The following is a 57,097-nucleotide window of genomic DNA, read 5'->3' as shown; positions in this document are numbered from 1 at the left end:
ATGAGATAGAGGTAGCCATCCGTACCGGGCATCCAGTATTTTGCCGGACCAATATTGCTAAAATTCTTATAATCTGGAAGCTCCAGCGTCGTTACGTTCTCATACGGAAGGGTAAAAGAACCATAAGTCAGATCGGCCACCTTCACCGCATAGGGATCAAACCTTCCGCGCTGAACTGTGACACCATCCGCATTCAGCCAATAAACAAACCCATCCTTTACGAGGAATGGCCTCCCGTTATGTTCCTTATTTTCGATGGTATCCATATCACAGAAGAAGTCCCCGCAAACCTGTCTCTGGAAGGGATTCACTCCGGCATAGGCACTCGTCAGGGCAACCGACTGAATGGTTCCGTTTGCCTGCGCCGTACCGAAGTCCCAGACGGAGACATAGCCGGTATCTGTTTTATGTGTCTCGATCGCATTTAAGGATCCTCGCATGGCGTCATCGGTGTTGGTATCCCGGGAAGCATAGCCGACCAGCTTCGCCTCTGTTGGGAAGTTTGTATTGTTCACATCCTCAGTGAGCTTCCCGTCAAAAAGCAGGATACCGCCGAGAGCATTCTTCGCAATGGGAAAGACATTATTGTTCATCGGTCTTCCGATCATGGTTTGGAAAGCAATCAGCTCCTGCACTGCGTTCGTAACGAGGTTGTCCTTTTCATATTCGAACTCACGCTCTCCTGTCTTGGCATTAAAGAGCTCGATTTTGGTATGTCCTTTGATCATTCTTCCACCTCTTTCGTAAAGATCTGGATATCCGTAAGTGTCCCCTTCTCATGGATGATCGTCTTCAATTGAATGGAACCGGTGAGCTTTACGGCCCACTGTTCCTTTGTGATCTCCTTCATTGCCGGGGCGAACATGCCATAAGACTCCTTCTTGGTATCCGGTGTGATCCATCCGTTGGCGTATTCCCACCAGGTGCCGCCATGATCGAAGGAGGCAAGGAAGTTCACGTTGTTGCTGTCACAGTTCGATGCGGCATTGAGAACCTGTTCCACTTCACAATCCTTTGTCACAAGTTCCGCGATCGTCACTCCATCCTTCAGCTTCCATACGCCATCCTTCACTTCAATCTCATCCGTGTTGTAGGTGACCGCGTCAAGGTGCTCCGTATCAAACCGGTGCAGGAACTTCACCGGACCGATGGTGCCAGCGATCGGCTGCAGCACACTCGTAAGAGACATTGAAGGAACGATGTCGGAATAGCCATATGTCCCCGGGGAAAAGAGGCTGAAGTCCACCGAAGTATCAACGCCCCGGCACACCGGAAACAGGTTCATGCCCGGAAGCGTATCGTAAACTGTGACCGTTCCATCCCAAGCACCGTTTCCTGCCAGCCCCTGTCCTGCCATGTAAGCTCTGGCATCTCCGCGTGAGATATGGCAACTGCCACCGGCCATTGAAAGCCAAACTTCAAAATTTCCAGTAAGATTCGCTGTACTGTTCCATGTAAAAAGAAGATGCAGGAGATGCGTCCCATCTGGCAGGGTTTCCACCGGAACGTAGTCCTTAACTTCCTCCCCGTTCAGGTAGTAGGTAACAGTCATGACCGCATCGGTATCTGACAGGAGGCCTTCTGCTTCCGTTTCCGTCGTATCGAGCGTCAGCTTGATCTCTGCATGGAAGTCGATGTGGGTGTCCTTTACCGTGATATAGCGGATATCGATGATCTTCGCCTTAGCTGTGTCAGCGATGTCGTAGTCCGCTGCGTTCTGGTAGTCATAGTAGCGGATGTAATCCTGATTCTCATTTGAGGACAGGATGCCCTGCAGGTTCTTATCCGTCTTAGATTTAGCTGATGCAAGTGCCGGGTCCTGTCCTACCCCCTGCATGGTGAAGGACTTATTGTAGCTGAACGTGAACTTCGTCATACAGAAGAGCTTGTCCTTATCAGCAAGCCCATCAGAAAAGCGGAATACGTCCATGAGGTCGTAGGCGGGATTTCCGATCAGCTCTGCCTTGAACGGCACATAGTCAACCTGTGACAATGCGGTCAGGATCGCGTTTCTCTGTGCATCCTTCTTCTCGTCCACACCATACTGGAGAAAGGGATCCGAGCCGATGTTGTAGGTTAGACCGTCGTCCGGATCGAGGGCATAATAAGATGTGGTCTTCCCGGCGAGGTTCACAACGGAGAGTCCGGTGTAGCGAGTTGTAAAATCAGAGAATTCACATCCTGCAAAGCGATGAGCGGTATCAAGCTCATCCACTACAACCTGATCGTAAGCCCGGACATAAATCTTTCCATCCCGGCCTGCATAGACGTTTGCAGCAATCGATACGGCGACCCATGAGACAAAGTCTCTCCAAGTTTCAATGTCGGACTCGCTGTAAAGGGAAAGCTCATCTGATCCGTTTGCCATTGCGGCGAACTCTTCACTCGTGGTGCCAAGGGAAAGACCGCAGGCCGTACAAGCCGTGAGCATCAGGTTGTAAGCCGTGCCATTGATGGAAGTGACCGAACAGTTCTTATCAAATTTGGCCATGTGATCGTAAGCCTTAATCACCACACCGGAGGCGGTATGCTTTGCGGAGTCAATCGTGAAGATGCCAAGCGGCACGTCCTCGTAGGTTCCGTCCGACAGATGCATGCCAAATACTGGTGCGATCTCCTGACCTTTCCAGCTATACCGGGCAATGTTTACGTTCATGAGCGTCACATCCAGTTCTCCGATGTAGACCTGTCCGATCTGGACAGAGGAGTCATCCGAGCACTGGTTGGTAATCGAAAAAGATCCAGAAAGAATGTTGTCATCTGTAAAGGATGCCCTGCCGACTTTTCCCGTCATCCGGAATCTCTGGACCGGCTGCTTCATGGCAGCCTTGTATTGTTCACTTACTGCGTACATGAAGCGCCTCCCTCCTTAGAATTCCTCAAGGTCAAAGCTCACCGTGTAGAGCCCATTCGTTCCCTTTGTCTTCTCCGAGTGCTCCTCGAGTCCCGGTTTAAAATTCCGCATCCGCATCTGCCGCGTCTTATAGCCTTGTGTCTTCAAATCATAGAGCTTCACCTCAATACTGTCCTTATCACGAAAAGCAGCAAACTTTGACGCCCAGCCTGCAGAACACTGAAAAGAGGCAGAGACGGACAGCTTGTCATATCTTGTGACAATGACCTGATCCGTTCCTGCTTCGGTCTGATTTACACTCTCGACCACGCTGCTACTCTCTTCCCATTTCGATGGTGGAAAGAGCTTTACATCATCAAAGTAGATTGGATATTCACTAAGCATCATCGCCCTCCTGACCGGTAATTGCTCCGCTGGGTGGCACGGACGACGATCTCATCAATCCTCTCCTGCCCGATATAAACCGGGATAATGATGTCGCCGCCACCGACACCTGCCAGAGCTCCCTGTACGATCTCTGCGAGCTTGTCTGTACCAACTACTGCTTCCTGACCGGCCTCTCCTCCGCCAAGGAGCCTGCCGCCTGCAGCGCCAAAGATCGTCGGGCTGTTTAAGATGTAGGCATCATCCATGGCTTTCCGGTACCAGTCCACAGAAAGATGCGGAACTGAAGGCGGGTCAATGGAGAGCTTGCCGCTGATGGAGAAGTGCGGGAGCTTGATCTTTGGAAGCTCCAGATGACACCCGGCAAAGAAACCCTTGATGCGGTCAAGGCCACCGCTTACGATGCTCTTTGCATTCTCGATCATGGAGGAGAATGCTCCTTTGATGTCATCGAGCTTTCCCTGTGCAGAAGACAAGGCATCCCCGAGCTTCCCGCCCGTCAACTCATTGATCTTCGAGAATCCTGCCTCCCAGATCGACTTGTAGGCATCCACTGCGGTACCAATGATGCCCTTGATCCCACCTCCATGCTGATCAACAGATGCCTGAATGGCATCCCACGCGGTGCCGGTGTTTGTTTTTACGGTGTCCCATGCGGTACTGATGGTGGTCTTTACGGTATCAAAAGCAGTTCCGGCTGTCGTCTTGATCCCATCCCATGCACCGGAGAGTATCGTGGTGATCCCGCTCCACGCTGTCGATGCAGCAGAGCTGATGGTCGACCACGTATTGCCAAGAAAATCGGAGATTCCGGTAAAGACCGTCGTTGCCGTGGTGCTGATTCCGCTCCACAGTCCGGTGAAGAAGCTGCTTATGCCGTTCCAGACAGTCTCCGTGGTGGACTGGATACCGTCCCAAAGCCCGGAGAAGAAGGTACCGAGCCCTTCCCCGATCGACTGCACACCAGAGCAGACCGTAGACCACACACCGCCGAACCACTCAGAAATTTCTCCCCAGTGCTTCACAATCTCAATGACCGCAACCACAGCAGCCACAACTGCCGCGATGATAGCGATGATCGGAAGGATTGGTACGGATACTGCCCCGATTGCCGGAATCACCGTGCCGGAGATAAAACCGACGAGTTTTCCAACGATACTCGTCACAGAGCCGACTGCAGTGACGACCTTTCCGATGCCTACAAGAACCGGACCAACCGCCGCAGCAATAAGTGCCGCTTTGACGATTGCTTCCTGCATGCACGGAGACAGGCCATCCCATGCATCCTTCAGGGCAGTCACCACATCTTTGATCTGCGTCATGGCTTCTGTGATCATAGGTGCGGATGCATCGACAATCTCTGCTCCGAGGTCCTTCAGGTTATTCATCACAACCGTCATCTGATCGAGAGGATCCAGTGTTTCATTGAACGTCTTCTCTACCGACCCGGCATAATCTCCAAGCGTGGTAGAGAGGTCGTTTAATGAGAGCTTGCCACTCTGAACTGCATTGTAAATGGCACCACCGGCGCGAGAGCCGAACAGGTCATAAGCTGCCTGCAGCTTCTCTGTATCGCTCTGGTTGCTGTTCATCGTCTTGGAGAAGTCCTTCAGAGCATCACTGAGGGACTGGCCATTCTTCGTAGCAACCTTCTGTGCCTTGGTTAGGCCGGTAAGCATCGTCGAGGTATCAAGGCCCGACATCTCGACCGCACCCATGAATCCTGCTGCCTGCTCTGCCGAAAGTCCCATTGCCTGAAACTGCCCGGCATTCTTTGCAAGATCCTGCGAGAGGGTATCCATCGATACACCGGTCGCCTGCCCGACCTGGTTTAAAGCGTCGAGAAGATTCCCGGCATCATCAGAAGACTGCCCGAAGGCATTGAGGACGGACGACACGTTGTCGACCGAGGTGGATACATCCGTTGAATTCAGTGTGGCGAACTCCACAAACTTCGTGGAAAGATCCTCGAGTGCATCGCCGGTTAGACCAAATCTCGTGTTCACCTCGCCGATAGCATCACCGGCGGTCTGGAAATCAGTCGGGATTGTCTCTGCGATAGACTTCGCCCTCTTCTGCATATCCTCAAGGGCAGCACCACTTGCACCCGTCTTCTCAGTAACGGTATCGAGAGCTTCATCGACTTCCTTCCAAGCCGCAACTGACGCTCCCGCCGCGGCAGCGACCGGAACTGTGATGCCCTTGGTGAGCCCACCTCCGACATCACTGATCTTGCCGCCGACCTCTTTCATCTTGTCGCCGGCGACCTGAAGTTGCTGGCCGGCAACGGAGCCGAACTTCTTGTACTCGTCCTCGAGTCCTTCCAGCGACTGCTTGGTAGCTTCAATCTCCCGGGTCAGTGCTTCCTGCTGCTTCTGCGTCTCCTCTGTTTGAGGCCCCGCCTTCAGCTGTGCGAGGGCTTCCTTCTCCTCGGCGAGCTTCTTCTTTGTCGCGTCAATCGCGTCGGTGAGATATTTCTGCTTCTGCGTAAGAAGATCCGCATTGCCCGGGTCCATCTTTAGGAGTTTGTTTACATCCTTAAGATTCGACTGGGTATCCCTGATCTCCTTGTTCACACCTTTCAGAGCATTGGAGAGCTTGGTAGTATCGCCGTCCAGCTCAATGGTTATGCCTTTAATACGATCTGCCATAGACTACTCCTCCCTTCATGGCATGAAAAAAGCACCGGCTATTCACAGATGCTCAATCAAAACGAATCAAAATCCTGCTGCGTTGCTACTTGCCGGTACTCGTCGTCACAGAGGTCATTCCCGGATTCAATGATCATATCCATCACGAGCCCTTCCTCTACACTGTCGAGTTCTGCAAGGGAAAAGCCCAGCTGCTTGGCACGCAGCATAAACACGGCTGTGTTTACTTCCCTTTCAGTTGGGCGGCTTCTTTTTTTGGTTTCGAAGTTGTCCTCCGCGATCCAAGATAGAGCGTGACGAATTCCTGCATATGCAGAAACAACTCTGCCCCGTCAAACTGATCCGCCCATTCGAGGAAGGCGTCCACGTTCAGGGTATTCATGTCCCGTTTCTCTGCCTGCGCGTTCATGATAAAAGCGAGTTTGTCTCCGACCGTCATATCCGTCTGGTCGTCCTCGCTGTTCTCCATCTTGTTCAAAAGAATCATCAGATCCTGATGAAATACCTGTTTATATCTGTAAGCCGTGGTCCCCGTGGCGAGAAACGGGAACTTCTTCTCTGACCCGTCAACGAGCCGGAGAGAAATTTCCTGATACATACGCTCTCCTCCTTATCACTTACTGGAACTGGATGTGGTTGTGCTCGTCGTGCTGGTCGATGCTGTGCTTGTAGATGCACTGGCCGCAGCAGGTGTGTAGACCTTGCTGTACCAATTCTGATAAGTAGCATCCGCCGTATCCGCACCAGAACGGGCTTTGACGATGTTCTTGCCAAGCGTTGCATCCTTGATGCTGGTGGCATTGATGGTCAGGCTCTCGGTCTGGACCTCAATAGAATCCTCCTTTGTGGAAGACGCCACGGAAGGTCTCGATGCCGTACAGTTGTACATGACATGACGGATCTCGTTCACATCGCCGTCAAACTCAAAGAGCAACGCAAAGTGGATCGGCTGCGCATCCGCATCCTCGATCAGAACACCGTTGCCATCCTTAATCTCTCCGAGGACGTTCTCCCGGAAGTCCTCCGGTACCATTGCTGACTCGAAGTCTCCGTTGTAGCCGCTGTTCGCATTGGTGACAAAGTACTGCACGCCGTCTGCCCAGAAGATCGTCTGGTCTCCCTGAGCGTCCAGCGAAAGAGATACAGCACCCGGCCACGCCACCGGATCCGCAAAGGTGGCCGTGCCATCCTCGGCAATCGTCGCGATGGCATAGTGTACATTTTTAAGGTTGTACTTAACCTTGTTCTTTTTACTTCCCATTTCATGCCTCCTGTTCAAAGGAATACAAGACCTCGTAGAGCTTCTCCGACTCTATCCAGGTCTCCGTCTTATCAAAGAAGATGTCGTTCTTCACGAGCAGATCTTCCAGTTTCTTTTCTGTCTCCGGATCCTTCCGATCCGTGTAGAGCTCGATGTCGATCTCTGTGATCGGGAAATACACGGTTCCATCTGCAGCGAAGTTGTCGCTGTTTGGATACCGAAAACAAATGAAGGGAGGATCTGGACCCTCTCCCTCGGCAAAATGGTCGTAGGCAAAGGGAAGTCCCAACTCCTCCAGAATTTGTATGATCTTATCCATTGCTTCCTCCCGGTCTCAGCCCTTCAGTTCCTTTTCAATCTCATCCGACAGCTTTCCGGTGATCTCTTCCTCGACCGGAGCGATATGAGGAGTGCCCTCGACTCGCCCGCCTCCACGCTTGGCATGGCCTTTTTCCAAAAGATGCGTGAGTCCATAGATCTTGTTATGAACGACCACCTCAGCCCCGATCGCTGATTCCTTCTGGACGGTAGAACGCCAGCCCTTCGCATACTTTCCAGTGCGTTTCGGTGACTTTTCCTTCAGTTCCTTTACGGCTTCCTTCCCGGCATCCTTGATCTCCTGCTTTACGATGTCGTTCACATCGTCGGCATAATCCGAGAGTGTCTTCTCGACCGTCGCCGCAAGATCATCTACCTTTACCTTCATCGCTTCACCTTCTCGCACTTGAATTTAAGACTGTTGTGCTTAAATCCCATCGGATCAATGGCGGTGACGTTATAGATCGCATCTCCCAGGCGGATCCGAATCTTTGTGGAATCGAGTCCTTCAAGGCACTTTGCATAACGGACCGTAAAGTCAATCGCATCCGTGCTGTTGGTAGTCCCGGCCTCCTGCTTTTCGGACCCTCCACTCTGAACCGGTGTCGCCCAGCAGGTGTAGAAGTCGACCCATGTATTGGCGTGGTTGCCGTACTTATCCTTCACGACCTCGTTCTTCTGGATCGTGACACGGACATTCATTGCCGCGATATTCATCTCACACCTCCATCAGAACCTCGGGTCCCGTTCTCCGAAGAGAAGGTTCCGGAGTGTGATCGTCAGTGCGTGATGATCAGCTTCTTCCCGATGCTCGTTGATGTAAGCGAGAGAATACAGCACTGCCACCGTGACAATCGGACTATCGTCTTCACCAAGACTGTCCTTCCGGAGAACCGAAGCGACTAGGCTCTCGGCGGCATCCAGTTCCTGCTGAATGATGTCGTCTTCATCGTTCGAATCGACCCGGAGATATTTCTTTGCTTCATCCAGTGAGAACATCACTGCCTCCCTTCCAGCCAGAAAGAAAGCCCAGGGCTGTGACACCCCGAGCTCTCAACATTACTTTGTTACAACTGCGGATCAGGCAGATGCGCCTGCCTTCATGATCTGCACGGCCTCCGGCAACACCAGAAGACCATCGACACGCTCCTTTGCAACGTAACCGATCATACCGTTGCCTGCGAAGAGCTCGCGAAGCTCCTGCATGGAACGAGTGCCGCGATCGCCGATGTTGTAGTAGCTGTAGTCGCCGAATGCCATCACAGGCTTTCCGGCGGCAAGCTCCGGTGCAAAGGCGCTGGTGTGAACCGCATAGCCAAGGAGTCTGTCCGGCTCTCCTGCCTGATAAGACGGCTGCCAGATGTAAGCTCCGTTGTTGTCCTTCAGCTTTCTCAGCGCCGCAAGGGTCTGGTCGTTCATGATGAATGCTGCCTTCTTACGGTAAGGGCGCTTCAGAGCATACACGAGATCCAGAACATCATCGGTGCCGAGCTTGGTCCCGGTGAGGGTCTTTGCGACGGTGCCACCGTTCGCCTCATCAAAAAGGCCGGTCGGCTTGCCCTTGCCATCGCCGTTCAGGAAGGCATCCTCCTCGGCGTTTGCAATCGCAATACCGAACTGGGTCGTGATGTAGCTTGCGAGGTCAAACATGGAGTCGTAGAGCAGCTCCTCGGTAACCTTCACTGCCACGTGCAGCTTGTGGGCATCGAGAATCTTCTGACCGAACTTTGCATCTGTAAACTGGAGAGCGCCGCCCTCTTCGATCCATGCAGCCGTAGGCTTGGCACCTGCGATGTTGATCTTGTGCTCACCGGAAGTGGTGATCTGAGTAGCAAGGCCTCTCATGATGTTCTCTTCATTCAGGACATCGATCAGTCTCGAATCCCACTCCTCCGGTACAAGGTAACCGCCATCGGCATCTACGCCCTCCTGCAGGATGTCAGATACCTGATGGAAGTTCGTGCGCATGGCGGTCAGCATATCCTTCGCATACTGATCGGAAGCGCGGCCCTTCTTGACCTTCTCACCAGTGCTGGTCGGCATGTTAGAAAGCGGAGCCGAGGTCGGCTGGTTCAGCTGTGCCTCAATGGCTGCCTGACGGTTCAGGCGGTCGATCTCTTTGGTAAGATCGGTGATCTCCTTCTCCATCCGGTCATAGGTTTCCCCATCTGCCGCAGAGAGGACACCGTTCTCTCCCCTGTGAGCCTCGAGGAAGGACTTCGCCGCCTCCCACGCTCTTGCTCTCTTTGCAATCAAATCCTGTACGTTCATATGTGTTTTCCTCCTCACATCATTGTGCGCAGCAGATTCAGGCGCTCCATGAGAGCATCCACGCTCCGGCCTTCCTCTGCTTTACTGGTTACTGCGTAGTGTTTCTTCACCTTGTTGGTGAAGTCAGCCGCCATTTGGCGACTGGAATAAAGGAATCCTGTGTGGATCAGATCCTTGTCCTTCTTCTCAGGATCCTCGGATTCCTGTGCCGGCTGATCCTCCTGTTCCTTGGATTCCTCCGGCTCTTTCTCATCCGGATCACCCTCGTCCGGCACTTTCTTTGCCTGCTCGTCTTCATGGTAAAGATCCGGGCGTTCCATCACGCGGTCTGCAAAATGAAGCTCGACCGCCTTGTTGGCGTCCATCCAGGTCTCATCATCCATGAGCTTTGAGAGCTTGTTCTTGGAAAGACCGGTCTTCTTCACGTAGGCATTCAGGATGGAATCCTTCACGGAATCCAGCATAGAGATCGCCTGCGCCAGATCATCCTTGTCGCCCATCGCCATCGTGGACGGGTTATGGATCATCAGCATCGAAACAGGCGAGACAAGTACCTCATCGCCTGCCATCGCAATCACAGAGGCTGCAGAAGCCGCAAGACCATCGATCTTCACCGTGACCTTCCCGCCGTAAGACAGGAGCATGTTGTAGATCTGTGCTGCCGCCCAGACATCGCCGCCGGGAGAGTTGATCCAGACCGTAATCGGGCCTTTCCCGGAATCGAGATCGGACTTAAAAAGAGCCGGAGTGACGTCATCGTCAAACCAGCTCTCAGAAGCGATGGTTCCGTTCAAAAACAGAGTGCGTTCCGCAAGGCCCGGATCTTCACCATCCGGTGCCTTGTTGCGCACCCACTTCCAAAACTTGTTCATGAGTTCCTCCTTCCCCTTCTGCGGGGTTTTGTATTTTGGGTATCCTCCTCCGGTTCCTGTTGCGGATCAGTCTCTTCCTGCTCAGGAGGATCCGTACCACCATTCGAACCGCTCTGCTGATAAGCTGCCCCTGCTGATTTCAAAGGCGTCATGCTGCCGTTCACGAGAAACAGGTTTCCTCCCTCTTCATCCGGGACAAGATCCATGTTCTCCAGTCGCCGCACATCATTTACGCACATAAAACCGTTACTGATGCCGGTCGCATAGCCCTGCATCCGGGAGGCGTAGTTGCCACGAAGAAGCCCATCGACATTGAACCTCGCGTAGTAGACCATCTTCTCGTCTTTGGTAAGAAGCGACCGGGAGATCGCCGACTCAATCCGGGTCAGCCAAGGCTGCAGGCTGTAGGTCACGAATTCGAGTGACTGTTCCTCGATGTTCGAAAAAGTCGCGTGCTCAAGGTCTCCTATCATATGGGGAGGCACCCGGAAGATCCGTGCAATCTCATCAATCTGGAACTTTCTCGTATCGAGGAACTGTGCCTCCTGCGGATTGATGGAGATCGGTGAATACTTCATTCCTTCCTCGAGGACGGCTACCTTCCCGGCATTCTGGCTGCCGCCGAATGCTGCCTGCCAACTATCTCTCACTTTCTCCGGATCCTTCAGGATGCCCGGATGCTCGAGGACACCGGAAGGCGCTGCTCCGTTCTCAAAGAACTTCGAGCCGTATTCCTCACACGCCATCGAAAGGCCGATCGAGTTTTTTGCCATCGCAATCGGGCTGTATCCGACAAGACCATCAAAACCTAGCCCCGGGATCTGCATCACCTCATGGGGAGAGAGCTTCACGATCGTCTCCTTCATCGTCGGTGCATCGGATCCTTTGGACCAGAGGTACTGGTAGTAGATGTGCCCGTTCTCATCGCGGTCCACGGTCATGCGGTTTGGCATCAGAGGATACAGCGCTGTGACTTCTCCCTTTCCATTCCGGATGATCTGCACAAAGCCATTACCCCACAGGAGAAGGTGTGTCATGAGGGTCTCCCAGAAGGAATAGGCTGTCATCTCTTCGTTTGGCTCGCTATGGAGAAGAAAGTACAAAGGATGATCCGTTGCCTTTACCTTGCTGCCATCCTCTTCCTTGTAGAGGTGAAGCGGCAGGCTGGCCACAGCTTCTGCAAGCACCCGGACGCAGGCATACACAGCGGTCACCTGCATGGAGCTTCGCTCCGTCACGGTCTTTCCGGAGGAGGTGTGTCCGTAGTAAGCCCGGTACACGCTCCCAGATGTCATGTCCTGCGGATCTGCTCTTGCCTTCCTTCTGTGAAATAGATCGTTAAATCCCATCGATACTTCCTCCATCAAAATGTGATCAGCCCCCGGCTGTCATAAACGCTATCTGAATGTTCCTGCCGGATACACCGATCCAACGCCATAATTGCGGCGACGATGCCGTCGATTTTTTCAGGGGATCTTGCCTTCGTAGGTTTCACATTGTCCGCGGCGTCGCGATCCACCACCACGTTCAGCGCCATCCAGCGAAGGACCGGATTGCCACCATGGATGATCTTTCCCTCCATCATCAGCTTGTAGAACTCTTTCGTAGGAGGGGACATATCCTTAAATCCCTGCCCGAAGGGAATCATTGTCATCCCATCGTCCTGCAGGTTAATGATGAGCTGGGTGGCATTCCAGCGGTCGACCGCGATCTCCTTGATGTTGTAGATCTTGTAGAGGTCGAGGATAAACTTCTCGATAAAGTTGTAGTCGATCACATTTCCTTCGGTCGCTTTCATGTATCCCTGCTTCACCCACACATCATAGGGGACTGATGCCCGGCGCACCCGGATCGGAATGGTGTCCTCCGGTACCCAAAAGAACGGAAGGCAGATGTATTTCTCTGTCTCGTCCCTTGGCGGGAACATCAGAACGAGCGCTGTGATATCACCAGTACTGGAAAGGTCGAGACCGCCATAGCACTCCCTTCCCCGGAGGCTGTCCAGATCAATCGGTTCATTTCCCTGATCAAAGACCTGCTCCGGAATGAAGGCGGTCGTACTGGATACCCACATGTTTAGCCGGAGCTGCTTAAACACCGCTTCCTCTGCCGGGTTCTCCATCGCCTCGTGGTAATGCTCCCGCACACGCTCGATAGTGATCGTCTGTCCGAGGCTTGGATTTGCCTTGTACCAGTTCTTCTCATCGTGCCAGTCTTCTCCTTCTTCCAGTCCATAGACGACAGGATAAAATGTATGATCCACTCTCTGACCGGAGAGGATCTCTTTTGCCTTCTGGTGCAACTCATAGCAGATCGAGTTCTTATCTGTACCCGCCGTTGTAATAAGGAAATACAATGGCTGTTCGCGTGCATCACCAGACCCTTGTGTGAGTACATCGAAGAGTCTTCTAGTGGGTTGCGCGTGAACCTCATCAAACACAAGCCCGGATACATTCAAGCCGTGTTTCGTTCCTACCTCTGCCGAAAGCACCTGGTAGAATCCAGCGTTTGAGTAGTTCACAATCCGCTTGCTGGCGGCCATGATCTTTGACCGCTTCAAAAGCGCCGGTGCCATGTTCACCATCTGGTGGGCGACATCAAAGACAATGGATGCCTGCTGCCGGTCTGCAGCTGCACCGTAGACTTCAGCGGATGGCTCGTTGTCTGCGTACAGGAGATACAGGGCAACTGCAGCAGCAAGCTCTGACTTTCCATTCTTCTTTCCGATTTCGATGTAAGCTGTCCGGAACTGCCGGTTCCCGTCGGGCTTCACGATCCCAAAGAGATCCCGGATGATCTGTTCCTGCCACGGAAGGAGCCAGAAACGCTTTCCGGCCCACTTGCCTTTGGTGTGTCGAAGCATCTCGATGAACTTCACCGCCCGGTCTGCTTTTGATGCATCATAATGGGACGTCGGCAGCATGAACCGGGTCGGCTGATAGTCCGTGAGCTTTGGCATATCCTCGGGACGTTCCTCCATTACGGATCACCTCCCAGGAGTTCCTCCATTTCATCACCCGGCCCTGCCTGCCCAGCATCTGCAATCAGCCTCGACCTGGAAGCTGGAGTCAGACCGAACTCGGTCGCGAACTTTCCCATCTGTTTCATATAGGTCTGGGCGATTGACACCTGCGGGACCTGCTGCCAGTATCCGGAAGGCGTTCGCACGATCGAACCGTGCTGGCTGATGAACTCCTCTGCTTCCTTCCATCTCGCGTAGGACTGACAGTAAGCCGCAAAAGCAGCCATATCGACTTCCGTAAGAACGCCGATGGCTTCCATCTTCTTTGCGAGCCTATGCCACTCCTTCCTTGCCTCTTTGTCGAGCCATTTTGGACAGGAAGGTGCTTTTCGTTCTGGCCTTGGCTCGTTCTCATTCAGTTTTCTTTTTCCCGGATTTCCTTCCAGCTCCTTGATTGCTGTTGGAGTCGGCTTTCTTCCTCTGGTCGCCATAGGGAACACCTCCTTTCTGTCCATCAAAAAAAAGACCGCCGAAGCGATCCCATCCCATGTGGTATGTATGTGTACGAGAGAAAGAGCCGCTTGGCTCCCTCCCGGAATTTGCTGTCTTGTCTTTTAATTCATGCTGTGCAGGATTGCAGCCACCGCAAGCTGTGCGTTTTCGGTCACCGGTTCAATGTCCCATCCTCTGTCGTATCTTGCGACCGGGAAATCACCGAGGCGAATCTCAAGCTTACTGATCTTGCCACCCTCGATTCCGTATTCCTCACTTGGCTCACCATATACCTTTGCGCAGTAGGTAAAAATCTGGTTTTCGATCTTGATGCTTCCTTTGTTCCACATGGCTTTGTCCTCCGTTTTCTGTGTATACCCTTTTCCTTTGACATGTACATTAATCACTCTTGAGGCACTATATAGCAAGGAGTTCTGTCGGATATATGTCACAAAGATCCATGTAAAAACTGTGTATCTTGTACGAGGAAGAGGCCCCGCTGTGGTGCATCCTCCTTTGTCTTTTTAGTTCAGGATCATCTTGAAGGCGTGGCCTTTCTCGTAGCCCTTTCCGAAGAAGTCCTTCCTGAGGTTGACCTCGACCATCTTTCCGATCGTGCAGCCTGCCTGTTTGAAAAGCCATAAGGTTTCAATCGCATCCGTTGCTCTGCAGCTGTAGGTGAATGCCTTGATGCCGTTCTCCTTCATGCAGGCGGTAAGGGCTTCTACATCCCGGTCCCAGATGATGTCGTCGAAGTTTAAAATCTCATTCTCGTTGTCTCTTGATTTCTCGTAAGCCCGGTAGATCTTGTGGGCAATGTCGCCCATCTCGTCGATCTGATCCTCGGCTGCCTTCGCGGTTTCTCTTGCGGCGTCCCTTTCCTCGGCGGTGGTGGCTGCCTTGTAGGCTTTCTTTGCTTCTTCGATGCGGTTGTAGGTTTCTTCAAAAATGTTTGTCATGGCTTTGTCCTCCTTGCTTTCGGCTTGTTTTGTTTGCCTATCCCTTTGGCATGTACATATATCACTCTGAAGCGCTGTGATAGCAAGGAGATGTAGACCATAAACTGCACAAGATTCTTGCGCGGAAACTGTGTGTTTTAGACCTCTCCCTTTAGGATGAAGTTCACGTACTCCTTCGCATGATCCATGAGGAAGATCACCAGCTCATAGTAGCCGAGGCGGTTTGCAATGCTCTGAACCATCGGTACATCGAACATGTTCGTCTCTCCGGTATCCCGGACCGCAAGGATCTGATCCCGGACGGTCTTTGTGAACTCCCCGACCAAAAGCCTGCAACGATCTGCGCCATAAGCAACGTTCAGGGAAGATCCATTGTCCCAGCGGACCAGGATCGATCCGGCATCGTCCACTCCGGTGACCGTGCCCTTGGTTCCGACTGGCGGGGCCTGCGGGTCATCCATCTTCAAAAGCTCTACACGAGTCCCTGCCGGGTAGTGCTCCCGTATCTCTTTCAGTTCTTTGTCATTCGGAAATCTCATCATCTTTACTCCTTTCCGAAGGGATACCCTTCTACCACCTTAAGCCCGCTCTGTGGCGGGTAAGGTAGCCGAAGGCTGTCTCTTCGGTTTATGCAACCCTTCCATTCCGGAAGGAGGTGTCGCCTGCAAGGTTCTTTGTCAGGATCTCCCTTGCCGTAGCGAACTCGTCGCCAATGAATCCCATCCGAAGAAGCCAGGTGCGCATCGCATATCTTGGATTCTCGTGCTGCGGTTCCTTCGGGCTAGCCGTCTTCTGGATCTTCGCTGCTGCGGAAAGGGCGAGGCAAAGCTGGATGTAGCTCTTAAGCTCTCCTGCGTGAAGGCCTCCGCGTTTGCCGTTTCCTGCGTCTGCGAACTGGAAGAGGCGAAACTCGATCGTGCCCTTGGTGAAAGTAGCGTGCAGGTTCAGCATGTGGTAGCGGCTGCTGTTGTAATGCTCGCGCCGTCCGTAGGTTGCGTGGTTCTCTTCGTACCAGATGTCGGAAAGCTCCTGCATGGTGTCCGGTTTCTTTTTGTTGAGGCGCTTCAGGAAATCCGGATCTACCGTCTGGCAGTAGCGGTCGATGCGGCTTCTGTCTAACCGGAGGGCGCTGATCAGAAGGCTCTCATGGCTTGCCATCAGGTTTGCCAGCGTCCGGAGCGTCTTGGCGTCGTGGCCATTCGCTCCGATGTGTATGTGGACTCCGCACATGTGGCTCGGGTCGCTCTTCGCACCTGCATGCCTGAGCTGCCGTACCAGTTCCTGCAGGTTTTCGATGTCCTCGTAGGTAAGGATCGGGGTCACCATCTCGCAGGATTCTTCCTCCCTTGCTGCCCGGATGCTGGCATCCCGCTGGAATTTCCATTCCCGGCCCTGTGCGTCCCAAGCGCTCCATGCCCGGTAGCCGTTCCGTCTTGCGGTGTCTTCGCATCTCCCGGTTCCGAAGAAGGCGGCAGCAACCTCGGCTGCCTTGCTTCTTGCGATCCCGTACATCTCGATCTCAACTCCGATCGTCTGCTGCTTCATGGCTTCGATTCTCTTCTCTGTATCCTTCATGGTTTTGCCTCCTTTGGCTTATGTGCTTTCCTTTTTGCATGTGTATTAATCACTCTGAAGGGCACATATATCCAGTCAATTCGAAGGTGTATTTCCCACAAAATTCAGGAGAAGAAATCGTGTATTTTAGCGTTGTTCCTGCGTGCTTTCTTTTGCTGCTTCATGCTTTGCTTTCTGCGCAGCATAGAACTTTTCAGCTTCTTCCTTGTTCCGGAAAGCAGCGTATCCGGAAAGGTTCTTCATCAGGATCTTCCGAGTGGTCTTGAACTCTGATCCGTTCATCCCAAGGCGGGTCAGCCAGATCCGGAAAGCGTACTTTTCACTGGTGTCGTCCACGTATTTGGGATAGATCCTTTTTTGCGAAATCGCCTGGCTGTTCATATGGCAGGCAAGATCCATATAAGCCCGGAGCGTATCTGAATCCGCCAGCTCTGGAAAACCGGTGAAGACGATCTTGTCCTCGGTGATCCCGACACCAATGAGATCATCACGGTGCCCGACAAGAATCTCAAGTGCCTTCTCCAGAGGAAGATCCGTCTCGTTCTTTAAGGCATTTACTAAATCAAGATCTGCTTTGAAATGGCTGGCGGTCGCTTTGTTGATAAGATCCGCCCTCTGGTAGATCAGGTTTACAAGGTTTCTGAGCGAGTTGCCGGTGTGCCCGGTAAGTGGCAGGGCAATATTCACCGCCAGCTCCTCATGTGCTTCCTCTGGCTCTGCGCTCTGGTTGTTTTCTTCTGTCTCAGGCATTTTGATCAATCCTTCCTCTGAAAGGGTGTGAAGAATGTCAGCATTGGCCTTGTCATCATCAACCGTCAGTGTTCCATCCCGCTCGACGGTCCAGTCTCCGATTTCAAATGCCATTCTCGGCGCCATCGTATAATGTGGCTTAACACCGACAAGCTCGCCAAGGCGCGACACCATAACCTTTCTATCTTCTACGTTCTTTTCGAATCTCAGCATATCCATGTCCTCCTTTGCATGAGTCCCAGCTTTTTTTGGTACTACATACATCACTCTGAAGGGCGATGATAGCAACTAGATTCGAGCAGAAAATGAAACAAATATCAGTCTTGTGGTCGCAGCATAATATCCACGTCCTCGAGGCGATTGATAACGATCGGCGCGTCCTCTCCCATGTAGGGAATTGCCCGGAGCGTGTTGTAGCAGACCCACTCGGCAGCATCCTCATAGGACCAGCCCTCTGTCTCCATCAGCCATTCGACCATTCGCTCATAGTCATAGACGGCACGACCATCATCCGTTACACCGATCAGAGCATCGTCGTAACTGTAGTTCGTGAGGAACTTTACTCCGTCATAGCCATTTTCAAGAAGTCTCTCTTCTGCATTCATGCGGTTTCCTCCTTTGGCATATCTGCAGCAGCTTCCTCAAACGTGAGCTTCTGGCCATTTCTCACCACATACACATCTTCGGTCTTGCCGCCTTCGTGCTCGATGTATCTCTTCACGATGACATCGACAAACTTCGGGTCCAATTCGATGCCTCTGCAGATCCGGTCGGTCTCGCAGCAGGCAATCAGCGTACTGCCGGAACCAAGGAACGGATCGAGCACGATACCATTCGTCATCGAGGAATTCCGAATCGGATAAGCCAAGAGCTGCACCGGTTTCATCGTCGGATGATCCTTTGATGCTTTCGGGCGATCATACTCCCAGATCGTGGTCTGCTTCCGGTCGCTGTACCACTCGTGTTTACCGCCCTGCTTCCATCCAAACAGGCACGGCTCATGCTGCCACTGGTACGGAGAACGCCCAAGAACAAGCGCGTTCTTTTTCCAGATACAGCAGCCAGACAGGTAAAAACCCGCATCGGCAAACGCCCTGCGGAAGTTCAGTCCTTCGGTATCTGCATGGAACACGTAGATCGATCCATCGTCCGCAAGGTTGTCATGCATGCAGGTGTAGGCGGCAAGCAGGAACTTGTAGAAATCCTCGTCGGCCATGTGATCATTCATAATCTTACCGGCAGTCTCCTCAACGTCTACGTTGTACGGAGGATCCGTCACGATCACGTTTGCCTTCTGACCATCCATCAGCTTCTCGTAAGAAGCAGGGTCCGTGGAATCTCCGCAGAGAACAAGATGCCGTCCCAAGTGCCAGAGGTCACCCGCCTCGGAGAAGGTCGGCTTCTTCAGTTCCTCATCAACATCAAAGCTGTCCTCCGTCACGTCTTTATCGCAGACCTTATTGAAAAGCTGCTCCATCTCCGGAGGCTCGAAACCAGTCAGCGCTGTGTTGAAGTCGGATGCCTCAAGATCTTTCAGGAGGTCGGCGAGCAGGTTGTCATCCCATGCGCCCGTGATCTTGTTAAGGGCGATATTCAGTGCTTTCTCCCGTGTCTTATCAATATCGACGACGGCGCACGGAACTTCGGTGTAGCCAAGGTCCATTGCAACGGTCAGTCGCTGATGCCCTCCGATGATTGTCATGTCTGAATTCACAACAAGCGGATCCGCAAAGCCGAACTCCTTGATCGAGTTCTTGATCTTCTCGTATTCCTTATCACCCGGCTTCAGTTTCTTTCTCGGGTTGTATGCTGCCGGCTTCAGTTCCGTCACCGGTATGTTCTTCAGGATTGGTGTTTCCATTCTCTTTCTCCTTCATTCGTTTTCTATGGCGCCAGCTGTTGTAAGCCCAGCGGCATTTATCTGAGCAGAACACCCGTGGCCTGCCCATCGGATTTCGTCCCATCGGCCTGCCGCACCACGGGCAGAACTGCTTCGCGCAGGCGTCGAGGAATTCCGAGAGGTCAGGTGTTTCAAAATCCTCATCCATCGCATCCTCCTCGCGTACTCGAAAGTCCAAACGTACTCGAAAGTCTGCGGCGCTCAGGCTGGATGTTCCGCAGCGGAATTCCAAGCCGAAACGTCCCGGTTCCGCGCACGAAAAAGCCGCAGCAAAAGCGCTTGTTTGCTTGCTTTAACTGCGGTTTGAAAAAGTTATGTGATTTTTCCAGGATCAGGCGGTCTGCCCGCTGACCCCGGGGTATCAATTTTGCGAAAATCAACGCAAGAGGGGGCGCCGGTCTCCTGTAGAAACACCTTTCAAGATTATAACCTCCCCCGCCCCACGTTTTCAGTACCGATACGTCGGATTGCTGTCCTCTCTTCCGGTCTTTTTATCGTGGCACTTCTTACACAGTGCCTGCCAGTTCGATCTGTCCCAGAAGAGCTTCGGGTCTCCTCGGTGTGGAACGATATGGTCCACAACCGTCGCAGGCGTTGCGATGCCATGTCGAAGACACTCCTCACAAAGAGGGTGGAGCGCTAAGAACTTCTTGCTCTCCCGTCTCCAGCGGCTGTTGTATCCTCGCGCTGCAGCAGTCCGATTCTCTTCCGGGTGCATCCTCTTGTGTTCCTCGCAGTACTTTTGTCCGGCGGGCACGAGATTCGGACAGCCGGGATGCCTGCAGGGAACCTTCGGTTTGTATGGCATGTCCGTCACCTCCGTTCCTGATTTCTCCCACGTAAAAAGCCCCGGAGGTTTTATCCTTCGAAGCTTCATCCTATCTTCTTCGCTGACTATACCATATCACATATAGCACCCGGACATTTGCGGACATTTCCGGCGCATTTAGATCATCGTAGGATTTTTTGGCACCTTCACATGGGACAATGCTCTGCTGTGCCATCTGCGGATAGTACGTTCATCGGCGGAAAGCTCATCGCCAATCCGCATCCAGGTGTAGTTCTTAAGATACCGGTACGTGAGAATCAACCGTTCATCCATGTTCTCGACCTGATCGATCACGGATTGGATCTCGTCTTTGAGCTTCAGGAGAAGGCAAAGCTCATCATTCACTTTCTTTTCCTTCTCCCAGATGCGATCCAGCGTTTTTACGAATGGTGCATCGTCTGGACGATTCGGATTGTAATGCTCTTCGAATCCGGGACTGCCAACAGAGGCAGCCAGCATCCTTAAATTCTCCAGTTCTTCCTGATGCAGCCGGATTCGCTGCTCCAGCCGGTAAGCCTGATTGAGATATGCCTTTGGTGTCATGCTGCCACCTTCTCTCTCAGCTTCCGGATCAGATAATCTGGATCCACATTGGTAAGAACCCCATACCAACCAGAATGGAAGAAGTGCTCCAGCTGCATGGCTTCATCCATAGCCATCCTGTTTCTTGGATTCTTCTTCAGTTTCTTAAGTGCCGACAAATAGTCCTGTGCCGCCTGTGCAACGATCGCATTGGCAAGATTCTGATACGGATCGGGACCGTAATTTTTGTTCATATGCAGCCTCCTTGAAATGCTTCATTTCTGTTCCTTGGATTGGCATATGTTTGTCATTGATTTTCTGTTGTTGACTCTGATTGGCTTATTTCAGACGAGCCTGTACCGCCCGGATCAGGTTCTCCTGTGTAGTGTTCTTCCCATCCAGCGCTTTTAACACGTCTTCATCAATCGTGTCTTTTGTCACGATGTTATGAATGGTTACGACCTCGGTCTGGCCTTGACGGTTGAGTCTCGCGTCTGTTTGCTGCCTCATCTCCAAAGACCAGCAAAGGGAGAACCAGATCAGGATATGACCGCCATGCTGGAGATTGAGTCCGTGTCCAGCAGATGCTGGAGAAATCAGAGCGACCGGGATCTTCCCTGCATTCCAATCGGCGACATCCTCCGAGGTTTTCAGGTCTCGTACCGTGATCTCCTTCTCCTTCAGGTATTCGATGATCCGACTACGATCATGCTGATACCAATAGGCAATCAGAACGTTCTGCCCGACTGCTTCTTCGATGAGGTCCGACAGCATTTCCAGTTTTCGGTCGTGGATCCGGATCACCTCATGATTCTCGTTGTAGACAGCTCCGTTAGCCATCTCCAGAAGTCTTCCGGAAAGAACCGCCGCATTGGCAGCATCCACTTCATTCCCATCAATCGTAAGGACAAGCTCTTTCTTCAATTCCTCGTAGAGTTTCTTTTCTTCCGGGCTCATCTCAACCATATGGTTAACTGTCAGGCATTTTGGCAGATCTGGCAGGAAGTCTTTTGCTTTCATGGAAACAGAGATATCTCCGATCTTCTTGTAAATGGCTTCCTCAGCACCGGGCAGCGGCACATAGTTATAAACCACTCCGGTGTAAGGATTCATACCGCCGGGCCGGAAGAACGATTCCCGGTATCTCCCAATGAACCTTCCAAGGCGCTTGCCCTGATCAATAATGGCAACCTCTCCCCAGAGATCCAGAAGCCCATTACTTGCAGGCGTTCCGGTAAGGCCCCAGATCCGTTTGATAAAGGGACGTGCTTTCCGGAGTGCCTTATAGCGCTGGCTCTTGTAATTCTTGAAAGAGCTAAGTTCATCCACCACGACGCAATCAAAGGGCCATGGGATCTTGTATCGTTCCAACCAGTCAGATAGCCATTTCACATTTTCCCGGTTAATCACATAGACGTCAGCATCTGCTCGAAGTGCCCTCACTCGTTCTTTGCAGCTGCCAATGATGACCGACATCCGTAAACCCTTGGTGTGGGTCCAGAGGTCTTTTTCTTCCGGCCAGACATCCCGGGCTACACGAAGAGGTGCAATCACCAGCGTTTTATGAACATCGAAGGAATCAAACATCAAATCCCAGATGGCAGTAAGACTGATGATCGTTTTCCCGAGGCCCATCTGAAGGATCAGCATCGCCTCCGGATGGTTCTCAACAAACTCCACACAGTAATCTTGATAGTCATGCAAGTCGGATCTTTTTAATTCCATCGTTGCCTCTTCCATCATCTGTCTCCTTCCTGTATCGCAGTAATGATGTCCGGTATCTCCTTTGGATCATCCAGAACGAATACCAGAAAGCCAAGTACTTTGAGCCTTGCATGTCTTCGGATCTGCAGCTTTCTCGGTTTCTGGCCCGGGGCTTTCACCTCAACAAAAGCGATGCGTCCTCCGGGCATCAGAACGATCCGATCCGGCATCCCATTGAGTCCCGGAGAGATAAACTTCGGACACCATCCGCCTGCTTTTCTTACGGCTGTGACAAGACTTTGCTCGATTTGCTTTTCAGCCATTTGGCATACTCCTTCCACGCCTCTTCAAAGGCATCAATGCATCCGCTGCAGGCACCGCAGTCGTAAAGATAATTCAGAATCGAATCATGCCAACCGCTAAGTTTGACTGTGCCGTTTCTTGGAAACCGATCCCTGTCTTCCCTCATGTCCTTGGCGAGATCACCCATTGGTGAATCCTCTTTGATGTGCTTCCGAACCATGTATGTGTAAAATGTCATGCTTTTTCTCCTTCCATTTCTTCTCCTGCTTATCCATCACGAATGATGTCTGGCAAAAAAATCAGAGGGTGTAGATTGTGAAGATACCCTATATACCCTTTTCTAATATCAATTATTTTTTTTTCGCTATTACGTCATAGTGGGTTAGGTATCTGCACCATCTACACCCTTTGCCAGAAGCCCAGTGTTTATCGGCATTTCCAGACCCTCTCGTCATTTTGCCAATCTACACCGCACTGCACCGACCTACACCTTTTTCAGTCCATGAAGTCCGTTTTCAGACGAATTCCACGAATCAGCACGCCCTTCTTGGTACGCTTACTCGTGATGCCACGGTTCTTCAGCTCTGCATAAAACTCAGCTTTGTTCCGGATGAACTCTCCGACGCGGTCACAATACGTCCGATACGTGTCATACAGTTCTCCGGATTTTTCTGTGAAGGCATCACCAAGCTCACAGCATTCATCCATGAAATGAGACATCCAGTCGTTCTCTGCCTTGTATTCATCAATAGCCTTCTGAACGACACCTGGTCGCTTCAGGTGGAAACCGGCAGCGATCACCTTCTCGGCGCCTTCAATTACCCAGGAAAGAATCGCGGGCCCGGCGTTTTTAACAAGCACATCGGCATAATTCTTTACATCACTCTTGCCCGTAAACTTGGCATGGAAAGGCAGCACAATGAGTCTCCGCCAGGTTCCATCATCGGTTGCACCGACTCTTGGCAGGTGATTGGTATAAAGAACCACCGTATGAGAGGGAATAAACTCTCCCGGGTCCTTGAACTTCTTCTCGCCCTGAATCGGATCGGTTGATGTGATCTGCTTCAGAATAGAAGTAGAAAGCCTCTGTCCTTCTTCCAGCTCTGCCGCAATCGCCAGACGCTTGCCTTTCAGTTCTGTGATCTCCCACTTCGTGTTCCGGCGTACGCCAACAGTCAGAGTGTCCGCAGAGATAGACCCGGCATAACTTCCAAGGACATGCGCGATGCTGTTGAAGAACGTACTTTTTCCATTCTTTCCACCACCAACGGCAATGTAGAGTGCTTCGATATATACGTGTCCGATTGCAGCAAGTCCCATGACCATCTGCACATAGTCGATCAGTTCCTGATCACCGAGAAAGGTCTTCTGCAGGGTATCCTCCCAGAGATCTTTTCCTTTCTCTCCCGGATCGCAAAGCGTCACCTTTGTAAGGTAATCGCCAGCTTTATGTTCACGACGTCCGGCAAGGCCATGACGCAGATCATAGGTGGCTCCCGGTGTGTTCAGAAGATAGGGATCATGATCCAAGTCCTCATACTTCACATGCACCATGGGCTGAGCCGCCTGCATGGCAGAGTTGACGTATCGCATGTTTCTCCGCTGCATCACAAAAGTGTGGTAGTTCCGTGCACGTATATGGGCATTCAAAAGTTCCAGCAGATTTCCACTCAGGTCCTTAGCCGCCTTCTTGGTATTACCGATCAAATCTTCCGAAACACCAGCATTCAAAAGTGCCTGCTTTGTCTGGAACATTAAAAGCTCTGCATCGGCAAGCTGAAGGTCCAGGAATTCTTCCGTGGCTCCAACCGCCGCAGAAACCGATGTTTCCCAGACCGTTCCGTCGTAGCAGAGAAATCCTGTCTGCTCGCAAAACCGCAGAACATCACCGTACTCATTGGAGAGAACCTTCGCCTGCCCGATGTCCGAGTAGTCCTCCGGCTCAAGGCTTCCTGCAGGTCCTTTGGGTAACGCAGAGTTGTACTTTTCCGGAGGGATGTATCCCGGCTGGCTTGCCACCTTCTTCTCCCACTTCTTTGCAGAATTCCAGATCTTGCCAAGCTCCTCATCCGAAAGCGGAGGATTGCACTTGGCTGCCTCTTCCAAAAAGATCGCGTGCGCTGCGTCACTGTGCCCGTACCGCTTGACCACCTTCCCGGCAAACCGGCTCATGGTCGCATTTCGCTTGCCGGCAGGAATCTCGTCAGCGGCTCTTGCCATAGAGTCCTCTGCTTCCATAAATTCCTCGATTGTCTTACCGCCTTCATGCCAGATGACCTTTGGAGAATTGGATCCAAAAACAAATCTCCCAGCATCGAGCGCATTGTCGTCAAAGAACGGGTAGCGTTCCTGCACCGCATGTTTTAGAGCGGTATAGACCTGCGGATCCGTGTACTCCCGGGTCCGCATATAAATATGAAACCTGGGCCGCGCACTCTTTTCATCCTTCGGCAGGTTGTTGTGACGACTCTCGGTGATGCCAAAATCCACATCCGCAAGTTCGTCAGCCAGTGCCTCCGGCTTGATCCAATCCTTCGGATCATCGGAGTGGTCATTGTCGCAGTCCATGACGATACAGTCCGCCGAGAGGAAGTTATCATTGCTGCGGTAGCTATTCTTGCATTTGGCACAGACATGATCTTTGGAGACCGCCGCCCGGAGGGATTCCTCCGAGCTTACAGCCACCTCATTGGGATACCTGCAGTTTTTCGCATTGCCCGTGCAGGCTGCGGTGTAAAGATGCATCTTAATCATTGATCTCAAGGGCCTCCTCTTCCAGAACCTTGGTGGCGAACTTCAGGGCCTTAATGAGGCAACGCAGATCATCATCACCAATGGCTGTGATCGAGACGCCGTAGCCTTCTCCATCCTCGTCTTTGTGGATACGGAAGAGTCCGTAGCCTACCGGATTGAAGATTTCAATCATGGTTCTCGTATCGTCGTCCTCGCCATCTATCGTTCCGCTGGTTCCGGCGAACACCTTATAGAACGAGTCACCGTCCATCACCTCTCTGCTGTAGAGCGGAATCAGATGCGTGCGATCCGTCTTCTCGCTGGTTACTGTCAGAATATCTTCCTTTACTTCGTACATATCAATTTCTCCTCTGCGATATAACGCGTCTTCATGCCCTTTGACCGGGCGTAGCTGATTTCTTTTTCCATTCCTTCTGTGATTCTGTCTCCAAAGACCCAGAGCTCTGCGCACTTGGAGAGGATCGCAATGTCCATGAACAGCGCAAGATCTCTCTCGTCCTCCGTCATGTACTGCGGAAGCAAAAGATGCGGAGCAATAGGAATCATCCCTTGGTCCACAGCGTAGCGGCTGTATCTCCTTGCCCTCTCTGTGTTGCCCTCGATGTCCCCGGAATATGGTGAGCAGACATAGACCATCGGTCTGTATCTGCTTTTTGATGCCCTGCGGATTGCTTCCCCGGCTGTCGGGTCTTTATAGCCTTCCGCATTTCTCATTTCATTCATACGTCACCACCTCGCCTTCGTTCAAAATCAGGCTTTCTGCCCTCTACCCCTCTACGGACACGACGAGGCTTTTTTTGTGTGACTCAACAGAAAAAATTAGAAAAATCCGGATTGCTTCCTTATTTATGTGTGGAAAGCAACCCGGAACTTTTTTCTTTTCTGAACACAAAATCGCCTTCCTTGTGTCCGTTACAGATTGCAAGGGCAAGCGTGGTTAGAACTTCAAAAAAATTTTCTGAACTGAACACAAAAAGCCCTGGCTCGTGTCCGTATCGGACTGAAGGAAATAGCCAAAAGCTGACAAGGAGGGTGAGCATGCACAGAGCACGAGCGAGGCCCGGGCTCACCGGGTAAGAATTGAACCAGATGACAAGAAAGGAACAAAGCATATGGCAAAGAAGAAAGACATGGCTCTTCTGATTGAAGGGCTCCGCAGAATCGGCAGCGACTTCACTGCTCTCGCGGATGAACTGGAAGATAAACCTTCTGTTAATGATGAAGTGAAACCTGCTATTTCGGCAGAAACGACCAAAGAATCCATTTCCGAGGAAGCTCCGAAGCAGGAACCGGTTCAGAATGTTCCTACTACGAAAGAAGCTCCTGCAGAACCGGCTGCACCAGTATATGAGATGTCGGACGTCCGTAGGATCCTCGCTGACAAGTCCCGCAAGGGATACACCGACAAGGTAAAAGCAATCCTCGAGGCGCATGGAGTTAAAAAGCTCAGTGCCCTTCCGGAGAGCGAGTATGCCGCTGTCGTAAAGGAAGCGGAGGCATTGGATGGCTAAGCATGCATACCTCTCTGCTTCCTCAAGTGCACGCTGGATTGCCTGCACTCCTTCCGCTGAGCTTTGTGCAAGGATGCCGGATGAGTCCAGTCCCTATGCAGATCAGGGAACCGATGCACACAGTCTCTGTGAACACCTCTTATTAAAAGCACTCGGAAGAAAGACGCGAGACCCCACAGAAGATCTTACCTTCTACGATTCAGAGATGCAGTCCGCAGCAGAAGGCTACCGGGACTTCATCATGGAGCAGGTGGAAGAAGCCAAGAAGCTCTGCCCGGATCCCTTTGTGGCGGTCGAGCAGCGGCTCAACTTCTCCCGCTGGGTGCCGGAGGGCTTCGGTACCGGTGACTGTGTCATCGTCGCGGATGGACTGATTCACATCTGCGATTTCAAGTATGGCGTCGGTGTAGTCGTGAGCGCGGAGAAGAATACACAGCTCATGTGCTATGCGCTTGGTGCCTACGATGCCTTCGGTGATCTGTATGACATCCAGACCGTGAAGCTCTCCATCTTTCAGCCAAGACGTGAGCACGTCGAAACCTATGAGATGTCTCTCTCGGATCTTCTGACCTGGGCTGACACCGTGCTGGTTCCGGCAGCCAAACTTGCCTACACCGGTGAGGGAGACTTCCATGCAGGGCCGCATTGTCAGTTCTGCAAGGTAAAGGCAACCTGCCGGGAGCGTGCCGCTTACAACATGGAGCTTGCAAAGTTTGAGTTCAGCGATCCGGATCTTCTCTCTGATGAAGAGATCGCCGAGATCCTGGCAAAAGCTGACCATCTCGTCTCATGGGCAGGTGACGTGAAGGACTACGCACTGGAGCAGGCGCTGGCAGGAAAACACTACGACGGATTCAAGGTCGTGGAGGGTCGAAGCACGAGAAAGTACAGCGATGAAGGCAAGGTTGCCGAAGTCGTGGAGGCTGCTGGCTTCGATCCTTATGAAAAGAAGCTCAAAGGCATCACAGCGATGACCTCTGAGCTTGGGAAGAAAAAGTTCAACGAACTTCTGAGCGGTCTGATCTACAAGCCGCCCGGAAAACCGGTATTGGTCTGTGACAGCGATAAGCGTCCGGAATACCATACCGCGATTAATGATTTCAAAGACAACGAATAAATGGAGGAAAAAATATTATGTCTATGAAGAATCCCATGAAAGTCATTACTGGCAAGAATACTCGTTTCAGCTATCTCAATGTAAACGAGCCGAAGTCGATCAACGGAGGTGCTGCGAAATACTCGGTATCTCTCATCATCCCGAAGTCCGATACCATCACCATCCAGAAGATTAAAGCAGCAATCAAGGCAGCCTATGAGGATGGTCAGGCAAAGCTCCGTGGGAACGGCAAGTCCGTACCGGCTCTTGATACCCTGAAGATTCCGCTGCGTGACGGTGACAAGGAACGTCCGGATGATGAAGCCTATGCGAATGCCTACTTTGTGAACGCCAACAGCTCCAATAAACCTGGCGTTGTGGATTCGAACAACAATATCATCCTTGATACTTCAGAGCTCTACTCCGGGATCTATGGAAGAGCATCCATCAATTTCTACGCCTTCAACTCGAATGGCAACAAGGGAATTGCCTGCGGTCTGAACGCTTTGCAGAAGCTCCGCGATGGTGATCCGCTTGGCGGACATGTCAATGCAGAGACCGAATTCGCTGGACTGGACGACGACGATGATGACTTCCTGTCCTAATGACAAATCAAACAAAGAGTAAATGATTGACAACCAACTGCAGCAGGCAGGCAATCTGTCTGCTGCAAATATGGAGGTGACAATATGAGTATGTTTTATGATCTGATGAACAGTATGGTGCGAGGAACGATCTATGGTGCCTGCTTAGTTATCAATGGCTATGGCATCTTCCTCTTATTCCGCTTTCTTTTCAAAAAGTGCAGACAGCTTCTCGAAGGCTTGAAATCAAAGAAGACCGACTGACAATACTGTCTTAGAAACAAGTTTGAGCCTCGGTACCCCACCGGGGCTCCTTTCAGAATAAGGAGATCAAACATGGACAAGATAAGAAAACTCTCGATCGATCTTGAAACATACAGTCCCGAGGATCTGAAGAAATGTGGTGTATATCGTTACTCGGAAAGTCCGGAATTTGCGATCCTGCTGTTTGGCGTTTCTGTAAATGACAGTCCGGTAACGGTCTACGACATCGCCTCTGACGAGGAACCGCCGGATGAGATCCTCGAAGCTCTGACGGATAACAGCGTGGAAAAGTGGGCATACAATGCTTCCTTTGAGCGCGTCTGTTTATCGGTCTGGCTGCGCAGACATCACCCGGGATTCTTCAAAGGCTACGGAGCGCCAGACGATTCCGTCAAGGGATACCTGGATCCAACCGACTGGAAGTGCTCCCGGATCTGGGGAGCCTACAATGGCCTGCCCCTCTCTCTTGAGATGATCGGCACAGTCCTTGGATTTGAACAGCAGAAGCTGAAGGAAGGCAAAGACCTGATCCGCTACTTCTGCTCTCCCTGTAAGCCGACAAAAGTAAATGGAGGCAGGACCAGAAACCTTCCTTCTGATGCACCTGACAAATGGGCTCTTTTCAAGAAATACAACCAGCGTGATGTTGAAGTGGAAATGCAGATCCAGCACCGCCTCCGGAACTATCCGGTTCCGGACTCTGTATGGGATGAATACCACATTGATCAGACGATCAATGACCGAGGCATCCTTTGTGATACTGCTGTCGTGGAAAATGCCATCAAGATCGATGCGCTGACAAAAGCCGATCTGATGCAAAAGCTCCAGCGGCTGACCGGTCTTGAGAACCCGAACTCTGTAGCCCAGATGAAAGATTGGCTCGCTCGTCAGGGCGTGGCAATCGAGTCTCTTGGGAAGAAGGCAGTGGCGGCTTTATTGCAGAAGGATCTCCCGGAGAACGTCAGAAGCGTTCTGGGACTTCGTCAGATGCTGGCAAAAAGCTCCGTGAAGAAGTATCAGGCGATGCAAACTGCCATGTGCCTTGATCACCGCTGCCGCGGAATGTTCCAGTTCTATGGTGCCAATCGCTCTGGCCGATTTGCCGGGCGGATCGTTCAATTGCAAAATCTTCCCCAGAATCACCTTCCAGATCTTGAACAGGCAAGAGATCTTGTCCGGCAGAATAACTATGCTGCACTTGAAATGCTCTATGACAATGTGCCGCAGGTTCTCTCCGAGCTGATCCGTACTGCTTTCATTCCAAAGCCGGGGATGAAGTTTGTCGTTTCCGACTACTCTTCCATCGAGGCACGGGTCCTTGCCTACCTTGCCGGGGAGACGCATACGATCGAGTCCTTTGCCAGGGGCGAAGACCTGTACTGTGCAACGGCATCCGCCATGTTTCATAAACCGGTCGTGAAGCATGGCATCAATGGCGAGCTCCGACAAAAGGGTAAGATCGCGACGCTGGCCTGTGGATATGGCGGCAGCGTCGGTGCTCTTAAAGCAATGGGCGCTCTTGACATGGGCCTGAAAGAAGAAGAGCTGCAGCCGATCGTCACAGCATGGCGGGAAGCAAATCCACACATCGTGAAATACTGGTGGAATGTCGATGCAGCAGTCATGAAGGCAGTGAGACTTCATCTTCCATCCCAGGTCGGATCTGTCTATATCTACTACCAGTCCGGAATGTTGTTTATCAAGCTGCCGTCCGGCAGACGTCTCTCTTATGTTCAGCCACGGATCGGCCAGAATCAGTTCGGGAACGACTGTGTCACCTACATGGGAATCGATCAGCAGCATTGGTCCCGGATTGAAAGCTACGGTCCGAAGTTCGTCGAGAACATCGTTCAGGGTGTAGCCCGGGACATTCTGTGCTTTGCCATGAAGAACCTCCGAGATCGCTTCATCGTCGGTCATGTTCATGATGAGCTCATCATCGAAGTTTCAAAGGATACCAACATACAGGAGATCTGCGATATCATGGGACAGACACCCGATTGGATGCCGGGCCTGCTACTGCGGGCAGACGGTTATGAATGCATGTTTTATCAGAAAGATTGAAAAGTTCCGGCATACTTCTTTGAATACCGTGTTATTATTGGCAAATGCAAGTTTTCGCAAGAAACGCATGCCACATCTATTATGGCCTCATCTTTGATACAATGCCCGTATGTGCTTTTAGCCCGGAAACCATGCTGTTTCTGGGCTTTTCTGCGTTTCAGGGCGTTGAGCGGGAGCGCGTCTGTGGCACTGTACTGATATGTTGCTGTGGCTTCTGTAGTCAAAAGCGACCCCTCAATCTGCAATCGTTAAAAAGCATGGCATCGCTGAAAGGTTTAATCGACGCTGTCGGTGTATCCGAAATGGTCTCTGATCTTCTGATGCGTCGTCTTATCATTAAGCATGTAGGCTACAAGCGGGACTGTCGTCATTCCCTTCTCCCAGTAGCCGTCATTAATATCCGTCACATATTTCTTCCATGCAACTCCGATAAATACTTCCTTGTTGGGATCGAGTTTCTCCTTGGATTCCTCGGATTCCCACGGCGCATCTGCAACAGGAGTTGAAGTGCCATCGACCATTACTTTGAAGTTCTTCATCGGCACAGCGGTTGATGTGCATTCGCCAATACCCACAAAGCCATATCCGGCGATATGGCAATAAACTGTATCTCCGACTTGAACGTTATAAATAGATTTCCCGCTGCCGCCAAGGTTCGCGGACAGGAATCCGTATTTCAGCGCGTCTGGCCAGCTTCTTTCTGCATAGCCGACTGTAAATTCACGGCCCTTCTCGTTCTTGAAGAAGTCCTTCTCATCGTCATCGGCCCATCCACCAGCGATTTCCTTAATGGCGTCCGGATTCCAGATGTCACTTGCCATTCTCAGATAGATCTCAGCCCGGTCTGCGATGCTTTGCTTACTGAAGTCAGGAATCGCATGAAAGCCGTACTCGTTAACGACCGTGAGGAATTTCGGATTGTTCGTGTAAGCCGTGTCGTTCAACGCCTGAGCAAGGATGTTGTCACCCGCGTACTTCTGGACCTTCTCGGAGTATTTCATTGCCTGATAGCTTCTATTCTTATCTCGGGTGAGCAGGATCAGGTTTCCGATCTGATTCCGGGTGGATTCGAAATCCTCGTAGTCGGTGAAGCTGTCCTCGTAGTCCTCGTACTTGTCCGGAAGGATATGCTCAATATCGTAAGTGTTCCCCTGACGCTTGCGGTCAACGTACTCCTCGAAATGCGACGGATTGCCCATCAGCACATTCACATAGGAAGTGAAGCGCGCGAGGATATGAAGCATGTAACGTCCGGAGAACCGGTTCAGACTGAACCTGGTGATTCCCTCGACGGTCACGTCCATACGGCGGAGTGTACGGACATAGACCATGCCGATCGTCTTACAGTCCTCATCGCGGATATCCTGCATCACATGAAACAGCAAATACTTATTCGTGTTCCAGTTAACCTTCTTGAAATTCAGGATTCGGATGGTTGCAAAGTCGTCCACAAACTTTGCGGTCATCTGTATTTTCTTCTTTACGATGTCGTCCGTGTCGTCATTTTTAATGGCAGCGATGGCAAGCATGGTCTGGTAGCTTAGATCGCGGTTTGCATTGTAAAAGACCTCTTCATATCCGGGCGTCAACTTGCTGCCATAGCATTTCATCAGAAGATAGATATCAGTGACACGGGTCATTTCAGTGAGAACAAATTCCTTGTAGTCCTTCGGCTTTACAAGGCCCATCGCCGTCCGGGCGTTGTTCCGTACCCAGGTATGGAACTTGTCGCCGAGAAGTTCGTAGTCCTCATCTTTAGCGCCGCGCTTGGTGTCTCGCATGGAATTGGCGTATTTTGCGCGAAGCCAGATAGAGATGAATTCAACGTCCTGCGTATTCACCACGCCGCTCGTATCGTAAGACGAGGCGTTCTTGATACGGTTGATGTTGTCCTGCCACTTCTGATTTACCTCAATGCGGTCAGCTTCTGCAACCTGCTGGATGATGTAAGCCTTCATCATCTCGGCGCTGTTCAAACTCAGGCCTCGGTCATTCATTGTCAGGAAAATCGTGTGTGCTTCGTCGTCAGATGGTGTGTCGATCTCCAGAAGGAGGACCTTCTCTATCAGCCAGTTAATAAAGTAAGGAAGCGCTTCTCCCTTCAGCTCGTCAGGGAAGATGTCCTCTATGTCCTGGTACCGGTCAAGCATATTCTGTGAGCTCTCATTCACTGGCACATAGGTTTCGTCTTTTTGCAATAGAGCCTGCATGCAAGTTCCGCGGTCAGCCACATCGATATTGAAGCTCTTCTTACTGAAGGCCTTTGAATAGATCATGTCATCCAGCGGGACAAGGAGATCCTCATCCTTGACAGTTTCTTTTTGCAGGTTGTTCAGATAGATGATGAGAAGTGTTAGCGAGGTCAGACGCTGCTGGCCATCAATGATTTTCTTTACGGAACCGCCAGTACAGATAATGCATCCCATATAGTAAAAGCCATAGTTCATGACTTCTTCCGGCGTATCATGATCATCCGGATCATAAAATTCCTCAAAGGTGCCCTGGAAGTCGGCGAGCATCTGCTCGATCTGCTTCCGCCCCCACCGGTATTCCCGCTGAAAATAATCGACGGTGTATTTGCGACCACTCAGAATTGTTTTGAGCGTGTCTGTTTTGTCAATTTTTTGCATTTATGCCTGCCCTCCTGATTCTCCTTCTGGCCCAAACATTTCTGGCATATTCAATAAGATCATATTTGCCTGTTCTCGAACATTCTGATTTTTGCATTCCAAAAGATCTCGACTAAGAAGTAGTTTTGATTCGCTTTCCTGCAGTATGTACTTATCTCTGTGTTCTCGTATGTAAGTTGCGTTTTCACGGGTGAAACCAATGCGCTGCAGGAGAATCGTCTCAGGCTTTGTAGTTCCGTATTCCACATATTCATACCAGTTGTTGTCAAATTCCGTGATGCCATAAATCTTCTTATATTCATTGGAGAAGCGCAGAAAATAATTCGACAAGCTAAAGAGGATTATGTTGTCAATAACTTCCAGCGTATCTGCAAAGAGAATATTTCGGAATTCCACGTTGTCTTTGTAAACCGTTGTCTGCGTTTTGTTAATCCAGAAATTAGCTGGATGCTGCACATGGTGACGAATGCCTTGTCTCATAATGTTGCTCAGACCTAATCCAGACATCCACTGGATTAGTATGACTGCATACCAGCGCAGCTTCTTATGCACGCCATCCGTGACTTTACCGAGCGTAGAATACTCGTATTTCTCCCATTTGAATATCTTGCATAGCTTCTCAAGGAACCCAACTACTTCATCATAATCAAATTCTCCATTTACTGCTTTCGGGTATTCGAGGCCATTTCGTATCGCAATGATAAGGTTCCGTGTCTGGTCCGCTGACACGTTGATATCATCGTCTGGAAGAGCGATCGGGTCTTCGAATTTCTGCTTAATAAGAGCAGCATCATCTTTGCTGATCAAATCAGAGAAAGACTGACGAACAAGACTGTTATTATCCGTCATGATGTCGCGAAGAAGAATCAGGCCGAACTTTCTCATCATGATATACGATTCTTCAGACTGAGTCTTGCTCCTCTTTACAAGCTCAATATTTCCCTCTTTGAGGGCTTCTACAATATATTTTCTTTCCGGGTTAGTAAGTGTCTTAGGCCCGGCATCGATAGAAAGCGTCTGTTCCGGCACCGGTTCTTTTAGCATCTTTACATATTCGGTCTCAGGGAGCTTTTCATCCTGAGATGACACAAATATCACATTCCCATAAAGGTTATATTCAATTCGCCCGACACGACCGATGAGATTCCTGAAGTCAACAGGAGTCATACGAGACCGGAATATCTTGTTATCTGTTATGAACAGATTATCCGCTGGCAGATTAACACCCTCAAGCAGCGTACTGGTACAGAACATAGTCGTGATCTTGCCCTTACGGAACATGTCCTCGATCCTCATCCGTATTGCCGCGGGCAAGTAGCCAATATGATAGGCGATGCCTTTTTTGATAATCTTGGCAAGATAGTAGTCTCCATGCACTTCGTTTGCGATGTCTCTTGAAAGGGCTGCCAAGTCATCGTCATCCAATTCATCGAGATACTGAGACAAATCGAGAGCGGCTTCTACTGCTCGCGTCTTCCCGTTAAAATAGACGATCGTCTGTCGCATAGCATCTTCCGGCAGATCATCATTCCGGCGTTCAATCTTGAGAAGGAAATGCGTCAGCGTCGCCTTGTTCTGTGGAATGCTTGTTATATGCATTTCCTTCTCGGTATGTTCGTTATAAACAGAAATCTCACGATTCTGTAGATCCAGAAGGAACTTTACTTGCGTTACGGGTGAAAATTCTGTTCTAAACCTTTTGTCTCCATGCTCACTGATATCCGTCAGAAGTCTCAAATAGACTTCTGGATTCGGGACATTCGGAGAAGCAAAAATGAAGTGCGGCGGATTGTCTCGGTTCTTAAGCATATCGATGGTCTTGTAATAGAACGGGCCACGACTGTTCTTGCCGGACATCTTATGCGCCTCATCCACGAAAAGATAGTCAATCTGAATATCGGGTTTTCCAATAAGCAGATACAGAAGTCGTTCCGGCGTCAAAACAAGGATGAAGTTGTGTTTCCCCTCGAGAGCAATGTCGCTTGCAGCATTGACGACCTTGTAGTTTTTCTCCTCCAGAAGATCCTTTAGATCCTCCTTGATGATCTTCTGAGAAGTTTCGTTGATCAGCGCCTTGGTCGGAACAATAATCGCAAAGTTCAACTTAGCGCCGTTTGCCACTTGCTCCTTGACGAACATCCTCATCAGGAAGGATTTTCCCATTGACGTTGGTGCCGAGTAACTGAAATAGGAATCCTGCAGGTGATCATAAGCCTGTTTCTGTGCGCCAAAGAACCGCAGGTTCGGTGCTGCCGGAATTCTAAGATAGTCCTTCTTGTAATCCGAGAAAATTCGATTCAAGACAAATGGGTCCTCGAAGTTGGCATCAAGAAGCGAAGTCCCTCTTGCATTATCTGTATTCGCAAAAACCGATCCAGCCACAACTCGGATTTCATCGTTCTTTGGATATAGTGCATTTAAGAGGACGACGATTTCCTGAGCCCACATCTTATGCTGTTCAGCTTTATCTGCGCTGTTTGATTTAGAAAGCAGGTCCGCGAAACGCAGCGCATCATGGATATTTACGTTCCGATATTCTAGCTGCGTGTGAAGCGTTTTATTGGCATAGTTAAACAGAATGTCTTCATAAAGGCAGTTGAGGTATTTGTTTTCTTCTATGTCTGCGAAGATTGCATCTCCGAGTCTGATTCTTTTTTTACTCATACAACCACACCTCCGCTTCACATCAGCAGGTTTTCCATAATCTGCTTTTTATCCAGCTTTGCATCGTTGAAAGGCACGATGTAAAAGTAAAAAGAATGTGTATCAAGACCAAGCGTCTTTATTTTGTTCGCAATATACGCGGCATGGTTCTTAATGTCAGTATCCATCTTAGTCCCCAGGTCCTTGAGGAATTCCGGCGTAGACCTTGTATGCGGATCAAGGCCAAGAGAATATCCAAGAAAGACACCGTAAGCCCGGTCGTTCGCAACAGGAGCCCCTGGTTCAGGAATAATGATGCTTTTCAGTTTATCCACGACATTCTCATCAAAAGAATCGTTCAGAGAGCGATTGTCGACAAACTGGATTCCGTTCCCGTTTTCATTTTCAATACGCACTATGGCATCAAAGGCACTGTCTATTGCATCCGCAATATCGCCCTCGATGTCTGAGGTTCCAAACACTGTCTGGTAGTAGGACATGCCGGTATCATCGCCAAGATCAAGGAGATGGACACTATCGCAGGCCGTGCCAAATGGAGTTGTTCCAGCATTCAGCTCAACTTTGCTGAATATCTTCGGAGCATTGAGCTTTTCCTCGAGAAAAGCATATAGGAGAATCTCTCCGAGCTCGTTTCCGGTTCCTTTCTGGTTTGCTGCTCCGTTGCGCTTCATTACCCGGAGTGCCTTGTTCCCTATGCTGCGAGGGTTGCCGACACCTGGTTGTGACAGCTTCTCTATCTGGGCACGAGAGAAAACATACTCACTGATAATGTCCGTCAAATAATCTTCAAGGCTCGTGTACACAAAGGCATTATTGCTGACCTGCAGTCGAAAAAGGCGCAGTTGTTCCGGGTTCCGCAATCCAAGCGTTTCATTGTGCATTACTTCCGTGAAGACGGAATCCATGCTCACATCGGGTAATGATCTGCTGATAGGATTTCCCATATGGTCTGTGCCTCCTTTCCACCTATTCACTCGTCTTCGTATTTCTTGAAGTTCTCAGCCTGCTCCATGACCTTCTCGAAGACTTCCTCATCCCATTCTGGCGGGTATCCATTTTTATAAAGAAGTACAGTCAAGTCCATGTTAAGCTGGTTCTTGATGTCATCGCGTGTTGACCAGTCGGCAAACTGTGCTTTATCGTCAACAAGCTCCTTGATCTTTTTAGCCAGCACGATGCATTTATCGTCCGCGTACGGGAAACCGTGGTCATCGCGAACTTTTACAAGGATGTCATAGAACGCCTTCTCCTCGAATGTAATACCCATCTTAGAGAAAGAGTCCTGATCCTCCTTCAAATCCTTCATTATGTTGATGAGCTGATCAGAAAGATCATTGACGAAATCAGCGACCACCTCGCTCGTGAATACGAGTTTGTCGCGACTGTTATAAGCATCGACCACCTGCCTCAAGCGCTCGTCAAATTCGATTGCCTTTACCTTGTTCGTCCGGCCATAAGCTGTGATTGCTTTCTTCAGAAGTTTCAGAAGCGCATTGAACTTGGTAATAGGCAGCTTGACCTTATTCAGTTCATCTACGAACTCATCACAAAACAGATCGACTGATTTATGCTCGTCAACGATATTTTCGATACCGGTACAGGTGATGGCGTCACGTACCATGCCTTCAACGACGATGTTCATGACTTCTGCATCCGGCGCATCTCCTTTTGTCTGCTTGTAGATGATGGATCGGATCGCAAGGTAGAACTGCGCCGTAGCCGTTTCCTCGTCAGTCAGTTCGCCGGATGGGAAACATATCTGGTATGCGCTCTTGAGCCTTCGGGAAAGTCCCATGAAGCGCGTCTGCATATCTTTGCTGGTCTGCACGTATTCCGCAGCGGCATTCAGGCAGTTCAGTCGCTCCAGCGGCGTCCCGGTATGAAACTTCGTGGCATCAAATCCGGAAAGCAAATCGTTGATCATCGACAAGTGATTGCGGAAAATCGACAGCGAAATATTCAGCTCATCAATCGGGCTTTCCTGCGGCCCGCCATACTTCTTGACCGCTGCCATCATGTCATTCTTGATACCGATATAATCGACGACCAGTCCTTTATCCTTGCCATCGAAAACGCGGTTGACTCTGGAGATCGTCTGAATCAAAGTGTGCTTCTGCAGGGGCTTGTCGATATACATGACAGCAAGAGACGGAACATCGAAGCCTGTAATCCACATGTCAACAACGATTGCGATTTTGAAATTCGAGTCGTTATTTTTGAACTGCTTATCGAGCATCTTCCGGTAGTCCTTTGTGCCGCAAAGGTCGAACAGTTCCTTCTCATCGTTTTGGCCCTGCGTAGCCACAAGGTTAATCTTCGGAAGCGCCACGAGCTTATCAAGCTGTTCGCGTGTCAGCTTGGATTCATCCTCGGTTTTCTGAGGAACCTTCCAATCCGGTCTTATTGCCTGTATAGCTTTCAGCACCTTGAAAGCATTCTGCCTGTCAGAGCAAACGATCATAGCTTTTTGCACGACGTCAGGCTTTTCAGCGCACAGCGATTCATAGTGTGAGACGATATCCGCGGCGAGCTTTTTAATCCGTTCTGGGTGTCCAAGGATAGCGGACATCTTGCTCATAGCCCGCTTGCTTTCCTCTACCTGCTCCGGATTTGAGCCTTCCTCAACGCACTGCTCGTAATACTTCTGGATTTCTTTCGCCTGCTCATCAGACAGGATGACACGGGCGAGCCGAGGCTCATAAGCAATGCGCACGGTGATGCCGTCGTCGCTGGATTCCTTCATCGTATAGCTGTCAACGACATCTCCGAATACTGCAACGGTCTCATCAATCGGCGTTCCGGTGAATCCGCAATAGGTGGCATTCGGGAAGCTGTCGCGCAGATACTTGGCAAATCCGAATGTCGTGTAAACACCGGTTTCTGTTTTCTTGAGCTTCGAGCCGATATTCGTCTGCGTCCGGTGTGCCTCATCGGAAATACAGATGATGTTGCTTCTGTCTGAAAGCAAACCAATCTTTTCACAGAACTTCTGTATAGTTGTGATATACACACCGCCGCTTGGTTTGTCCCTGAGAGTTTTCTCAAGATCATCTCGGCTCTCTATGCTCCGGACATCCTCCTGATGCAGATAGCGTTTCGCTGTCACAAACAACTCGGAAGTCTGGGTGTCCAAATCCTCACGATCTTCCAAGAGAATAATCGTGGGATTCTGGAATGTGTCGCTGTCACGCAACATAATGAGACGGGACAGGAACAGCATCGTATAGGTCTTGCCACAGCCGGTTGCTCCGAAATAGGTGCCGCCTTTTCCATCGCCGTCAGGCCGCATGTGCAGCTTGATGTTGGCAAGCATCTTTTCTGCGGCGAAAAACTGCGGATACCGGCAGACAATGACTTCATCCTTTGAGCTGTCATCTGGGTAGAAAATAAAGTCGCGAAGGATCTTCAAGATCCGTTCTTTTGCAAATGCGCCCTCTATCATAGTAAGCAAGGAGCTGATACCATTCGAGACCTTGTCTTTGTCATTTGCCTTGTTCCACGAGTAGTAGAACCGATAAGGTGTGAAAACACTACCAAGTTTGGTATTCACTCCGTCACTGATGACAGACATAAAGCAATATTTCAAGAGATTCGGAATATCGCGCTTATAGCGGATTGTGATCTGCTCCCAAGCGTCATGAATCGTCTTGTCTTCCTCGATTGCGGTCTTGAACTCGCAGATGCCTATCGGAATGCCATTGATGAAGATTAGCAGATCCGGTCGGCGCAGCCGATCGCCCTGAACAGAGTACTGGTTCACGACGCGGAAAACATTATTCTCCGGGTGGTCGAAATCGATATAATCGATGTGCAGAGCGACATCATTGATATTATCCCTGACCAGATCGAAACCCTCCACAACAAGCCAAAAGGCCTGACGGTTCGAATAGTAAAGCGGCGTAGAGGGAATCAGAGACAGCTTTGTGATGATCTTCTTCATCTCCACATCACTGAGACTTTTATCGACGTACTTCCGGTTCAGGAATGTGCGCAGGTCGTCTTCAAGAAGGATGTCTTCAAAACGTCGGTGAATATCTTCGCCGTATGTATATTCATATCCCTGCATCTGGAAAAGCTCTATTATGGCATGTTCCAGTTCGTCTTCTGTAAATTTGCCTTTTTCGAAGATAAAATCCACGTCGGCACCTCCTTTCTCAGGCTCCTGCTTCTTCGAGGGAGCCTTTTATTAATATCGGGCACATGCTCTTGATGCGCTCTTTGAGATGATCATTTATTTGTTTCCGGTCAACATATACAGCATAGATGTCAGAGATAGCTTTCTGAACTTTGATATCCGGGATAGGAATCTCAACATCACACATATCGTCAAAGTTAAAAGTTTCCCGAGCGCTTCCCCAAGAGTTAAAGCGAGCATAACGGTCAAATTCTGAGCGCGTTAAAAACAGCATAAGGTATTCTGGCAAAAGCTTTTCTAGATCTGTACCGAAAACCTCTGATATTGAAGAGACAAGCAATGGTTCATCACTATTGTTAATCCCTAGTGACATTTTGTCGCCTCGCCGTGAAGTATCTGGAACATATGCAATTTGCCTTGGGATTACCATTTTATAGCTTGCTAGACTGACACCCTTCATATCTGCTTTAGTAGGAATCATCTCCTTACTTGTAGCCAACCCGCGCACAGAATCGACTGGCAAATCAAGATCGTTCCTTCTGTCGCTTTCAAGTAAGAATTGCCCAATTTTCTGGCTTGGCATCTCCCTGCGCAGTTCCTCAATATATGCATCGCATACCAGTTTCAAATCTTCCAGCCCGCGTTCATAGCTTTGCTGATTAGCCAGCATGGCATTGTAGACATCAACGTACTTCTGCTGGATATCGAGCGGCGGGAGGTCAATATCGATATCGCACATTTCATCGAATGTAAACAGCTCTGTAGCGCTCCCCCAAGAATTGACAATTGCATATCTGTCAAATTCAGGCCGGTTATAATACATGTATAAAAAGCGCGGAAGTAAAGTGCCTTTTGCTTCATTTTTTATTCCAAAGGCTATGTTATTAAATGAAAAAAGCAGTGTTTCTTCCGTATCATTAAATCCCATTCCCACTTTTTCGCCCATTCTTGTGGTTCGAGGATTGTATATGAATTCGCCCGGCTTAATAACATAAAACTTCGCTATAACATCTTCCGTTACTGATGCTTTCGTTGGAGTAATCTCTTTGTTATTTGAAATTCCTCTAACAGCATCCAGCCCATATTTTCGGTCAGAGTTCCTTCTGTCTATTTCATATATCAAGTCACCCAGCTTATACTTAGTCAATGCCATATCCGATCCCCCTGAATGCTTCTTCGAGCATGGCCTGGGACTTTTTCTCGATCTTCAAAACGTCCTTCATTTCGCTCTGAATGCGGGACATTTCTTTTTCGTAATCAATGTCCAGATCATGGTCAATGAACTCGATGTATTTACTGGGTGCGAGTGAATAGTCCTTCGCTCGGATCTCGTCCAGCGTCGCTGATTGGCAGAATTCCGGTACATCTTTATACAGGGAAGTATCGGTCGACTGCCAGTTGTTGTAGACCTGCTTCACCTTTGCAATTTGCTCGTCGGTGAGCACGGTTTTCTTTTTCTTCTTGCCCTTGTCGATGACGATCTCTTCGATGTTCTGATTCCATGTGCGCAAATCCATGAAGAGCACCTGATTGGTACGATCGCGCAGCTGTCTGCCGTTCACAGTTCCGGCATGCTTATTCATGTTGACGATCCAAAGCGTCACAGAAATGTCCGTCGTGTAGAACATATCCCGAGGCAGCACAATGATTGCCTCCACGCGGTCCTTCTCAAGGATCTGGCTGCGGATGGTTTTCTCATCGCCATCTGCATTCAGCGCACCATTAGCAAGAAGGAATCCAGCGATGCCATGAGTGACATCGAGCTTTGAAATGATGTGCTCCACCCATGCATAGTTGGCGTTTGCTACCGGCGGCATAACTCCACCATAACCCTTGAATCGCGGATCGTCTGTCAGCTGATCCTCCGAGCGCCAGCCTTTAAGGTTGAACGGCGGATTGGCCATGATGTAGTCGACCTTCTTATCTTTATGAAGGTCATCCGTAAATGTGGAGGCATTCTTTTCTCCGAGGTTATGTGCAATGCCGCGAATGGCGAGATTCATCTTGCACAGCCGCCAGGTATCCGGATTGCTTTCCTGTCCGATAATGGAGATCTTCTGCCTGTTCCCTTTGTGGCGGTCGACAAATTTCATGGACTGTACAAACATTCCACCACTTCCACAGCAGGGATCATAAACTGTCCCAGAATACGGCTCAATCATCTCTGCGATGAGTTTTACGACGCATGCAGGCGTGTAGAATTCGCCGTCCTCCTTTGTTCCGGAGGCCGCATAGACCTGTAGGAAATATTCGTAAACGCGTCCGATCAAGTCTTCTTCCTGAAAACGCTTCTCGTCAATCTTATTTACGTTGTCAATCAGGTCCTTCAGCTTTGCAGTCGTTGCACCGAGCGTGGCGAAGAAAGTGTAGACAGGATTCCCGTCTTTATCTCTGGACGATAACGCGCCCTTCAGAGAAGGATTCGTCCTCTCAATATCCGCCATTGCTGTGTCAAGAATAACTGCGATATCGTTATCTCCCGCATGGGCCACGATATAGGACCAGCGGGAAGTTTCATTCAGGTAGAACACATTCACAGAGTTATAGGACGAGACCTTGTCCTTCATAATGTTGAACAGGCCTTCATCTGCTCCGTACTGTTCTTTGAGTTCCTGATATCGCTTCTCAAATTTGTCTCCCGCAAATTTCAGGAAAACGAGAGAAATCACTGCGTCACGGTTTTTCTCTGTGCTACCTATACCCCGAAGCGCCACTCGGCAATTCCATAAAACAGTCTCGAGTGAAACTTCCTTTTCCTTCTTTGCCCCTTTTGCCATCTTTCACTTCTCCTAATTGTTTTCTTTATTGTCGTCTGAAGCTCCGCCAGAGCGAATCCAGTCATCAACTTCGCTAAGCTTGAATTTCCAGAGCCGTCCAACCTTATATGCAGGCATGTTGCGTTTGCTAATCCACTGCAGAATAGTTTCCCGCCCAACGCCAAGATACGACTGCACGTCTTTCAAAGTCACCCACGGCTCGACATTCAGTCTTTCATCCACGGTTCTTACCTCCATCATTTCCCGAACGTTGTATTTATTTCTACATCAAAAATATTTCTACTTCCGGGAAAGCAATTGTTTCCTTGTTCGTCTACCATATCCCATTTAGAAACGAACTTTCCTTCTTGACCACGGGCATTGAAGTCCGTGGCTATTTTTGTATATTTTCCCGGTTGTAATTCCTTAATTTCTATTTCAAATACCTTTGTCCGCCTGCCAGTCTCCTCAGGATTGGCGCAAACCAGCTTACGTTTATGCCAGATGACGCTTCCTTGATTGTGTATCACCCATGTATGGTGAATGTCTTCATAGAATGCCGCGGCGTGTTTCTTTGTCCGATCCTCCACCCATACATCATCGCCTTCATACAGGCATCGTGTTATTTGATAGACTCCGGATTCTTTTCGTATTCGAGCTTCCTCATATTTGTCCGGCACGATGTTTTCTGATTCTGTCTCCTCACGATTCGAGATGAATGCAGCAACCTGCGCTGCGAGTGCGTAGGACAGGTATGACAGATTCTTCTCCTCATCAGCGGGAATTCCGAACGCATCCGCCAGCAGCTTTACATATTCCGACTGCAAGTGCTTCTCAAAGAAAGCAGCAATGCTGTCAATGCGCACCGGATGCGGAAAGTACCTCTTCATGTTCGAGGAGAAAGGTTTTGTCCCATTGAATACTGCTTTCAGATAATCATCGGAATAATCTCGGCGTATCCCTGCGGCCTTGAACAGGCCCTTCAGATACCAAGACTGATTGTTATAGCCAAAATATTGCGGCTTCGTCAGCTTGCAGAACCCTGAAAAATCCAAGCAGAACACCTCCCTTCCAAAAGAACCATGAAAAGAACCAAAGAACCATGAAATGGTGCGGACAGCCTATTCTATGTCATTTTTTGCCCAGTTACTTTATTTATAGCGAAAGGAAGAACCGTTCAAAAAATCACCAATCGATTACTTGTAACTGCATTATATCAGAAATCAGGTTGTTTTTCTGCATTATATCAAGTCTCTATTTATAAACACTTATAAATAGGCAAAGAATCGCTTTCATCACAATCCTTTCGCAGGTGAAATCAGAAGCTTACTGATCACAGGCTATCCAGTGAAATTTCACCTAGATACTAACCCCTTGTCTCCTTCTCTGGGAAAGGAGCAAATAAGAAAAGGAGTTTAATAATGTCCAGCATCAGTAGACAAGATTACATCAATAGCATTGAAGAATCGGTTTCTATCATTTGCTCGGAAATTGGGCCGACCATAGTCGATTCCGTTTTTCAACGATATGGCGCTCATGGCATAGAGGACCTGAATCCGGCAGACTTGCCGGATGTGTTCAGCGAGCTATATGCCATCGAAGCGGAACTTCATTAATCCGTACAGCTATCGAAGTCAAAAATGAATTTTAAGTCCTTCGGTCCTATCGTCCAGCTAACGATCAGACCAGGGCAAGGTAATTCCCTGCTCCACTCGGTGCGCCCTACCGCGGATAGACGAGTGCATCTCCGGATGGAGCAGGCAGCAAGACAAATTTGGTTCAGCTTCATGCACAGCTGGCCGCCAATTAGAAACGGGGTAACCCGCTTAGGTGGCCTGAATGAAGGAAAAATTGAATCTGTCATCACCGGCTCCCCGTTTCGGAAAGAAACGAGGAAGCCAAGATGGCAATCGAAGTCAAACAAGTAAATTTTTATGACAACGAAAGAGTTTATGCAACAGTAGAAGTTAAGACCTATGAGGATGGACGAGTTGAAATCGTGCCTCCTGACGGATACCGGATGTATCCGATGGATATTGAGACTGCTGACACCTCAGCACACAGTTTTGTACCAGAACTTATTCGCAGGTGGTGGAAAGGCAGTCGTCAGTACAAATGCTACATGGTACCCGTCCTTGAGGAACTGTTCAATGCGATGATGCGGCCTGACTGGTCGGAGGATAAGCGTAACCTTCGTTCACATAAGTGCCGTGTTGAAGGTGCTCATGGAACGCCGATCATCTGCCGCAGGGCATCCTGCACCGGCTGTCCAAATGCCGGGAAGGATATGGAGACAAATCAAACATCCTATATCGAAGACCTGAAGAAGAACAGCAACTGGGAACCTGCCACAGAGGACACCACGAGCACTGAAGCTATGGGGCGTATTTTATACGACGAGCTTATTAACTTTCTTGCGAAGCATCAGAAAAAACTGGCTCAAATCAAGCTGCTCGAGGATGAAGGTTGTAGCGTGAAGGAAATTCATGAAATGCTGGATCTTCCCAGCAACACAATCTATTCCGATCGGAAGCGGATAAAGAAGCTGGAAAGCGAATTCTTCAAAGAGGATTAACACGATGGGAGGCGGTGCAGATGATGATTCTGCATCGCCTTTTTTCTATTTCTGCTCAAATAGCCTTTCCACAGTCACAACCCCTGAAAATAGCAAAGCCACAGTCTCGCCTGACAAAAAATCATCAAAATAGCTTTCCCACAGTCACGCCAGACTAACTTTTACATTTTTTCTATAAGAAAACGCGGCACCCGCCTCTCTTCTCAGAAAGACGGATGCCGCAGAAATGGCTTAAACACGGGCTTTTCCAGCCCTCTTTCATTTTGTTCTTGTTAGCAGAGCCACTGTCTCGACGTGAACTGTTTCGCTGAACTGATCATACGGCTGCACGTATTCTATCCGAAATCCGTTCTCCGACAGATATTTCAGATCCCTTGCAAGTGTTGCGGGATCGCAGCTTACATATACGATCCGTTCCGGTTTCATGCGCACAAGCGTTTCCAAGAGTTTTTCATCGCAGCCCTTCCTCGGTGGATCCACAACCGCGACATCCGCACGAATTCCCTGGTTTTCGAGCCGGGGCACAACCTCTTCAGCCTTACCGACATAGAATTCGGCGTTCTCAATCCCGTTGAGCAGAGCATTTCTTTTTGCGTCCTCAATTGCTCTCGGCACGATTTCCACTCCGATAACCTGTCTGGCATTCCGGGCCAGAAAAAGAGATATGGTTCCGATTCCGCAGTACAGATCCATGACTGTTTCATTTCCATGAAGGTCTGCCAGCTCCAGCACCTTCTCATAGATGCGCTGTGTCTGAACCGGATTCACCTGGTAGAAAGACGCGGGAGAGATCTGATACCGTACGCTTATTCCGAATTTCCCTGATTTCAGAATGTCTGTGATATATTCCTGGCCCCAGACCGGCTTCACCGGACCGTTCATGATGACATTTGTCCTTTTGGTGTTGCTGCTGAAGGTCAGTCCGGTCATTCCGGGAATTTTTTCCAGACGTGTTACAAGATCTTGACTGGCTGTTATCCTGTCGCCATTGATTATCAGGCACACAATGATTTCGCCGGTCGCGAATCCCTTCCGGATCAGGATATGACGAATCAGTCCCTTTCCGGTTTCTTCATCATATGCCGGAATGCGGTTATCCTTCATCCAGCTGAGGATCGCGTTCAGAATCTCCCGGTTCTCTGAACAGCCCAGCAGACAGTCCGGATTTGGAATGATGGTATGGGTTCTTCCAGCAAAAAAACCCGCTATCGGTTTGCCGTCGCGGTCTGTGCCGACCGGAAACTGTGCCTTGTTCCGATAGCGGAACGGAGATTCCATTGCTATGATTTTCCGGATTTCGAGGTTTTCAAAGCCACCGATTCTTTTCAAATCATTCCGTACCTTATTCTCTTTCATTGCCAGCTGTGCCGGATATGACATCATCTGCAGCTGACATCCCCCGCATCGAAGCGCTACAGGGCACGGAGGCTCAACTCTGTCGGGAGAGGCCTTCAGCACATGTTCAAGCCTGCCGTAACCGTAAGACTTTTTTGCCTTGATGATTCTGACTTCCGCCCTGTCTCCCGGTACGGTGTCCTTGACAAACAGGGTATACCCGTCCTCTGTCCGCCCGATTCCTGCACCGTCCTGCCCGATGTCGATGATATCCGCCGTTACGGTTTCATTTTTCCTGTATCCCATACTTCCTTCCGATTTCTGATGTAATCCCACATGTATCTCCCGACCCGTTCTTCTTTCAGCTCACCTGGGTCTTCGACCCTGTCCGGATGTCAGCCTGTCCGGGTCACTGACTCTTCCCGGATGTCAACCTGCCCGGGTCAATGATTCTTCCCGGATGTCAACCTGCCCGGATCACTGACTCTTCCCGGATGTCAGCCCGTCTGCAGCTCCTGTTCTGCCTCTTATTTCAGCTCGTCCAGATCTCCTGTCCTGCGGATATTGGATTCGAATACACGGTTGTACCCGAACCACTCATCCATCGGCTTCTGGGCATTGGACTTAAAGAGCTCGGTCATGGTCTCCAGTCTTGCATCCGCGTTATCTGCCAGGTTCAGCGCAAGCGCCTCAGCAAGTGCCGGTTTTTTCGGAGAGCCATACTCATACTCTCCATGATGAGCCAGGATGCAGTGCTTCAGGTCCGACTCCAGCTTCGCAGGGAATCCCGGAATTGTTCTGGCCGTGTCGTGAATCATCTCCGCTCCGATCATAATATGTCCGAGAAGCTGACCGTCATCGGTGTAGTCATTCTGCGGGAACGAGGAAATCTCCACCGTTTTTCCGATATCGTGACAGATTGCGGCCGTGAGCAGCAGATCGGAGTTCAGGATCGGATAATATTTGGTGAAGAAGTAACACATGTTTGTGACGTACAGCGTGTGCTGCAAAAGTCCGCCGACAAAGGCGTGATGAATTGTCTTCGCCGCAGACGCGCTCTTGAAGCGTCTGATAAATTCCGGATCGTCGACAAAGTACTGATTCAGAAGCTGATGCAGATAAGGATTCTTTACCTTGTTGATAAAGTTCAGGAGCGCGCCGAACATCTCATCGATATTCTTGTCGCTCGTTGGAAGGTAATCGGACGGCTTGTACTCCCCTTCCTTCGCGACGCGCACTCTTTTCAGGGAAACCTGAAGGGATCCGTTGTATCTCGATACATCGCCGATGATGTCCACATAATCAAGCGCGTTAAAATCGTCGATGCCCGGCGAATCCGGGTCCCAGATCTTACCGTCAACCGTTCCGGTCTTGTCCATCAGGATCACGTTGTCATAGTTTTTGCCGTTTTTCGTTGTCGCGGAGGTCCTGGATTTTACCAAATAGATTCCGCTGATTTTCATTCCTTCATTCAGTTCCTGAATATATAGCATAAAAGCCTGTCCTTCCCGTTATTTCTCTCCCAGTGTGACGCTGAATGTAACCTGCGCGTATCCTTCAGCCCCTTGTCTCATGGCAGTGACTGTAATGACGTTATCTGCCTTCAGCTTAAGCAAAACGTTCTCCAGATCCTGAACTGTCCGGATCTTTTTCCCGGATATATCTGTGATGACATCATATTCCTTGAAGCCCGCAAGCATCGCCGGTGAATCCTGTGTTACCTCAGTAACCAGAAGACCGACCGGGATCCCCGTGGTCTGCGACAGACTTTCGGTTACCTCTCTTCCTTTGATGCCCAGATACGCGGTCGTCTCATTGTTCGACAGTCTCTGAATCAGGGCCTTGATCCCGGAGATGGCATAGGCGGTGATCGTAGTGCTTTCGTCACCGATGTTCTGTGGAATCAGTCCGATGATTTCACCTTTCATATTCACAAGGATTCCGCTCGTGGTGCTGCTTCCTTCCATATCTGTTGTCAGGATGCTGTATTCGGAATCCACGGCAGATATCTTGTTCGAGACTGAGGTTACTATCCCGTTTGCAACGATATCACTATAGCCCATCAGGTTTCCGAGCGCAAGTACCGGATCGCCCTGGTGAACGGAATAGGAATTTCCGAGAGGAGCAACCGCGAGCTCGCTTTTCGCGGTCTCGCTTATGTCAGACGGAGCGACTGTCAGTACGGCCAGACCCGTATCGGAATCCGACTTTCTGAGTGCAGCCTGAACCATTGAGTTGTCGCTGAATTTGACCATGATATTCTCAGAGCCTTCTACCGCACTGCTCTCTGTCAGGATGTAATCGTTGTCCTCTGTCTCGGCGATCAGTATGCCGGCTACCTGCTGCTGTGTCTGATAGTCTTCATTGAAATAATCGAGCTGACTGGTGACACTGATGACTTCTACAAGAGATCGCTTTGCCTCATCCGCAGTCTTCAGCATGTCCTGATAGAGCTGCTGATATTCTTCCAGCGTGATCCCATTTGATCCGGCCGCACTCTCTGTCCCGTTTGCGTACGAATCTTCCGCAGCCGCCTGTCCGGAACCGGATTCTGAAGCAGACTCATTTTCGGATACAGAAACTGTCGCGGCCGAGGTGGAGACAGAATCTGTCGGGGAGAGATACTGCGGTGTTTCTGCAGATCCAGATGTGGCGGCTGCTGAAGAGGATGAGAGCGCGGTGTTCCCGGATAACGAGGAAACAGACGCCAGAGCTTCCGGGGCGGAATCCTCCGGTATGGTTATTTTCTCCTTGTCTGCCCCGAAGGCTCGTCTTGCCGCGGGGTATATGCCAGCGTGTACAAAAGCAGAAATTGCGCCGATTGCCACTCCGATTCCGATCACGGAGAGAACACGCATGACCTGTGCTTTATGGCTTCTGGGTTTTTCGCGGATCACCTGATTGATGAACTGGTAGGTATTCTTCGTTTCTGCATCGGTTTTCTCTGCGGAAGTCTCAGCAGAAGACGGGCCGCGCATTTCAGCGGAATCGGATTTTTCCATTTCTTCGGCCGATTCCGGATTTGTCTTGAATGTATCGTCCTTCATAAGATTTCTCCATAGGGCGCGGGCATTCTTCCGCCGTGCGCTCATAAGAAAAACGGTTATCCGCTGCCCGGGTGTCAGCTTCCTCTGCGGTCAGCGGCCATTGGAATCTCGATATAACGATGTAACTATAGCAAAGACATATGAACATTTTATGAATGTCCTGCGGTTTCTGACGGTATTTTTGACTCAGACGGTTTCGAAAATCTGATTTTTAGAGTATGATAAGTAATGGTATGGCTTTGCCTGTCTCAGATAATGGCATACATCAGACAAAATATATAAGGATTTATTAAGATACAAGGATACAAGATCGATGAACGAACGAGCACTACGAGTACTGGAATACGATAAAATACGAACGAAGCTGGCTTCTCACGCCACGAGCGGACCCGGACGCAGGAAATGCATGGAGCTGGAGCCGTCCCCGGACATCAATGAAATCAAACGGCTGCAGCAGGAAACTACGGATGCGGTGAGCCGTCTGTTCCGCAAGGGAAGCATTTCCTTCGGAAATACCAAAAATATCGGTCCTTCTCTGAAGCGTCTCGAGGTCGGGAGTGCGCTCTCGATGACGGAGCTTTTAAATATAGCGGGTCTTCTGGAAAATGCCGCCAGGGTAAAGGCCTACGGGCGACATGAGAATAATGAGACAGAAGGAGATTCTCTGGATGCGATTTTCGATCTCCTTGAACCCCTGACTCCGCTCTCCACTGAGATCCGCAGATGCATTCTCTCCGAGGATGAGGTTGCGGATGACGCAAGCCCCGCCTTGAAAAACATCCGCCGCCAGATTCAGGTCTGCGGTGACAGAATCCACTCCACCCTGAATCAGATGATGAACGGTCCTCTCAGGACCTCACTCCAGGACGCCGTGATCACGATGCGTGACGGGAGATACTGTCTCCCGGTTAAAGCCGAGAACCGCGGAAGTGTCCCGGGAATGGTCCATGATCAGTCATCCACCGGCGCGACGCTCTTCATAGAGCCGATGGCTGTCGTCAAGCTCAACAATGATATTCGTGAACTTGAGATCAAGGAGAAGAAGGAAATTGAGGTTATTCTGGCAAATCTGAGCAATGAGGCCGCCGGGCATATCGAGGATCTCGAGTATGACATGCAGAACATGACCGAGCTTGACTTTATTTTTGCCAGAGGCGCACTTTCTCTGGAAATGAACGCCTCTCAGCCTCTTCTGAACACGGAGGGAAGGATTTCCCTTCGCAAGGCGAGACATCCTTTGATCGAGAAGCACCGCGTCGTTCCGATCGATATCCGTCTCGGTACTGACTTTGATCTTCTGATCGTGACTGGTCCGAACACAGGAGGAAAGACTGTATCGCTGAAAACAGTGGGGCTGCTTACCCTGATGGGACAGTCCGGCCTGCACATACCAGCCCTGGACCACTCCGAGCTTGCTGTTTTTTCCGAGGTCTATGCGGATATCGGTGACGAGCAGAGCATCGAGCAGTCGCTGTCGACCTTCAGTTCTCACATGACGAATATCGTGAGCTTTCTGGACAAGGCGGACCGGAATTCGCTCGTGCTCTTTGACGAACTCGGTGCAGGAACGGATCCGACCGAGGGAGCGGCGCTTGCGATCGCGATCCTCTCCTATCTTCACGGCAAGGGGATCCGAACCATGGCGACGACGCATTACAGCGAACTGAAGATCTTTGCGCTCAGCACACCCGGTGTTGAGAATGCTTCCTGCGAGTTCAATGTGGAAACACTCCGGCCGACCTATCGCCTCCTGATCGGTGTTCCGGGTAAATCAAACGCCTTTGCGATTTCCCGGAAGCTCGGTCTTCCTGACTACATCATTGACAGTGCAAAGCAGCAGATCAGTGAACAGGATGAATCCTTTGAGGATGTTCTCACTTCTCTGGAACAAAATCGTATCCAGATGGAGAATGACCGGCGCGCCATTCAGTACGAAAAGGAACAGCTGGACAAAAGGGAAAAAGAGCTCGAGAACAGAATCCGGAACCTTGAGCAGCAGAAGGAAAAAATCATCCGGAAGGCGAACGAGGACGCGCACAGTATTCTGCAGGAAGCGAAGGACTACGCCGACCAGACAATGAAGGATTTCCGCAGATTCGGCAAGAACGCTATCAATTCCGGAGAGATGGAACGGAAACGAAATGCGCTCCGAAAGCAGATGAACAAGACGGAAAGCAAGCTTGCGCTGAAACCCGCGGAACGTCCGAAGAAAGAGCTGAAGCCATCGGATCTGCAGCTGGGAGATTCTGTTCACGTTCTCAGTCTGAACCTGAACGGAACGGTCAGTTCTCATCCGGACAGCAAGGGATACCTCTTCGTCCGCTGCGGCATCATCCGCACAAAGGTTCATATCAGCGATCTTGAGCTCGTGGACGAGCCGGTCATCACTTCGAAGCAGCTTTCACGCACCAGCACCGGAAAAGTAAGAATGTCGAAGGCCATGACAGTTTCCCCGGAAATCAATGTTCTGGGAAAAACGGTTGATGAAGCGGTCGCGGAGCTCGATAAGTACCTGGATGACGCATACATCGCTCATCTGAACAGCGTAAGGATTATCCACGGGAAGGGTACCGGAAAGCTCAGAAAGGGCATTCACGATTACCTCCGCAGACAAAAGCATGTGGAAAGCTATCACCTTGCCGAGTACGGAGAAGGTGATGCCGGTGTTACCATTGTAAATTTCAAGAAATAAAGAATCCGGAAGGAGGCCGGTCATGGCGGCAAAGCAGAAAATTCTCATCGTTGATGATGATAATAATATAGCGGAACTGATTTCCCTGTATCTGACAAAGGAATGTTTTGAGTGCAAAATTGTAAATGATGGAGAGGCAGCCTTGAAGGCTTTTCCGAGATTCCGTCCCGACCTGATTCTTCTGGATCTGATGCTCCCCGGGATGGACGGATATGAGGTCTGCCGGGAGATTCGCCACAAATCGAAGGTACCGATCATCATGCTCTCCGCGAAGGGTGAGGTTTTCGATAAGGTTCTTGGCCTTGAGCTCGGGGCGGATGATTATATCATCAAACCGTTTGATTCCAAGGAGCTTGTCGCGCGGGTAAAGGCCGTTCTCCGTCGTTTTCAGAACACTGCCGTCCTCCCGAAGGAAGAACCGGAAACCGTCGCGCAGCCGGCAAAGGCAGTGGAATATCCGGATCTCATTATCAACCTGACCAACTACTCCGTGACGTATCGCGGAGAAAACATTGAGATGCCGCCGAAGGAACTGGAGCTTCTGTATTTTCTTGCCTCCTCACCGAATCAGGTATTCACCAGAGAACAGCTTCTCGACAATATCTGGGGCTATGAATACATCGGTGATACGAGGACGGTCGACGTCCATATCAAGAGGCTTCGGGAGAAGATCAACGGAAATCCGAACTGGACGATCTCTACCGTCTGGGGTATCGGATACAAGTTTGAAGTGCTGAAGAAGTAAAGATTGAGAGAATTGAAAAAGAATCATGCGCAGTCACAAAATCATCCACAAATTCATCTTCCTCTATCTTGTCATCGGCCTTGCGATCTTTATCTTCCTCTCCACGGCGGGCTCGGCGATGATTCAGAAAAAGGTGCTGAATGAAGAAAGCCTGAATCTGTATGAGGAAGCGTCCAATATTGCTGAGGACCGTTCGATTCTCACTTACTCCCGTTCTGCAATAGATGAAATCTCCGAACCCTCGTCCGATACCGAGACGCAGACTCTCTATGACAGCCTCTCCAGGCTCTCGCTCTATCAGGGTTGTCAGATCTGGCTGATCAGCCCGAAGGGCAAGGTCTACATGAATACAAGCGAACCGCTGAATACCTATGTTCCCGTGACACTGGACGGATTTGATCCGGTTGCGCTTGGCTCAAACTACTACAGCATCGGAACCTTCTTCCACTATTTTGATACCGATTATCTCAGTGTGATGATTCCGATTACCTCTGATCTGAATATCCGCGGATATGTCGCTGTTCATATGGATATGAAGAAAATTGTTGCCTTGAAGGAAGGTATTCTCGCAAGAGTGCATGTTATGACAGGTGTCATCTACTGTGCCTTTCTGTCTGTACTTGTGCTCCTCTATTTTTCCGTACTTCGTCCGCTCAAGAAGATCACCATCGGCACGGAAAAATTTGCGGAAGGTGACATGAAGTACAATATCCGGGTGAAATCACAGGATGAAATGGGCCATCTCGCGGCATCTCTGAATGTGATGTCCGATGAAATCAGCAAAAGCGATGAATATGAGAAGCAGTTCATTGCGAATGTATCCCACGATTTTCGTTCTCCTCTTACTTCGATCAAGGGATTCGTCGAGGCGATCCTGGATGGCACAATACCCGCAGAGATGCAGGAGCGCTATCTGCGCATCGTTCTGAGTGAGACCGAACGCCTGACAAAGCTTACAAACGGCATTCTGACACTGAACAGCATGGACCAGAAAAAAAATCTGCTTCACATCAGCGTTTTTGATCTCAATGAAGTGATACGAAATACAGCTGCTTCTTTTGAGGGAATCTGCACGCCAAGGCAGATTTCCTTCCAGATCACACTGACCGGAGAAAGGCTTCCCGTTCTGGCGGATCAGGAGAAAATCCAGCAGGTTCTCTACAACCTGATTGACAATGCGATAAAATTCAGCCGGGACGGCTCTGTCATCGAACTGGAAAGTGATATCCGGCACGACAAGGTGTTCTGCACGGTCCGTGACCACGGCGCCGGCATACCAAGAGCATCCCTGAACAAGATATGGGATCGTTTTTACAAGAGCGACGCGTCAAGGGGACGCGAGAGAAAGGGAAACGGACTCGGTCTGTCGATCGTAAAGGAAATTATCAATCAACACAAACAGACGATTACCGTGATCAGCACAGAGGGAGTCGGGACAGAATTTATTTTCTCACTGAAGCCGGCTCCTGAAGATCTGACGGAGACATCGACCATCGCGCAGGCGTCACAGCAGCACGATGAATTCTGATCCGGTTTCCGAAAAATTGCCCGGGATTCCGCGACAGTCTTCCGTTCACTCAGCAAACCGCTATTATACGGTTTGTGGTGCCCCGTTTGCGGGGCATAAGTGTCTGTTAATATAGTCAGCAAAGCATCTGAAAATAAAGCCCGCTGCCTCGAGCCCGCTGCCTCGAGCCCGCTGCCTCGCCGCTTCACCACTCTCGCATCTGCTGCATGCAACCGGCTTCTTCGGTCCGCATATAGTCGGGCGGATCTGCCACATCAGACTCTCCAGGTATAGTTCCGCAGCTGTCCTTCTTCCAGCATTCCCTCAAAGTTATGCTGTCGGAGTGCCTCATAGAGAACGATTGACACAGAGTTCGCGAGATTCAGAGAACGGATCGTGTCCAGCATCGGAATACGGATTGTCGTTGCCTGATTCTGATACAGGATCTCCTCCGGGATGCCGGCGCTTTCCTTCCCGAACATTATGTAGCACTCGTCTTCAAAGGATACGTCTGTATAGCAGCGCGGTCCCTTCGTGGAAGCGTAGTAGATTTTTGCGCCGGGATGCTGTCCGATGAAGTCCTCATAATCAAGGTATCTGGTGACATCCAGACTGCTCCAGTAATCCATTCCCGCCCTTTTCACAGATTTCTCCGACAAGTGGAACCCAAGCGGCTCTATCAGGTGAAGGCTTGCCCCCGTGGCGGCACAGGTGCGGCCGATGTTTCCGGTGTTCGATGGAATCTCCGGTTCATGAAGTACAATATTGAAATGTGCCATAGGTTTCTCCGTTTTTTCTGATTATCTCTGATTATCTTTGATCAGCAGTCTTTCCCTCGCCACAATTTGTATATCTCATCCTGCTGCGGCTTGTCCAGATAACGGATTTCTCCCTGGTTGTGCAGGATTCTGTCTCTTCCCGATGTGGTTCTTCCGATGACTTTTGCGGGAATTCCGGCATTTACAAGTTCTTCCGTCAATGCGTCTCCCCTACCGGTAAGAACCAGAAGAGAACCTTCCGAATAAATCTGGTATGGATTCAGATTAAAAAACTCACAGATTTCCACACTTTCCTGCCGGATCGGTATCTCCCGCAGATTGATCTCCAGTCCTGTGCCCTCTGCTTCCGCAAGCTCCCAGAGTGCGCCGAACACTCCTCCCTCCGATATATCATGCATCCGTACCGTCTCGCAGTCTGCCCCTGCAATTTCAGCCTCCGGGACGACAGAGAGATCCTCTCTGAATTTTTTCGCGGTCTCGATGATATCTCCGGTAAATCTTCCGGAAAGTATCTTCTCCCGTTCTGAAGCAAGCAGCATGGCGGCCGCGATTCCTGCCGATTTTGTCATAACGATGTCGAAGCTGTGCTTCTCATTACAGGATTTCTCCGAACATCTCTCCTTCGCAGCAGACCAATCCGCTTTTGTATGTGCGGCAACGCTGTCACTCCTAGCGGACGATGCGCACTGAGCCACAGAGCAGCTCTCCCTGTCCGAAGGCACACCGATCCCCGTCACGGCAATGATCTCGCTTCTCACGGACCGGCTGACCGTTGTATGACCGCCGGCGATACTTACGCCAAGATTTTCAGCCGTCTGTTCCGCCGCCCGCAGGATTTTCTTCAGGACAGCTTCCCCGGTATCTTCTGTGAGAATGAGGTTCAGAATCACCGCACGGCCCGCCGCTCCCGCAGCGGCGAGATTGTTTATCGCCGCATGAATCGCAAGGATTGTCCGGATCACCGGATCCGCATCAAGATCAAGAGAAACCGACGACGAGATCACTGTACTCTCACCCGTTCTCAGGATGGCGGCGTCTCCTCCCTCATACGGTCCGGCTGTCAGATCAGATCCGCTGTTGCGGATCTCCTTGAGAACAGACCGGTTGAGTACCGCTTCTGAAATTTTTCCAACTCTCATATTATCGCCTCAAAATTTCTGTACCCGATGCTTTCGATTCCTGTAAGCAGTCTGACCGGCCATTTCTGACACTTCCACAGTCCGGCCTCTGGCACTGCACCGGATACTGTAGGAATGAAGGTACATTGTTCAATTCTCGATCACATCACTCTCAACAATCGAACCATTGCCGACCGCTGACTGTATCGTTGCCAGATCACCTGTCGCGATGGC

Annotated in this window: 56 protein-coding genes (2 of these 56 only partly in view); 9 read left to right on the top strand and 47 right to left on the bottom strand. The window is 50.3% G+C overall.

Annotated elements, in window-relative coordinates:
- The 33 genes from ACTNDI_RS04780 to ACTNDI_RS04620 all read right to left on the bottom strand — a co-directional run.
- Window positions 1-728: the 5' portion of a hypothetical protein gene (locus ACTNDI_RS04780; RefSeq protein ID WP_441099613.1), read on the bottom strand. 661 nt of this gene lie to the left of the window's left edge; the window shows 728 of its 1,389 coding nt (coding positions 1-728); its start codon is at window positions 726-728; its stop codon lies off the left edge, out of view.
- Window positions 725-2,854, bottom strand: a complete 2,130-nt coding sequence (locus tag ACTNDI_RS04775) for a hypothetical protein (protein ID WP_441099612.1) — start codon at window positions 2,852-2,854, stop codon at window positions 725-727. Before ACTNDI_RS04775 ends, ACTNDI_RS04780 begins: the two co-directional genes overlap by 4 nt.
- A 15-nt stretch (window positions 2,855-2,869) precedes the next feature.
- Window positions 2,870-3,238 carry a hypothetical protein gene (locus ACTNDI_RS04770; protein ID WP_441099611.1) on the bottom strand — a complete coding sequence of 123 codons (369 nt, stop codon included), beginning with the start codon at window positions 3,236-3,238 and terminating at the stop codon, window positions 2,870-2,872.
- Entirely contained in the window at window positions 3,238-5,889 is a 2,652-nt protein-coding gene (locus tag ACTNDI_RS04765) for a phage tail tape measure protein (protein WP_441099610.1), read from the bottom strand. The genes ACTNDI_RS04770 and ACTNDI_RS04765 overlap by 1 nt, the downstream gene beginning before the upstream one ends.
- 56 nt (window positions 5,890-5,945) lie before the next feature.
- Window positions 5,946-6,098: a hypothetical protein gene (locus ACTNDI_RS04760; protein ID WP_441099609.1), complete on the bottom strand. Its 153-nt coding sequence runs from the start codon at window positions 6,096-6,098 to the stop codon at window positions 5,946-5,948.
- Window positions 6,099-6,112: 14 nt separating this feature from the next.
- Window positions 6,113-6,487: a hypothetical protein gene (locus ACTNDI_RS04755; protein WP_441099608.1), complete on the bottom strand. Its 375-nt coding sequence runs from the start codon at window positions 6,485-6,487 to the stop codon at window positions 6,113-6,115.
- Between the two features lie 15 nt (window positions 6,488-6,502).
- Complete coding sequence (locus ACTNDI_RS04750) at window positions 6,503-7,150, bottom strand: major tail protein (RefSeq protein ID WP_441099607.1); 648 nt, start codon at window positions 7,148-7,150, stop codon at window positions 6,503-6,505.
- Window position 7,151: 1 nt separating this feature from the next.
- On the bottom strand, window positions 7,152-7,469 hold the full coding sequence (locus ACTNDI_RS04745) for a hypothetical protein (protein WP_441099606.1): 318 nt from the start codon (window positions 7,467-7,469) through the stop codon (window positions 7,152-7,154).
- A 15-nt stretch (window positions 7,470-7,484) separates the two neighbouring features.
- Window positions 7,485-7,856, bottom strand: coding sequence for an HK97 gp10 family phage protein (locus tag ACTNDI_RS04740; protein ID WP_441099605.1), 372 nt, complete (start codon window positions 7,854-7,856; stop codon window positions 7,485-7,487).
- Window positions 7,853-8,185 (bottom strand): phage head closure protein, encoded by a 333-nt coding sequence (locus ACTNDI_RS04735; protein WP_441099604.1) that lies wholly within the window; start codon window positions 8,183-8,185, stop codon window positions 7,853-7,855. The genes ACTNDI_RS04740 and ACTNDI_RS04735 overlap by 4 nt, the downstream gene beginning before the upstream one ends.
- 12 nt (window positions 8,186-8,197) lie before the next feature.
- Window positions 8,198-8,467 carry a head-tail connector protein gene (locus ACTNDI_RS04730; RefSeq protein WP_441099603.1) on the bottom strand — a complete coding sequence of 90 codons (270 nt, stop codon included), beginning with the start codon at window positions 8,465-8,467 and terminating at the stop codon, window positions 8,198-8,200.
- 81 nt (window positions 8,468-8,548) lie between these two features.
- The gene (locus ACTNDI_RS04725) at window positions 8,549-9,739 is read right to left on the bottom strand and encodes a phage major capsid protein (protein ID WP_441099602.1); all 1,191 of its coding nucleotides are present in this window, start codon (window positions 9,737-9,739) and stop codon (window positions 8,549-8,551) included.
- A gap of 14 nt (window positions 9,740-9,753) precedes the next feature.
- Window positions 9,754-10,611, bottom strand: a complete 858-nt coding sequence (locus tag ACTNDI_RS04720; RefSeq protein WP_441099601.1) for a head maturation protease, ClpP-related — start codon at window positions 10,609-10,611, stop codon at window positions 9,754-9,756.
- Complete coding sequence (locus ACTNDI_RS04715) at window positions 10,608-11,960, bottom strand: phage portal protein (protein WP_441099600.1); 1,353 nt, start codon at window positions 11,958-11,960, stop codon at window positions 10,608-10,610. The genes ACTNDI_RS04720 and ACTNDI_RS04715 overlap by 4 nt, the downstream gene beginning before the upstream one ends.
- A 14-nt stretch (window positions 11,961-11,974) precedes the next feature.
- Window positions 11,975-13,570, bottom strand: coding sequence for a terminase large subunit (locus ACTNDI_RS04710; protein ID WP_441099628.1), 1,596 nt, complete (start codon window positions 13,568-13,570; stop codon window positions 11,975-11,977).
- Window positions 13,571-13,590: 20 nt separating this feature from the next.
- Window positions 13,591-14,064, bottom strand: a complete 474-nt coding sequence (locus ACTNDI_RS04705; protein WP_441099599.1) for a phage terminase small subunit P27 family — start codon at window positions 14,062-14,064, stop codon at window positions 13,591-13,593.
- Window positions 14,065-14,187: 123 nt separating this feature from the next.
- Window positions 14,188-14,415, bottom strand: coding sequence for a DUF7678 domain-containing protein (locus tag ACTNDI_RS04700; RefSeq protein WP_441099598.1), 228 nt, complete (start codon window positions 14,413-14,415; stop codon window positions 14,188-14,190).
- A gap of 174 nt (window positions 14,416-14,589) precedes the next feature.
- The gene (locus ACTNDI_RS04695; protein ID WP_441099597.1) at window positions 14,590-15,024 is read right to left on the bottom strand and encodes a DUF7698 family protein; all 435 of its coding nucleotides are present in this window, start codon (window positions 15,022-15,024) and stop codon (window positions 14,590-14,592) included.
- A gap of 137 nt (window positions 15,025-15,161) precedes the next feature.
- The gene (locus ACTNDI_RS04690; protein WP_441099596.1) at window positions 15,162-15,566 is read right to left on the bottom strand and encodes a DUF4314 domain-containing protein; all 405 of its coding nucleotides are present in this window, start codon (window positions 15,564-15,566) and stop codon (window positions 15,162-15,164) included.
- Window positions 15,567-15,651: 85 nt separating this feature from the next.
- Window positions 15,652-16,599: an amidoligase family protein gene (locus ACTNDI_RS04685; protein WP_441099595.1), complete on the bottom strand. Its 948-nt coding sequence runs from the start codon at window positions 16,597-16,599 to the stop codon at window positions 15,652-15,654.
- A 126-nt stretch (window positions 16,600-16,725) separates the two neighbouring features.
- Window positions 16,726-17,562, bottom strand: coding sequence for a hypothetical protein (locus ACTNDI_RS04680; RefSeq protein WP_441099594.1), 837 nt, complete (start codon window positions 17,560-17,562; stop codon window positions 16,726-16,728).
- Between the two features lie 104 nt (window positions 17,563-17,666).
- On the bottom strand, window positions 17,667-17,954 hold the full coding sequence (locus tag ACTNDI_RS04675; protein WP_441099593.1) for a hypothetical protein: 288 nt from the start codon (window positions 17,952-17,954) through the stop codon (window positions 17,667-17,669).
- A complete protein-coding gene (locus ACTNDI_RS04670; RefSeq protein WP_441099592.1) occupies window positions 17,951-19,210 on the bottom strand; it encodes a site-specific DNA-methyltransferase in 1,260 nt (419 codons plus the stop codon). Before ACTNDI_RS04670 ends, ACTNDI_RS04675 begins: the two co-directional genes overlap by 4 nt.
- Window positions 19,125-19,397, bottom strand: a complete 273-nt coding sequence (locus ACTNDI_RS04665; protein WP_441099591.1) for a hypothetical protein — start codon at window positions 19,395-19,397, stop codon at window positions 19,125-19,127. Before ACTNDI_RS04665 ends, ACTNDI_RS04670 begins: the two co-directional genes overlap by 86 nt.
- A 300-nt stretch (window positions 19,398-19,697) precedes the next feature.
- Window positions 19,698-20,057 carry an HNH endonuclease gene (locus ACTNDI_RS04660; protein WP_441099590.1) on the bottom strand — a complete coding sequence of 120 codons (360 nt, stop codon included), beginning with the start codon at window positions 20,055-20,057 and terminating at the stop codon, window positions 19,698-19,700.
- A gap of 138 nt (window positions 20,058-20,195) precedes the next feature.
- Complete coding sequence (locus tag ACTNDI_RS04655) at window positions 20,196-20,621, bottom strand: sigma factor-like helix-turn-helix DNA-binding protein (protein WP_441099589.1); 426 nt, start codon at window positions 20,619-20,621, stop codon at window positions 20,196-20,198.
- Window positions 20,618-20,854 carry a hypothetical protein gene (locus ACTNDI_RS04650; protein WP_441099588.1) on the bottom strand — a complete coding sequence of 79 codons (237 nt, stop codon included), beginning with the start codon at window positions 20,852-20,854 and terminating at the stop codon, window positions 20,618-20,620. Before ACTNDI_RS04650 ends, ACTNDI_RS04655 begins: the two co-directional genes overlap by 4 nt.
- Window positions 20,855-20,939: 85 nt before the next feature.
- Window positions 20,940-22,325, bottom strand: a complete 1,386-nt coding sequence (locus ACTNDI_RS04645) for an SNF2-related protein (protein WP_441099587.1) — start codon at window positions 22,323-22,325, stop codon at window positions 20,940-20,942.
- Between the two features lie 14 nt (window positions 22,326-22,339).
- Window positions 22,340-22,627: a VRR-NUC domain-containing protein gene (locus ACTNDI_RS04640; RefSeq protein ID WP_441099586.1), complete on the bottom strand. Its 288-nt coding sequence runs from the start codon at window positions 22,625-22,627 to the stop codon at window positions 22,340-22,342.
- The gene (locus tag ACTNDI_RS04635) at window positions 22,585-22,845 is read right to left on the bottom strand and encodes a YozE family protein (RefSeq protein ID WP_441099585.1); all 261 of its coding nucleotides are present in this window, start codon (window positions 22,843-22,845) and stop codon (window positions 22,585-22,587) included. The genes ACTNDI_RS04640 and ACTNDI_RS04635 overlap by 43 nt, the downstream gene beginning before the upstream one ends.
- Before the next feature lie 257 nt (window positions 22,846-23,102).
- Window positions 23,103-25,361: a phage/plasmid primase, P4 family gene (locus ACTNDI_RS04630; RefSeq protein WP_441099584.1), complete on the bottom strand. Its 2,259-nt coding sequence runs from the start codon at window positions 25,359-25,361 to the stop codon at window positions 23,103-23,105.
- Entirely contained in the window at window positions 25,354-25,698 is a 345-nt protein-coding gene (locus ACTNDI_RS04625; protein ID WP_277674702.1) for a hypothetical protein, read from the bottom strand. The genes ACTNDI_RS04630 and ACTNDI_RS04625 overlap by 8 nt, the downstream gene beginning before the upstream one ends.
- Window positions 25,686-26,084, bottom strand: a complete 399-nt coding sequence (locus ACTNDI_RS04620; protein WP_441099583.1) for a DUF7768 domain-containing protein — start codon at window positions 26,082-26,084, stop codon at window positions 25,686-25,688. The genes ACTNDI_RS04625 and ACTNDI_RS04620 overlap by 13 nt, the downstream gene beginning before the upstream one ends.
- 389 nt (window positions 26,085-26,473) lie before the next feature.
- On the opposite strand from ACTNDI_RS04620, the gene ACTNDI_RS04615 reads away from it, so the two are divergent.
- The 5 genes from ACTNDI_RS04615 to ACTNDI_RS04595 all read left to right on the top strand — a co-directional run bounded on the left by ACTNDI_RS04615 (window position 26,474) and on the right by ACTNDI_RS04595 (window position 30,880).
- Window positions 26,474-26,872 carry a hypothetical protein gene (locus tag ACTNDI_RS04615; RefSeq protein WP_441099582.1) on the top strand — a complete coding sequence of 133 codons (399 nt, stop codon included), beginning with the start codon at window positions 26,474-26,476 and terminating at the stop codon, window positions 26,870-26,872.
- The gene (locus ACTNDI_RS04610; RefSeq protein ID WP_441099581.1) at window positions 26,865-27,989 is read left to right on the top strand and encodes a DUF2800 domain-containing protein; all 1,125 of its coding nucleotides are present in this window, start codon (window positions 26,865-26,867) and stop codon (window positions 27,987-27,989) included. Before ACTNDI_RS04615 ends, ACTNDI_RS04610 begins: the two co-directional genes overlap by 8 nt.
- A gap of 17 nt (window positions 27,990-28,006) precedes the next feature.
- A complete protein-coding gene (locus ACTNDI_RS04605) occupies window positions 28,007-28,573 on the top strand; it encodes a DUF2815 family protein (RefSeq protein WP_441099580.1) in 567 nt (188 codons plus the stop codon).
- Between the two features lie 84 nt (window positions 28,574-28,657).
- Window positions 28,658-28,816, top strand: a complete 159-nt coding sequence (locus ACTNDI_RS04600; RefSeq protein WP_441099579.1) for a hypothetical protein — start codon at window positions 28,658-28,660, stop codon at window positions 28,814-28,816.
- Window positions 28,817-28,888: 72 nt separating this feature from the next.
- A complete protein-coding gene (locus ACTNDI_RS04595) occupies window positions 28,889-30,880 on the top strand; it encodes a DNA polymerase (RefSeq protein ID WP_441099578.1) in 1,992 nt (663 codons plus the stop codon).
- A 275-nt stretch (window positions 30,881-31,155) separates the two neighbouring features.
- Here ACTNDI_RS04595 and ACTNDI_RS04590 read toward each other — a convergent pair whose 3' ends face one another.
- The 8 genes from ACTNDI_RS04590 to ACTNDI_RS04555 form a co-directional block, all read right to left on the bottom strand.
- The gene (locus ACTNDI_RS04590; protein WP_441099577.1) at window positions 31,156-33,510 is read right to left on the bottom strand and encodes a DUF262 domain-containing protein; all 2,355 of its coding nucleotides are present in this window, start codon (window positions 33,508-33,510) and stop codon (window positions 31,156-31,158) included.
- The gene (locus tag ACTNDI_RS04585) at window positions 33,511-35,958 is read right to left on the bottom strand and encodes a DEAD/DEAH box helicase (protein ID WP_441099627.1); all 2,448 of its coding nucleotides are present in this window, start codon (window positions 35,956-35,958) and stop codon (window positions 33,511-33,513) included.
- Window positions 35,959-36,191: 233 nt separating this feature from the next.
- Window positions 36,192-37,118, bottom strand: coding sequence for a HamA C-terminal domain-containing protein (locus ACTNDI_RS04580; RefSeq protein ID WP_129898733.1), 927 nt, complete (start codon window positions 37,116-37,118; stop codon window positions 36,192-36,194).
- A gap of 26 nt (window positions 37,119-37,144) precedes the next feature.
- Window positions 37,145-40,312, bottom strand: coding sequence for a type I restriction endonuclease subunit R (locus ACTNDI_RS04575; protein WP_441099576.1), 3,168 nt, complete (start codon window positions 40,310-40,312; stop codon window positions 37,145-37,147).
- Between the two features lie 16 nt (window positions 40,313-40,328).
- On the bottom strand, window positions 40,329-41,462 hold the full coding sequence (locus tag ACTNDI_RS04570) for a restriction endonuclease subunit S (protein WP_441099575.1): 1,134 nt from the start codon (window positions 41,460-41,462) through the stop codon (window positions 40,329-40,331).
- On the bottom strand, window positions 41,449-43,086 hold the full coding sequence (locus tag ACTNDI_RS04565) for an N-6 DNA methylase (protein WP_441099574.1): 1,638 nt from the start codon (window positions 43,084-43,086) through the stop codon (window positions 41,449-41,451). Before ACTNDI_RS04565 ends, ACTNDI_RS04570 begins: the two co-directional genes overlap by 14 nt.
- A 12-nt stretch (window positions 43,087-43,098) precedes the next feature.
- Window positions 43,099-43,308, bottom strand: a complete 210-nt coding sequence (locus ACTNDI_RS04560) for a helix-turn-helix domain-containing protein (protein ID WP_441099573.1) — start codon at window positions 43,306-43,308, stop codon at window positions 43,099-43,101.
- A gap of 14 nt (window positions 43,309-43,322) precedes the next feature.
- Window positions 43,323-44,120 carry an NBR1-Ig-like domain-containing protein gene (locus ACTNDI_RS04555; protein ID WP_441099572.1) on the bottom strand — a complete coding sequence of 266 codons (798 nt, stop codon included), beginning with the start codon at window positions 44,118-44,120 and terminating at the stop codon, window positions 43,323-43,325.
- Between the two features lie 848 nt (window positions 44,121-44,968).
- On the opposite strand from ACTNDI_RS04555, the gene ACTNDI_RS04550 reads away from it, so the two are divergent.
- Window positions 44,969-45,640 (top strand): hypothetical protein, encoded by a 672-nt coding sequence (locus ACTNDI_RS04550; protein ID WP_441099571.1) that lies wholly within the window; start codon window positions 44,969-44,971, stop codon window positions 45,638-45,640.
- A gap of 258 nt (window positions 45,641-45,898) precedes the next feature.
- On the opposite strand, the gene rlmD is transcribed toward ACTNDI_RS04550, so the two are convergent.
- From rlmD to ACTNDI_RS04535, 3 genes are all read right to left on the bottom strand, one after another.
- Window positions 45,899-47,281, bottom strand: coding sequence for a 23S rRNA (uracil(1939)-C(5))-methyltransferase RlmD (gene rlmD, locus ACTNDI_RS04545; RefSeq protein ID WP_441099570.1), 1,383 nt, complete (start codon window positions 47,279-47,281; stop codon window positions 45,899-45,901).
- 221 nt (window positions 47,282-47,502) lie between these two features.
- Complete coding sequence (locus ACTNDI_RS04540) at window positions 47,503-48,468, bottom strand: 3'-5' exoribonuclease YhaM family protein (RefSeq protein ID WP_441099569.1); 966 nt, start codon at window positions 48,466-48,468, stop codon at window positions 47,503-47,505.
- Window positions 48,469-48,486: 18 nt separating this feature from the next.
- A complete protein-coding gene (locus tag ACTNDI_RS04535; protein ID WP_441099568.1) occupies window positions 48,487-50,022 on the bottom strand; it encodes a S1C family serine protease in 1,536 nt (511 codons plus the stop codon).
- A 313-nt stretch (window positions 50,023-50,335) separates the two neighbouring features.
- Here ACTNDI_RS04535 and ACTNDI_RS04530 point away from each other — a divergent pair, with 313 nt between their 5' ends.
- From ACTNDI_RS04530 to ACTNDI_RS04520, 3 genes are read left to right on the top strand one after another with little or no spacing between them, the layout of a single operon-like run.
- Window positions 50,336-52,714 (top strand): endonuclease MutS2, encoded by a 2,379-nt coding sequence (locus ACTNDI_RS04530; protein ID WP_441099567.1) that lies wholly within the window; start codon window positions 50,336-50,338, stop codon window positions 52,712-52,714.
- A 22-nt stretch (window positions 52,715-52,736) separates the two neighbouring features.
- The gene (locus ACTNDI_RS04525; RefSeq protein WP_441099566.1) at window positions 52,737-53,459 is read left to right on the top strand and encodes a response regulator; all 723 of its coding nucleotides are present in this window, start codon (window positions 52,737-52,739) and stop codon (window positions 53,457-53,459) included.
- Window positions 53,460-53,484: 25 nt separating this feature from the next.
- Window positions 53,485-54,987, top strand: coding sequence for a sensor histidine kinase (locus ACTNDI_RS04520; RefSeq protein ID WP_441099565.1), 1,503 nt, complete (start codon window positions 53,485-53,487; stop codon window positions 54,985-54,987).
- A gap of 254 nt (window positions 54,988-55,241) precedes the next feature.
- On the opposite strand, the gene ACTNDI_RS04515 is transcribed toward ACTNDI_RS04520, so the two are convergent.
- The 3 genes from ACTNDI_RS04515 to ACTNDI_RS04505 all read right to left on the bottom strand — a co-directional run.
- On the bottom strand, window positions 55,242-55,745 hold the full coding sequence (locus ACTNDI_RS04515) for a tRNA (cytidine(34)-2'-O)-methyltransferase (protein ID WP_441099564.1): 504 nt from the start codon (window positions 55,743-55,745) through the stop codon (window positions 55,242-55,244).
- 41 nt (window positions 55,746-55,786) lie between these two features.
- Window positions 55,787-56,884, bottom strand: a complete 1,098-nt coding sequence (locus tag ACTNDI_RS04510; RefSeq protein ID WP_441099563.1) for an AIR synthase-related protein — start codon at window positions 56,882-56,884, stop codon at window positions 55,787-55,789.
- 129 nt (window positions 56,885-57,013) lie between these two features.
- Window positions 57,014-57,097, bottom strand: the 3' portion of a protein-coding gene (locus tag ACTNDI_RS04505; RefSeq protein WP_441099562.1) for a VanW family protein. The gene runs 1,590 nt beyond the window's last position; the window shows 84 of its 1,674 coding nt (coding positions 1,591-1,674); its start codon lies off the right edge, out of view; its stop codon occupies window positions 57,014-57,016.

Origin of the sequence: Bilifractor sp. HCP3S3_D3, from assembly GCF_052063915.1 — a bacterium.
Taxonomy (GTDB): domain Bacteria; phylum Bacillota; class Clostridia; order Lachnospirales; family Lachnospiraceae; genus Bilifractor.
Note: the sequence above shows the minus strand (reverse complement) of the source record. Positions and strands in the feature narration are given on the sequence as shown.

What these genes read in the sequence shown, in the direction of transcription:
- ACTNDI_RS04775 (WP_441099612.1), bottom strand. Translation starts at nt 2,854, where the DNA reads ATGTACGCAGTAAGTGAACAATACAAGGCTGCCATGAAGCAGCCGGTC.
- ACTNDI_RS04770 (WP_441099611.1), bottom strand. Translation starts at nt 3,238, where the DNA reads ATGCTTAGTGAATATCCAATCTACTTTGATGATGTAAAGCTCTTTCCA.
- ACTNDI_RS04765 (WP_441099610.1), bottom strand. Translation starts at nt 5,889, where the DNA reads ATGGCAGATCGTATTAAAGGCATAACCATTGAGCTGGACGGCGATACT.
- ACTNDI_RS04760 (WP_441099609.1), bottom strand. Translation starts at nt 6,098, where the DNA reads ATGCTGCGTGCCAAGCAGCTGGGCTTTTCCCTTGCAGAACTCGACAGT.
- ACTNDI_RS04755 (WP_441099608.1), bottom strand. Translation starts at nt 6,487, where the DNA reads ATGTATCAGGAAATTTCTCTCCGGCTCGTTGACGGGTCAGAGAAGAAG.
- ACTNDI_RS04750 (WP_441099607.1), bottom strand. Translation starts at nt 7,150, where the DNA reads ATGGGAAGTAAAAAGAACAAGGTTAAGTACAACCTTAAAAATGTACAC.
- ACTNDI_RS04745 (WP_441099606.1), bottom strand. Translation starts at nt 7,469, where the DNA reads ATGGATAAGATCATACAAATTCTGGAGGAGTTGGGACTTCCCTTTGCC.
- ACTNDI_RS04740 (WP_441099605.1), bottom strand. Translation starts at nt 7,856, where the DNA reads ATGAAGGTAAAGGTAGATGATCTTGCGGCGACGGTCGAGAAGACACTC.
- ACTNDI_RS04735 (WP_441099604.1), bottom strand. Translation starts at nt 8,185, where the DNA reads ATGAATATCGCGGCAATGAATGTCCGTGTCACGATCCAGAAGAACGAG.
- ACTNDI_RS04730 (WP_441099603.1), bottom strand. Translation starts at nt 8,467, where the DNA reads ATGTTCTCACTGGATGAAGCAAAGAAATATCTCCGGGTCGATTCGAAC.
- ACTNDI_RS04725 (WP_441099602.1), bottom strand. Translation starts at nt 9,739, where the DNA reads ATGAACGTACAGGATTTGATTGCAAAGAGAGCAAGAGCGTGGGAGGCG.
- ACTNDI_RS04720 (WP_441099601.1), bottom strand. Translation starts at nt 10,611, where the DNA reads ATGAACAAGTTTTGGAAGTGGGTGCGCAACAAGGCACCGGATGGTGAA.
- ACTNDI_RS04715 (WP_441099600.1), bottom strand. Translation starts at nt 11,960, where the DNA reads ATGGGATTTAACGATCTATTTCACAGAAGGAAGGCAAGAGCAGATCCG.
- ACTNDI_RS04710 (WP_441099628.1), bottom strand. Translation starts at nt 13,570, where the DNA reads ATGCCAAAGCTCACGGACTATCAGCCGACCCGGTTCATGCTGCCGACG.
- ACTNDI_RS04705 (WP_441099599.1), bottom strand. Translation starts at nt 14,064, where the DNA reads ATGGCGACCAGAGGAAGAAAGCCGACTCCAACAGCAATCAAGGAGCTG.
- ACTNDI_RS04700 (WP_441099598.1), bottom strand. Translation starts at nt 14,415, where the DNA reads ATGTGGAACAAAGGAAGCATCAAGATCGAAAACCAGATTTTTACCTAC.
- ACTNDI_RS04695 (WP_441099597.1), bottom strand. Translation starts at nt 15,024, where the DNA reads ATGACAAACATTTTTGAAGAAACCTACAACCGCATCGAAGAAGCAAAG.
- ACTNDI_RS04690 (WP_441099596.1), bottom strand. Translation starts at nt 15,566, where the DNA reads ATGATGAGATTTCCGAATGACAAAGAACTGAAAGAGATACGGGAGCAC.
- ACTNDI_RS04685 (WP_441099595.1), bottom strand. Translation starts at nt 16,599, where the DNA reads ATGAAGGATACAGAGAAGAGAATCGAAGCCATGAAGCAGCAGACGATC.
- ACTNDI_RS04680 (WP_441099594.1), bottom strand. Translation starts at nt 17,562, where the DNA reads ATGCTGAGATTCGAAAAGAACGTAGAAGATAGAAAGGTTATGGTGTCG.
- ACTNDI_RS04675 (WP_441099593.1), bottom strand. Translation starts at nt 17,954, where the DNA reads ATGAATGCAGAAGAGAGACTTCTTGAAAATGGCTATGACGGAGTAAAG.
- ACTNDI_RS04670 (WP_441099592.1), bottom strand. Translation starts at nt 19,210, where the DNA reads ATGGAAACACCAATCCTGAAGAACATACCGGTGACGGAACTGAAGCCG.
- ACTNDI_RS04665 (WP_441099591.1), bottom strand. Translation starts at nt 19,397, where the DNA reads ATGGATGAGGATTTTGAAACACCTGACCTCTCGGAATTCCTCGACGCC.
- ACTNDI_RS04660 (WP_441099590.1), bottom strand. Translation starts at nt 20,057, where the DNA reads ATGCCATACAAACCGAAGGTTCCCTGCAGGCATCCCGGCTGTCCGAAT.
- ACTNDI_RS04655 (WP_441099589.1), bottom strand. Translation starts at nt 20,621, where the DNA reads ATGACACCAAAGGCATATCTCAATCAGGCTTACCGGCTGGAGCAGCGA.
- ACTNDI_RS04650 (WP_441099588.1), bottom strand. Translation starts at nt 20,854, where the DNA reads ATGAACAAAAATTACGGTCCCGATCCGTATCAGAATCTTGCCAATGCG.
- ACTNDI_RS04645 (WP_441099587.1), bottom strand. Translation starts at nt 22,325, where the DNA reads ATGGAATTAAAAAGATCCGACTTGCATGACTATCAAGATTACTGTGTG.
- ACTNDI_RS04640 (WP_441099586.1), bottom strand. Translation starts at nt 22,627, where the DNA reads ATGGCTGAAAAGCAAATCGAGCAAAGTCTTGTCACAGCCGTAAGAAAA.
- ACTNDI_RS04635 (WP_441099585.1), bottom strand. Translation starts at nt 22,845, where the DNA reads ATGACATTTTACACATACATGGTTCGGAAGCACATCAAAGAGGATTCA.
- ACTNDI_RS04630 (WP_441099584.1), bottom strand. Translation starts at nt 25,361, where the DNA reads ATGATTAAGATGCATCTTTACACCGCAGCCTGCACGGGCAATGCGAAA.
- ACTNDI_RS04625 (WP_277674702.1), bottom strand. Translation starts at nt 25,698, where the DNA reads ATGTACGAAGTAAAGGAAGATATTCTGACAGTAACCAGCGAGAAGACG.
- ACTNDI_RS04620 (WP_441099583.1), bottom strand. Translation starts at nt 26,084, where the DNA reads ATGAATGAAATGAGAAATGCGGAAGGCTATAAAGACCCGACAGCCGGG.
- ACTNDI_RS04615 (WP_441099582.1), top strand. Translation starts at nt 26,474, where the DNA reads ATGGCAAAGAAGAAAGACATGGCTCTTCTGATTGAAGGGCTCCGCAGA.
- ACTNDI_RS04610 (WP_441099581.1), top strand. Translation starts at nt 26,865, where the DNA reads ATGGCTAAGCATGCATACCTCTCTGCTTCCTCAAGTGCACGCTGGATT.
- ACTNDI_RS04605 (WP_441099580.1), top strand. Translation starts at nt 28,007, where the DNA reads ATGTCTATGAAGAATCCCATGAAAGTCATTACTGGCAAGAATACTCGT.
- ACTNDI_RS04600 (WP_441099579.1), top strand. Translation starts at nt 28,658, where the DNA reads ATGAGTATGTTTTATGATCTGATGAACAGTATGGTGCGAGGAACGATC.
- ACTNDI_RS04595 (WP_441099578.1), top strand. Translation starts at nt 28,889, where the DNA reads ATGGACAAGATAAGAAAACTCTCGATCGATCTTGAAACATACAGTCCC.
- ACTNDI_RS04590 (WP_441099577.1), bottom strand. Translation starts at nt 33,510, where the DNA reads ATGCAAAAAATTGACAAAACAGACACGCTCAAAACAATTCTGAGTGGT.
- ACTNDI_RS04585 (WP_441099627.1), bottom strand. Translation starts at nt 35,958, where the DNA reads ATGTGGGCTCAGGAAATCGTCGTCCTCTTAAATGCACTATATCCAAAG.
- ACTNDI_RS04580 (WP_129898733.1), bottom strand. Translation starts at nt 37,118, where the DNA reads ATGGGAAATCCTATCAGCAGATCATTACCCGATGTGAGCATGGATTCC.
- ACTNDI_RS04570 (WP_441099575.1), bottom strand. Translation starts at nt 41,462, where the DNA reads ATGGCATTGACTAAGTATAAGCTGGGTGACTTGATATATGAAATAGAC.
- ACTNDI_RS04565 (WP_441099574.1), bottom strand. Translation starts at nt 43,086, where the DNA reads ATGGCAAAAGGGGCAAAGAAGGAAAAGGAAGTTTCACTCGAGACTGTT.
- ACTNDI_RS04550 (WP_441099571.1), top strand. Translation starts at nt 44,969, where the DNA reads ATGGCAATCGAAGTCAAACAAGTAAATTTTTATGACAACGAAAGAGTT.
- rlmD (WP_441099570.1), bottom strand. Translation starts at nt 47,281, where the DNA reads ATGGGATACAGGAAAAATGAAACCGTAACGGCGGATATCATCGACATC.
- ACTNDI_RS04540 (WP_441099569.1), bottom strand. Translation starts at nt 48,468, where the DNA reads ATGCTATATATTCAGGAACTGAATGAAGGAATGAAAATCAGCGGAATC.
- ACTNDI_RS04535 (WP_441099568.1), bottom strand. Translation starts at nt 50,022, where the DNA reads ATGAAGGACGATACATTCAAGACAAATCCGGAATCGGCCGAAGAAATG.
- ACTNDI_RS04530 (WP_441099567.1), top strand. Translation starts at nt 50,336, where the DNA reads ATGAACGAACGAGCACTACGAGTACTGGAATACGATAAAATACGAACG.
- ACTNDI_RS04525 (WP_441099566.1), top strand. Translation starts at nt 52,737, where the DNA reads ATGGCGGCAAAGCAGAAAATTCTCATCGTTGATGATGATAATAATATA.
- ACTNDI_RS04520 (WP_441099565.1), top strand. Translation starts at nt 53,485, where the DNA reads ATGCGCAGTCACAAAATCATCCACAAATTCATCTTCCTCTATCTTGTC.
- ACTNDI_RS04515 (WP_441099564.1), bottom strand. Translation starts at nt 55,745, where the DNA reads ATGGCACATTTCAATATTGTACTTCATGAACCGGAGATTCCATCGAAC.
- ACTNDI_RS04510 (WP_441099563.1), bottom strand. Translation starts at nt 56,884, where the DNA reads ATGAGAGTTGGAAAAATTTCAGAAGCGGTACTCAACCGGTCTGTTCTC.